47 protein-coding genes and 6 pseudogenes (1 of these 53 running past the window's edge) are annotated in these 57,671 nt (G+C 55.7%); 39 read left to right on the top strand and 14 right to left on the bottom strand.

Features of this window, described 5'->3' with window-relative positions; translation table 11 throughout:
• The 3 genes in view from C474_RS13590 to C474_RS13580 are tightly spaced (at most 25 nt apart) and all read left to right on the top strand, a layout consistent with a single transcriptional unit that may run on beyond the window.
• On the top strand, positions 1 to 246 hold the final stretch of the coding sequence (locus tag C474_RS13590) for a nucleotidyltransferase domain-containing protein (RefSeq protein WP_193363656.1). It extends 450 nt beyond the left edge of the window; the window shows 246 of its 696 coding nt (coding positions 451-696); the start codon falls outside the window, past its left edge; its stop codon occupies positions 244 to 246.
• Positions 239 to 748: a DNA-binding protein gene (locus tag C474_RS13585; protein WP_193363655.1), complete on the top strand. Its 510-nt coding sequence runs from the start codon at positions 239 to 241 to the stop codon at positions 746 to 748. The genes C474_RS13590 and C474_RS13585 overlap by 8 nt, the downstream gene beginning before the upstream one ends.
• A 25-nt stretch (positions 749 to 773) precedes the next feature.
• Positions 774 to 2,027 (top strand): phage integrase SAM-like domain-containing protein, encoded by a 1,254-nt coding sequence (locus C474_RS13580; RefSeq protein ID WP_049916994.1) that lies wholly within the window; start codon positions 774 to 776, stop codon positions 2,025 to 2,027.
• Between the two features lie 17 nt (positions 2,028 to 2,044).
• Here C474_RS13580 and C474_RS13575 read toward each other — a convergent pair whose 3' ends face one another.
• Entirely contained in the window at positions 2,045 to 2,677 is a 633-nt protein-coding gene (locus tag C474_RS13575; RefSeq protein WP_008387755.1) for a hypothetical protein, read from the bottom strand.
• Positions 2,678 to 2,700: 23 nt separating this feature from the next.
• Entirely contained in the window at positions 2,701 to 3,072 is a 372-nt protein-coding gene (locus C474_RS13570) for an SHOCT domain-containing protein (protein ID WP_008387753.1), read from the bottom strand.
• Between the two features lie 203 nt (positions 3,073 to 3,275).
• Between C474_RS13570 and C474_RS21565 the strand changes: the two are divergent.
• The 6 genes and pseudogenes from C474_RS21565 to C474_RS13550 all read left to right on the top strand — a co-directional run.
• Positions 3,276 to 3,434, top strand: a pseudogene (locus C474_RS21565) (YHS domain-containing protein); the annotation flags it as partial.
• Positions 3,435 to 3,565: 131 nt separating this feature from the next.
• On the top strand, positions 3,566 to 4,159 hold the full coding sequence (locus C474_RS13565) for a helix-turn-helix transcriptional regulator (protein ID WP_049917006.1): 594 nt from the start codon (positions 3,566 to 3,568) through the stop codon (positions 4,157 to 4,159).
• Between the two features lie 123 nt (positions 4,160 to 4,282).
• Positions 4,283 to 5,698: a multicopper oxidase family protein gene (locus tag C474_RS13560; protein WP_049916993.1), complete on the top strand. Its 1,416-nt coding sequence runs from the start codon at positions 4,283 to 4,285 to the stop codon at positions 5,696 to 5,698.
• Positions 5,699 to 5,927: 229 nt separating this feature from the next.
• On the top strand, positions 5,928 to 6,224 hold the full coding sequence (locus C474_RS13555) for a hypothetical protein (protein ID WP_008387748.1): 297 nt from the start codon (positions 5,928 to 5,930) through the stop codon (positions 6,222 to 6,224).
• Between the two features lie 59 nt (positions 6,225 to 6,283).
• Positions 6,284 to 6,478: pseudogene (locus tag C474_RS23435) on the top strand (SHOCT domain-containing protein); the annotation flags it as partial.
• A gap of 124 nt (positions 6,479 to 6,602) precedes the next feature.
• The gene (locus tag C474_RS13550; RefSeq protein WP_008387745.1) at positions 6,603 to 8,885 is read left to right on the top strand and encodes a heavy metal translocating P-type ATPase; all 2,283 of its coding nucleotides are present in this window, start codon (positions 6,603 to 6,605) and stop codon (positions 8,883 to 8,885) included.
• Positions 8,886 to 9,206: 321 nt separating this feature from the next.
• On the opposite strand, the gene C474_RS13545 is transcribed toward C474_RS13550, so the two are convergent.
• A complete protein-coding gene (locus C474_RS13545; protein WP_049916992.1) occupies positions 9,207 to 10,094 on the bottom strand; it encodes a hypothetical protein in 888 nt (295 codons plus the stop codon).
• A 564-nt stretch (positions 10,095 to 10,658) separates the two neighbouring features.
• Between C474_RS13545 and C474_RS13540 the strand changes: the two genes are divergently transcribed.
• Together C474_RS13540 and C474_RS13535 are read left to right on the top strand one after the other, a co-directional pair.
• On the top strand, positions 10,659 to 14,987 hold the full coding sequence (locus C474_RS13540; protein ID WP_008387738.1) for a primase-like DNA-binding domain-containing protein: 4,329 nt from the start codon (positions 10,659 to 10,661) through the stop codon (positions 14,985 to 14,987).
• A gap of 350 nt (positions 14,988 to 15,337) precedes the next feature.
• Positions 15,338 to 16,692: pseudogene (locus tag C474_RS13535) on the top strand (phage NrS-1 polymerase family protein).
• A 294-nt stretch (positions 16,693 to 16,986) separates the two neighbouring features.
• Here the strand turns inward: C474_RS13535 and C474_RS22125 are convergent.
• From C474_RS22125 to C474_RS13525, 3 genes are all read right to left on the bottom strand, one after another.
• The gene (locus C474_RS22125) at positions 16,987 to 17,175 is read right to left on the bottom strand and encodes a hypothetical protein (protein WP_152421668.1); all 189 of its coding nucleotides are present in this window, start codon (positions 17,173 to 17,175) and stop codon (positions 16,987 to 16,989) included.
• 235 nt (positions 17,176 to 17,410) lie between these two features.
• Positions 17,411 to 17,611, bottom strand: a complete 201-nt coding sequence (locus C474_RS21555) for a hypothetical protein (protein ID WP_083862030.1) — start codon at positions 17,609 to 17,611, stop codon at positions 17,411 to 17,413.
• 875 nt (positions 17,612 to 18,486) lie between these two features.
• Positions 18,487 to 18,720: a hypothetical protein gene (locus C474_RS13525; protein ID WP_049916990.1), complete on the bottom strand. Its 234-nt coding sequence runs from the start codon at positions 18,718 to 18,720 to the stop codon at positions 18,487 to 18,489.
• Between the two features lie 133 nt (positions 18,721 to 18,853).
• Here C474_RS13525 and C474_RS13520 point away from each other — a divergent pair, with 133 nt between their 5' ends.
• From C474_RS13520 to C474_RS23690, 3 genes and pseudogenes are all read left to right on the top strand, one after another.
• Positions 18,854 to 19,144, top strand: a complete 291-nt coding sequence (locus C474_RS13520) for a hypothetical protein (protein ID WP_008387732.1) — start codon at positions 18,854 to 18,856, stop codon at positions 19,142 to 19,144.
• Positions 19,145 to 19,152: 8 nt separating this feature from the next.
• Positions 19,153 to 19,251: pseudogene (locus C474_RS23695) on the top strand (DUF7558 family protein); the annotation flags it as partial.
• Positions 19,211 to 19,423, top strand: a complete 213-nt coding sequence (locus C474_RS23690) for a DUF7558 family protein (protein ID WP_449404853.1) — start codon at positions 19,211 to 19,213, stop codon at positions 19,421 to 19,423. The pseudogene C474_RS23695 and the gene C474_RS23690, both read left to right, overlap by 41 nt.
• Before the next feature lie 8 nt (positions 19,424 to 19,431).
• Here C474_RS23690 and C474_RS22120 read toward each other — a convergent pair whose 3' ends face one another.
• Positions 19,432 to 19,959 (bottom strand): hypothetical protein, encoded by a 528-nt coding sequence (locus tag C474_RS22120; RefSeq protein ID WP_152421667.1) that lies wholly within the window; start codon positions 19,957 to 19,959, stop codon positions 19,432 to 19,434.
• Positions 19,960 to 20,259: 300 nt separating this feature from the next.
• On the opposite strand from C474_RS22120, the gene C474_RS13515 reads away from it, so the two are divergent.
• From C474_RS13515 to C474_RS13500, 4 genes are all read left to right on the top strand, one after another.
• On the top strand, positions 20,260 to 20,862 hold the full coding sequence (locus C474_RS13515; RefSeq protein WP_008387731.1) for a DUF7437 domain-containing protein: 603 nt from the start codon (positions 20,260 to 20,262) through the stop codon (positions 20,860 to 20,862).
• Positions 20,859 to 21,359: a hypothetical protein gene (locus C474_RS13510; protein WP_008387729.1), complete on the top strand. Its 501-nt coding sequence runs from the start codon at positions 20,859 to 20,861 to the stop codon at positions 21,357 to 21,359. Before C474_RS13515 ends, C474_RS13510 begins: the two co-directional genes overlap by 4 nt.
• Before the next feature lie 167 nt (positions 21,360 to 21,526).
• Positions 21,527 to 22,411 (top strand): restriction endonuclease, encoded by an 885-nt coding sequence (locus C474_RS13505; protein ID WP_008387728.1) that lies wholly within the window; start codon positions 21,527 to 21,529, stop codon positions 22,409 to 22,411.
• A 745-nt stretch (positions 22,412 to 23,156) separates the two neighbouring features.
• Positions 23,157 to 24,053: a hypothetical protein gene (locus C474_RS13500; RefSeq protein WP_008387727.1), complete on the top strand. Its 897-nt coding sequence runs from the start codon at positions 23,157 to 23,159 to the stop codon at positions 24,051 to 24,053.
• Between the two features lie 331 nt (positions 24,054 to 24,384).
• Here C474_RS13500 and C474_RS22115 read toward each other — a convergent pair whose 3' ends face one another.
• Together C474_RS22115 and C474_RS22110 are read right to left on the bottom strand one after the other, a co-directional pair.
• Entirely contained in the window at positions 24,385 to 24,756 is a 372-nt protein-coding gene (locus tag C474_RS22115; RefSeq protein ID WP_152421666.1) for a hypothetical protein, read from the bottom strand.
• Positions 24,757 to 24,930: 174 nt separating this feature from the next.
• Positions 24,931 to 26,088, bottom strand: a complete 1,158-nt coding sequence (locus C474_RS22110; RefSeq protein WP_152421665.1) for a hypothetical protein — start codon at positions 26,086 to 26,088, stop codon at positions 24,931 to 24,933.
• Positions 26,089 to 26,465: 377 nt separating this feature from the next.
• Between C474_RS22110 and C474_RS13495 the strand changes: the two are divergent.
• From C474_RS13495 to C474_RS21540, 3 genes and pseudogenes are all read left to right on the top strand, one after another.
• Positions 26,466 to 26,993 (top strand): annotated as a pseudogene (locus C474_RS13495) (DUF7342 family protein).
• Positions 26,994 to 27,443, top strand: a pseudogene (locus tag C474_RS23590) (hypothetical protein).
• Between the two features lie 131 nt (positions 27,444 to 27,574).
• Positions 27,575 to 27,991 (top strand): SWIM zinc finger family protein, encoded by a 417-nt coding sequence (locus C474_RS21540; protein WP_008387724.1) that lies wholly within the window; start codon positions 27,575 to 27,577, stop codon positions 27,989 to 27,991.
• Between the two features lie 60 nt (positions 27,992 to 28,051).
• Here C474_RS21540 and C474_RS13485 read toward each other — a convergent pair whose 3' ends face one another.
• Entirely contained in the window at positions 28,052 to 28,627 is a 576-nt protein-coding gene (locus C474_RS13485; protein WP_008387723.1) for a hypothetical protein, read from the bottom strand.
• A gap of 119 nt (positions 28,628 to 28,746) precedes the next feature.
• Here C474_RS13485 and C474_RS13480 point away from each other — a divergent pair, with 119 nt between their 5' ends.
• The 6 genes from C474_RS13480 to C474_RS21530 all read left to right on the top strand — a co-directional run bounded on the left by C474_RS13480 (position 28,747) and on the right by C474_RS21530 (position 33,197).
• Positions 28,747 to 29,157, top strand: coding sequence for a winged helix-turn-helix domain-containing protein (locus C474_RS13480; RefSeq protein ID WP_049917005.1), 411 nt, complete (start codon positions 28,747 to 28,749; stop codon positions 29,155 to 29,157).
• 170 nt (positions 29,158 to 29,327) lie between these two features.
• Positions 29,328 to 30,272 carry a transcription initiation factor IIB gene (locus C474_RS21535; protein WP_008387721.1) on the top strand — a complete coding sequence of 315 codons (945 nt, stop codon included), beginning with the start codon at positions 29,328 to 29,330 and terminating at the stop codon, positions 30,270 to 30,272.
• 189 nt (positions 30,273 to 30,461) lie between these two features.
• Positions 30,462 to 30,902 carry a hypothetical protein gene (locus C474_RS13475; protein WP_008387720.1) on the top strand — a complete coding sequence of 147 codons (441 nt, stop codon included), beginning with the start codon at positions 30,462 to 30,464 and terminating at the stop codon, positions 30,900 to 30,902.
• A gap of 104 nt (positions 30,903 to 31,006) precedes the next feature.
• Complete coding sequence (locus C474_RS13470; protein WP_008387719.1) at positions 31,007 to 31,498, top strand: hypothetical protein; 492 nt, start codon at positions 31,007 to 31,009, stop codon at positions 31,496 to 31,498.
• Positions 31,499 to 31,663: 165 nt separating this feature from the next.
• Complete coding sequence (locus C474_RS13465; RefSeq protein ID WP_049916989.1) at positions 31,664 to 31,963, top strand: hypothetical protein; 300 nt, start codon at positions 31,664 to 31,666, stop codon at positions 31,961 to 31,963.
• 262 nt (positions 31,964 to 32,225) lie between these two features.
• On the top strand, positions 32,226 to 33,197 hold the full coding sequence (locus C474_RS21530) for a tyrosine-type recombinase/integrase (protein WP_083862027.1): 972 nt from the start codon (positions 32,226 to 32,228) through the stop codon (positions 33,195 to 33,197).
• A gap of 39 nt (positions 33,198 to 33,236) precedes the next feature.
• Here the strand turns inward: C474_RS21530 and C474_RS13460 are convergent, their stop codons facing one another.
• Positions 33,237 to 34,190 (bottom strand): HNH endonuclease, encoded by a 954-nt coding sequence (locus C474_RS13460; RefSeq protein WP_008387717.1) that lies wholly within the window; start codon positions 34,188 to 34,190, stop codon positions 33,237 to 33,239.
• Positions 34,191 to 34,448: 258 nt separating this feature from the next.
• On the opposite strand from C474_RS13460, the gene C474_RS13455 reads away from it, so the two are divergent.
• Together C474_RS13455 and C474_RS21875 are read left to right on the top strand one after the other, a co-directional pair.
• Complete coding sequence (locus C474_RS13455; protein WP_008387716.1) at positions 34,449 to 35,378, top strand: ImmA/IrrE family metallo-endopeptidase; 930 nt, start codon at positions 34,449 to 34,451, stop codon at positions 35,376 to 35,378.
• Positions 35,379 to 36,252: 874 nt separating this feature from the next.
• Positions 36,253 to 36,612 (top strand): hypothetical protein, encoded by a 360-nt coding sequence (locus C474_RS21875; protein WP_085944951.1) that lies wholly within the window; start codon positions 36,253 to 36,255, stop codon positions 36,610 to 36,612.
• Between the two features lie 434 nt (positions 36,613 to 37,046).
• Here the strand turns inward: C474_RS21875 and C474_RS13445 are convergent, their stop codons facing one another.
• Positions 37,047 to 37,460: an ArsR/SmtB family transcription factor gene (locus C474_RS13445; RefSeq protein ID WP_008387714.1), complete on the bottom strand. Its 414-nt coding sequence runs from the start codon at positions 37,458 to 37,460 to the stop codon at positions 37,047 to 37,049.
• Positions 37,461 to 38,054: 594 nt separating this feature from the next.
• Positions 38,055 to 38,459, bottom strand: coding sequence for a winged helix-turn-helix domain-containing protein (locus tag C474_RS13440; protein ID WP_008387713.1), 405 nt, complete (start codon positions 38,457 to 38,459; stop codon positions 38,055 to 38,057).
• A 314-nt stretch (positions 38,460 to 38,773) separates the two neighbouring features.
• Between C474_RS13440 and C474_RS22095 the strand changes: the two genes are divergently transcribed.
• From C474_RS22095 to C474_RS13430, 3 genes are all read left to right on the top strand, one after another.
• Positions 38,774 to 39,535, top strand: coding sequence for an HFX_2341 family transcriptional regulator domain-containing protein (locus C474_RS22095; protein ID WP_008387712.1), 762 nt, complete (start codon positions 38,774 to 38,776; stop codon positions 39,533 to 39,535).
• Between the two features lie 150 nt (positions 39,536 to 39,685).
• Complete coding sequence (locus C474_RS13435; RefSeq protein WP_008387710.1) at positions 39,686 to 40,222, top strand: DUF7342 family protein; 537 nt, start codon at positions 39,686 to 39,688, stop codon at positions 40,220 to 40,222.
• The gene (locus C474_RS13430) at positions 40,223 to 40,678 is read left to right on the top strand and encodes a hypothetical protein (RefSeq protein ID WP_008387708.1); all 456 of its coding nucleotides are present in this window, start codon (positions 40,223 to 40,225) and stop codon (positions 40,676 to 40,678) included.
• Here C474_RS13430 and C474_RS23685 read toward each other — a convergent pair.
• Entirely contained in the window at positions 40,672 to 41,304 is a 633-nt protein-coding gene (locus C474_RS23685; protein ID WP_449404852.1) for a tyrosine-type recombinase/integrase, read from the bottom strand. The two genes, C474_RS13430 and C474_RS23685, sit on opposite strands and share 7 nt — an antisense overlap.
• Positions 41,305 to 42,689: 1,385 nt before the next feature.
• Between C474_RS23685 and C474_RS13420 the strand changes: the two genes are divergently transcribed.
• The 7 genes from C474_RS13420 to pglX all read left to right on the top strand — a co-directional run bounded on the left by C474_RS13420 (position 42,690) and on the right by pglX (position 57,626).
• Positions 42,690 to 43,454, top strand: coding sequence for a BrxA family protein (locus tag C474_RS13420; protein ID WP_049916988.1), 765 nt, complete (start codon positions 42,690 to 42,692; stop codon positions 43,452 to 43,454).
• Positions 43,454 to 47,185, top strand: coding sequence for a hypothetical protein (locus C474_RS13415; RefSeq protein ID WP_008387702.1), 3,732 nt, complete (start codon positions 43,454 to 43,456; stop codon positions 47,183 to 47,185). The genes C474_RS13420 and C474_RS13415 overlap by 1 nt, the downstream gene beginning before the upstream one ends.
• Positions 47,182 to 47,769, top strand: coding sequence for a BREX protein BrxB domain-containing protein (locus C474_RS13410; RefSeq protein ID WP_008387701.1), 588 nt, complete (start codon positions 47,182 to 47,184; stop codon positions 47,767 to 47,769). The genes C474_RS13415 and C474_RS13410 overlap by 4 nt, the downstream gene beginning before the upstream one ends.
• Positions 47,766 to 51,578 (top strand): hypothetical protein, encoded by a 3,813-nt coding sequence (locus C474_RS13405; protein ID WP_008387699.1) that lies wholly within the window; start codon positions 47,766 to 47,768, stop codon positions 51,576 to 51,578. Before C474_RS13410 ends, C474_RS13405 begins: the two co-directional genes overlap by 4 nt.
• A 44-nt stretch (positions 51,579 to 51,622) precedes the next feature.
• Entirely contained in the window at positions 51,623 to 52,354 is a 732-nt protein-coding gene (locus C474_RS13400; RefSeq protein WP_008387697.1) for a hypothetical protein, read from the top strand.
• Positions 52,355 to 52,403: 49 nt separating this feature from the next.
• Positions 52,404 to 53,195: a hypothetical protein gene (locus C474_RS13395; protein WP_204366091.1), complete on the top strand. Its 792-nt coding sequence runs from the start codon at positions 52,404 to 52,406 to the stop codon at positions 53,193 to 53,195.
• Between the two features lie 1,404 nt (positions 53,196 to 54,599).
• Positions 54,600 to 57,626: a BREX-5 system adenine-specific DNA-methyltransferase PglX gene (pglX, locus tag C474_RS21525; RefSeq protein ID WP_083862025.1), complete on the top strand. Its 3,027-nt coding sequence runs from the start codon at positions 54,600 to 54,602 to the stop codon at positions 57,624 to 57,626.
• Positions 57,627 to 57,671 lie beyond the last annotated feature (45 nt).

Genomic DNA, 57,671 nt, shown 5'->3' with positions numbered 1-57,671 from the left:
GTGCTAACCCGGTCTGGGCGGGCGGAAAGCCAACGAGAAGCGAACGCCATTGCCCGTGACCTCGAAGACAAGGAGTTCGATGGTGACCGATATGCCTACGATATCGATGTCGAGGCCGTCCAGGCGATCCCGGCGTACACCGAAGACATCCGAGAGATCGTCGTTTCAGGGATTCCGGTCTACAAGACGAGTGACTTCGAAACCGTCGAGAACCTCCTCTTGGAGGAAGGGGTCACTGATGAGTAACGGCTCGGACCCGACTGCTGTGCTCACAGCAGTCGACCGCGCACAGGATGCCTTCGAGATGGTCGGACGCGGTCGGACAGCGTTCGAGGACGGAATTAGTGCCGACGAAGACTGGAAAACACAGCTGACGAAAGCGTGCCGCCTCCTCGAGGTTGTTGACACTCTCCAGTCACAGGATGGGTACTACACGGCTGTCATCGAGGTCTGTTTCGGCGCGATCGAACGGTCGATTGAGGCGTATGCGCTCGCGATGACGAACGATACGCTTCAGGACTTTCAGGACCACCAGTTCAGCTACGAACGTGCCCACCAGATAGGGCTGTTTGAGCGGGAGACTGCAGAGGCGATGAAGGACCTCTACAGCGAAAACCGGACAGAGAGTTATTACGGCGGCGGGCGTCCAACCCAAGAACAGGCGGAAGCAATGACTGACCTTGCCACCGCTGTTCATCAGTTCGCAGTGAGCCAGATCCGGGAAGGCGGCGTCTGTCTGTGTGACTGACTACATTTCAACATTTCAAGAGAGCATGGACCGGAATACACCGACGGAACGGGCCCCGGGGACCTCACTTTCCGAGTCGTTCGAGCGCTACCTCCAGGACAAGGGAAAAGGCCGCGGTGGCGACGGCGGGAACTATCGACGAAACGCAGCCCGCGAACTTGAGCGGTTCGCCGAGTGGGCCGCCGGTGACCGCGGTGACGGCGACTGGACCGGGATCGTCCCCGACGACGTCGACCGTGACCCCACCTTTGAGGACCTTGACGAACGTGTATTCCGGGAATACGCCCGTCATCTTGCCGGTGATCGAGGCCTCAAGCAGAATACCGTCCAAACCTATTATCGGTATATCTCTGCGTGGTGTGGCTGGTGCGTCAACGAGGGATATCTCAAGGTGCACTACGCTCAGCGGGCGAGCGCGATGGCGCCGCTACCCGAGGACGACGGCCGCAAGCCCGGTGACCAGCAGGCTTGGACGTCCGAGCAGCGACACGCGCTCACTCGACACGTCGATGAACGGGCCCGCGACGCCGTCGAGGCGTACACGACACTCCCGGAGGATGTTGACCTCCTCGACAAGCAGCGAGCTCGCTACGCGGCGCTGAAGGCGGCTCGTGACCGGGCGCTGGTGTTCATTCTCGCGTACACAGCTGTCCGCGTCGGGGAACTCCTCCGGGATCCGAACGACCCGCGCCGGCGCGGCGTCCGCTGGGAAGAACTCTCGCTCGACGACGGGAGTATGGACGTCTACCGGAAGAAACAGCAGTGGGACGCCGCGAGTCTCCCTGACCCGGTGATCTCGCCGCTGCGGAGCTACCGCCAGCTGATGGACCCACCGACGGAGCGATGGCCGGTGTTTCCGACGTTCGACCAACGGACGCTTGCGGAGCTCGTCCGGGAAGAGCTAGCCGAACGAGGAGAACGCCCGGAAGCGATTACTGAGTGGCGTGACGAATACGCTCGCGACCTGCTGCTGGGGCTCGATCAGGACATTAGGCCGCCGTCGATCACGACGGACGGCGCACGATCGATTCTCCAACGCCTCTCGGAGACCGCAGAGATCGACATCGACCACCCGAAACACGATTACCTTGCTCCGCACGGTGGTCGACGCGGGATGGGGGAGGTACTTGTCCGCGCGTTTGGGTACACGGTGGCTGCCCGGTATCTCGATAATTCGGAGGAGATGGTTCGGGAGCGATACTCGCATATCGAGGCCGGCGAGCTGGGAGACGTGGCGACAGAAGCACTCGACGAAATCGAACCACGATCCCAGGGCTGAACGACCGCAGTCAGCAATCAGTTCTTGCTCGTCGAGACCCCCTCGTAAAGGGCTGGGAGGCCGAGGGTGAGGGCCAGTATGCCGAACCCGATTAGTGCATACTTGGTTCCGCGTGTTCGCTGTAGTATCAGAATCGTGGCGACGGCGCCGAGAAGAGCAATTAGGAACGCTGCGTTACTCCAAATGGCGTCGTAGGTCGAACAGTACAGCCAGCAAACGAACGTGTAGGCCGGGGCGTTCCAGGTCGGAGGATGGAGTTTCGGCCAGAAGAACCGGCAGTACGTGGTCCAGCCCAGCATCGCCAGGGTCGGCAACCCGACGAGCCATACCGCTGCCCCACGGCTCCTGTCGCCGCATCGCCGGTATCCGGCGAGGAAGAGTGCGGGGAAGCAGAAAACCCACAGCCAGATGCCGATAGTGTAGGTCACCGGCCAGTGCTGGATCCGGGGCTGTGCAATCGGTAATCGTAGAGACTCAGGCAGCGTCGCCCACGGGAACGAGGGGTCGGGGACTGGATTCGTGAGGAACGCGACCAGACAGAGGACAGTCCCGACGAGTAGTCCGTACAGACCCAGCGTCGTGTATCGGTCAAACCACGCTGGAAGCTGCGGACGCGTCGACTGTTGACGGCGGTCGGAGAATCCGATCATCGTTCAAGTTTGCCGGACGGGAATCAGGTATCTCGTTCGAGTGCTTCGCGTCGCTGTTCGTATTCCTCGTCGGTCAGCTCACCGCGGGCGTAGGCGAGTCGGAGCTCCTCGAGGGCTTGGTCCGAGTTACTCTCCGTCCCCGTGATCGCACGGTAGATGAGGTAGCCACCGCCGACGAGGGCGGCGAGGAACAGTAACTGCATCACGATGCCGACGATGAACATCCAGCCAGGTATCGTCCCGTCGCCCCACATGTGACTGCCCCACGTACCACCCATCATCGGACTGAACCCCATCATTCCGAAGCCCATGAAGAACAACGGGACGATGACGAACGCACCGATGATAACGAGGAGGAGCGTAACAAGTCGCGTGTCGTCTGAATTTGTCGGCATATTGTGATCCCTCCGTGAGTTTGGGTCTCAAGTACTACTACGTCCTAACTATTCAATGCGGTTGTGCATTCGACCTGCGTGCTCTTCCCACTGCTATTCTTTTGAATTCATACCTACTGCGGCTCTAACCCGAACTATCTGAAGGAAAACTGCAAAAGATGATCCGCACGATGATACATCTATGCAGGTGACGATGGTCGAGGGGGATGCGGACTGACGACAGCGAGCCATCGGCGACGCACGACGGCGAGACGTACTACTTCTGCTCGCAAACCTGTAAGGAGACGTTCGAAGAGGACCCAGATGAATTCGCCCATCAACACCCGGAAGCGGGAGCGTCTCAGGATCATGACCACCATTGAACATCGATTGGAGATATCGAATTTGTGGGGCTGCCAGCCCCGTGATTGCGTTGGCCGATCAAAACTGGTACACCACTGTCTCACGAACTTTCACGTATGAGCAAGTGTCTCGGAGAATCGAGGTGGAGAAGATGAATCGACGGCGAGCCGATACCGTAGCCGGTGCCTTGGTCGCTGCCGTCCTCATAGTCGGTGGTGTGCTCACCTGGCAAGCGTACCAGCAACAGCAGGCCTTCGAGCAGATGGGCTCGATGATGGGTACGTCGATGGGCGCAGTTCACGGAACGAACCCACTCTTGTACGTTCTCGGAACGCTGCTTCTCTCGGCTGTCGTTGGTGGAGGCTATCTCGTGGTTCGGGACGAGTTCACTACCACAGAGGTAACCGATCGCTCACAGACTGAGATGGCGAATCCAACCGAGCCTGAGAGTATCGAATCGCAGGATGGGTCCGTTCAATCAGAGGGAAAGGCCAATCCGGAGTCCCAGCCACAGGCTCGCGTATTGGACCTCTTGCCGGATGATGAACGTCGAATTCTCGAACCGGTTCTCTCGTCGCCCGGTATCACACAGATCGAACTCCGGGATCGCTCGAACTTCTCGAAAAGCAAGGTCAGTCAGACGGTGAGTGCCCTCGAGAAGCGCGGCTTACTGTACCGCGAGCGACAAGGGCGAACGTATCGCATCTATCCGAGCGACGACTTACAACAGAAACAGGCGAACTAGCGGGGGGTTCTCGGGAATCCGTTATAGTTCACCGTATCGCCGGGACTAAACTCGGAACGAGGATGGCCGTATGAACTTCTCTCATCGCGAGGCCTTTACTCGCTGACCGCGAAAACGAATGCGATGACCTCCTGGGGACTCTCTCGCCGTAGGCTCCTCCAATTCTCGGGGATCTCGACTCTCGGAGCGCTTGCGGGGTGTGCCAGTCCGCTACCGGGCACCGACGATGGTGGCGGTCGTGCGGTGACCCCCCGTCCGACTGTCACGGCTGACCCAGATACATCTGTCAGCCTCACTGCGACGTCTGGGACCATTCGACCAGCTTCGGATACGTCGACGACTACGTGGCTATACGATGGACAGTATCCAGGCCCAGAGTTGCGCGTGCAGGAAGGTGATGTGGTCAGCGTAGAACTGGCTAATGACCTGCAGGAGGAGACGACGATTCACTGGCACGGGATTCCCGTTCCGAATCCGGTTGACGGCGTGCCGAACGTGACGCAAGAGCCGGTTACCTCCGGTGATACATTCACATACAAGTTCCGTGCCGAACCCGCTGGAACGTATTTTTACCACAGCCACGTCGGACTCCAACTCGATCGTGGATTACTCGGTCCCCTGATCATTGAAGAACGAGACCCACACGTTGAGTACGACCGCGAGTATGTCGTCGTGCTTGACGATTACCTCTCTAGAGAACCCCGTCTTCCGTCGGACGGTGGGATGGGTGGCGGTGGAATGGGTGGAATGATGGGAGACGTTCGACCGCCATACGAGGGGCTTTTGATCAACGGCCAACTGCCGGAGAATCCCCCGACGTTCGACGTAACGGAGGGCGATCGGGTTCGCTTTCGGTTCGTGAATGCCTCCAGCGCGACAGTCTTTGGTGTGCGAATCGCTGGACACGAGATGTCGGTGACCCACGCCGATGGGCAGCCCGTCGAACCGGTCGAGGCCGACTCGTTCGTCTTTGGTGCTGGTGAACGGTACGATGTCGTCGTGGAAGCGACGAACCCGGGGAGATGGTTCGTTCAGGCGAACGCGCTCGACGGGAACGAACCACCGGCCAGAGCTGTCGTTGAGTATGAATCCACGGACGGTTCGAGTACTCCACAGTCTCCATCATCTTCGAGTAACAGATTGCAATACGGTGACCTGCGAGCACTCTCTTCACTCGACGGTGTGAGTGGAGATCCCGACCGGACGTTCGATATGACGCTCTCACGCGGTAGAAACCAGTCCTACAAGTGGACGATAGACGGACAGGCCTTTCCGGATGCCGACCCGCTTCAGATTCGACCTGGGGAACACGTCCGAATTCGGATGACCAATCAGAGCCCGGTCGTCCATCCGATGCACCTTCACGGCCACTTCTTCCAGGTCGACAATGCGATCAAAGACACGGTTATCGTCCCGGGACATCGAGGACAGGTGACGCTAGACTTCCACGCGGATAACCCCGGTCGGTGGTTGTTCCACTGTCACAATCTATACCACCTCGATGCGGGGATGGCGCGTGTTGTGGAATACGTCGAATGAGTGGGTTGAGACTCGATTTCTGGTTGATCAATCTGTGGCTCGTGGGGTCTTAGTCCCGTTCCGAACGAGGCGTTGAGTGCCATCTCGGCGAATTCGAGCCGGATGAACGCTCTTGTTTCTCAAACACGATTAAAACGCTTTATACACGTTCTAGAATGCTCTCCTGCGTGAGTTCACGCCCATCGTCATAACCTCTGAGCGATCCTACGAGTAACCGAGGAGAAAGACAATGACCAACTTCAAACTCAGTCGGTGGCTGATCGTGGCGCTCGCGCTCGTCGGACTCGTGTTCACCGCCCCCGTGGTCAGCGCACACGGTACCGGCACGACAGCTGACGACGCGCCCACAGACAACGCTACCGCTGATGACTGGGCTGCTTGGATGGAGGCGCAGATGACCGAGCACATGGGCCCTGGTAGCGTCGAGTGGATGGAGACGCACATGGGTGTGACCGTCGACGAGATGGGCCAAGACATGGCTGACAACGACTACAACGGCGGGATGTACGGGCAGGGCCACTGTTGACGGCCTCTGACCGTTTTCGATCGCTTCAAACGACAACCACGGTTCACCAACTCAAGATAATGACGCAACTTACCACTCATCTCGGACGCACTGCTCGTCGCCTTGCGATCTTCGCCATCCCGCTGCTGGTCGCGGCGACTGGAACGGCTGCCGCCTACGGCGGCGGGAGCTATGGCGGGGGGATGATGGGCGGAAGCGGCTGGGGCCTCTTCGGCGGAGCGATGGGGCTCTGGGGACTCCTCTGGATGGGACTCGGACCGCTTCGAGACGACGGCCTACAGTTGTCTTTGGAGTTTGCCTACGATGGTCCTGCTGTACGGTTTCAGGGGGCGAAGATTCAGGAAGCCAGCGAATCCACCCCTAAAGAGCATATGAGCTATGGACGATCACAAAGATACAACTGAGAATTCCCCGGGAGGAGAGGACCAGCAGGATACCAGCAGTCACCAGCACGAACACGGCGAGCACGATGAAGCGGTCGCTGAGTCTGACGAGCAACGGGTAGAACAGGAGCTACTGGAGGACGAGGCTCACCCTGCTACGGCGGAGGGTGAGGCGCTCCACGAGCACCACGATCACGCCGGCCACGAGGGCGAAGGGGACGACCACGGCACTCACGAAGGGCACGGTGAGGGGCATGGCGGGATGCACGAAGGCCACGAGCAGATGTTCCGCCGGCGTTTCTTCGTTTCGACACTCCTGTCGATTCCCGTCCTCCTGTACAGCGAAATGCTCCAGGAGTGGCTCGGGTTCTCCGTCCCCACGTTCCCGGGGAGCGAGTGGATCAACCCCGTCTTCGCGGTCATTGTCTTCGCCTACGGTGGGATTCCGTTCCTCCAGATGGCGGTGCCTGAGCTGAAAGACCGGGCACCGGGGATGATGACGCTCATCTCGATGGCCATCTCGGTCGCGTTCGTCTACAGTCTCGCGAGCGTAGTCTTCCCCACGCAGTCGGCGTTTTTCTGGGAGCTCGTGACGCTCATCGACATCATGCTCTTGGGGCACTGGATCGAGATGCGGTCGGTGCGGCGGGCTTCGAGCGCCGTTGACGAGCTGGCGAAACTGATGCCCGACACGGCGGAACGACTCACCGACGATGGAGAGACCGAAGAGGTCCCTGTCAGTGAACTCTCCGAGGGGGACCTCGTGCTCGTCCGGCCGGGTGCGAGTGTGCCCGCCGACGGCGTCGTTGAGGAGGGAGATTCGGACGTCAACGAGTCGATGATCACGGGTGAGTCCAAGCCCGTTTCGAAGGAGCCTGGCGACGAGGTCATCGGCGGCACCATCAACGGCGACGGCAGTCTCCGTGTCCGTGTTGGCGCGACGGGCGAGGAGACGACGCTCGCGGGCATTATGCGGCTCGTCGAGGAAGCCCAGCAGAGCAAGTCGAAGACCCAGGTACTGGCCGACCGCGCGGCCGGCTGGCTGTTCTACGTCGCGCTCGGGGCGGCAGTCGTGACCGCAATCGCGTGGACGGTCGCGGTGTCGTTTGACGCGACCGTCATCGAACGCGTCGTCACGGTACTCGTCATCGCCTGCCCACACGCCCTTGGACTCGCTATCCCCCTCGTCGTCGCGATCAACACCTCCCTGGCGGCGCGGAACGGGATGCTCGTCCGCGACCGCATCGCGATGGAGGACGCACGGAAGTTGGACGCAATCATCTTCGACAAGACGGGGACGCTTACCGAGGGCGAGCACGGCGTCGTGGATATGGCGACCGTCGAGGGCGTTGACGAGGACGACGCGCTCGCACTGGCGGCTGCTGTCGAGAGCGACTCCGAACACATGATCGCGCGAGCCATCCGCGAGGCAGCTGATGAGCGTGATCTCAGTGCCCCTGATGCGTCCAGCTTCGAGGCAATCAAAGGGCGAGGGGTTCGGGCGAACGTCGATGGGAACGAGGTGTACGTCGGCGGTCCGAATCTGCTCTCACAGCTCGATAGCGAGGTTCCGGGCCACCTCCAGCGGTTCGCTGACGATGCGGGAGAGAACGCACAGACGGTGGTGTATCTCGTCCGTGATGGGGAGTTGATCGCTGCCTTCGCGATGGCCGATGTGATCCGCGAGGAGAGTTTCCGCGTCGTCGACGCCCTCCACGATCTGGGGATCGAAGTGGCGATGCTGACTGGGGACTCCCAGGACGTCGCCGACGCCGTCGCTGACGAACTCGGCATTGATACGGTGTTCGCAGAGGTTCTCCCCGAAGACAAAGACGAGAAAGTTCAGGAGCTCCAAGACCAGGGGAAGCTGGTGGGGATGGTCGGCGACGGCGTGAACGATGCGCCGGCGCTGACGCGGGCTGACGTCGGCATCGCGATCGGGAGCGGCACCGACGTCGCGGTCCAGTCGGCCGACGTCATCCTCGTCCAGAACAACCCAATGGACGTCGTTCGGCTGGTGAAGCTCAGTAAGGCGAGCTATCGGAAGATGCAGGAGAATATCGTCTGGGCCGCCGGCTACAACGTGTTCGCGATTCCGCTCGCAGCAGGCGTCTTGGCACCGATCGGGATTCTGCTCTCCCCCGCTGTGGGTGCGCTCCTGATGTCGCTGAGTACGGTGATTGTCGCGATCAACGCCCAGCTGCTCCGCCGCGTGGACCTGTCCATCCCCGAGCTTCCAAGCGGGACACCAGCGACTGACGCACAACCTGCAGACTGAAACGCTCCTGACCGCTTCGGAGCTTCTTTCAATTGAGTTCGGTTGATGGACAGCAAATGGCGACACAGCGTAACTTCGGTGGGTATCGGTATGCGGTCACCGATTCCACAGTTTTCCTGAGGGGTACGAAGTTCGGTATACACAGACGCTTCCCCTGATGGGCTACATAGCTACGCCAGCACTAGGTTTATACCGCTTGACGGACTTCTTTCCGATATGAGCCTCGAAGAGACGGTTGACTACCTCGCCGAGGAACTCGACCTCGAGCGAAGTGAACACGTTCGCGAGGTCGGTCAGTCGGTCGCCGAGCTTCGCGACTGATTAGAACATTTCTCTGAAGTCCCGTTCGACGAGCCCGTCCTCCAGATACGTGATGAACTCTTGTTTCGTGGGTCCTTGACGGTCGAGCAGATCGTCCCGTTCTGCTCGTTCGAGAACTGCCTGTCCGAAGTCCGTACAGTGGGATTCGTGCTGTCCAGCGTACTCCGAGAGAGCTTCTCGCCAGTGCATATCTAGCTCGTACTCGGCTAATCGGATTTGGATACCATCTTTTCGTTCGACGAGGTCAACATCCAACTCTTCGAGTTGCTTGAATCGGAGGTTGTTCCGACGGACAGTAATGAGCCGCTTGGAATCGACGATGTAGGGATCGACCCACTCTCGCCAGGTATCGTCGTCGACGTGTGTTCGTGGCATCTCAAAATCCGGGTCCACACTCTCAATACAGAATTGAAGCATCGCGATGCCAGTTCGATGATTCGCATTCGGGAGGGAATGTCGGAGAATCAAATTCGACATCACCTCTCCAGCGACGGTCGGAAGTGGGGCTCCCCAGGACACGTGATCGAGTGCCTGCTGGATTTTTTGCGGTTCGAACTCCTTGTAGAGCCGAAACTCATCCTCCTCTCGAACATCGACAGCTGCCTCGAGCAATTCCACTAATCGGAATGCGACAACTTGCCCAGCACGAGGAAGGTCACGAATATGATCGCTCAACCATTCCTGATCGAAGTCGATGTCATGGGCTGATTCGATCTCTGAATCGCCTTCGTAGAGCACATAGACTGGATTTTCGAAGGGATAACCGATCAGCTTGGTCGACTCGTCGGATCGATCCCGCTGAGAATGGACCTCCGCCAGCGACGCCGAGCTAAATGTGAGTGAGAAATTTTCAGCCTGTGGATGATGATAGAAGACGAGTCGAGCCATCTCACTCTGTATTTGTGGGGAGTAGGCACAGTAGTCTTACTCTCACTCGATCAGGTATTCTGTTCGAGGGTCTCTTTCCGCTGTTCGTATTCCTCGTCAGTGGGTCTCCTCTCTGTTGTTGCACCAGGTTAGGACTCGCACTCATCAATACCTCACTGGTACCCCACTCCGGGTCTGCATCCTAACCTGTACACTGTTCAGTAGCAGAAACATACGATGGTACGTAGAAACACCTATGCAGACCGTCATCTTATAACAATTTGCACCAACCCTCGTTGTTCAGAGGCACCCTACACATTGGAAGAACTGTCGAGGGTTGGTCACTCTACTGCGAAACTGTCGACTCTGTGCCCTTGAAAACAGAGTAACCAACCTCTCGTCATGTGGTTAACCAACACTCCGTGAGGGGTTCCTTAGACTGTTGGTTAACGGTACAATGTTGCTGTTTCTTCTAAAATGAGTCAACAAGACATTTATCTATACACTCTCTATATTCAGAAATTATTTATTGAGTGCTAGAATATTCTGTCGACATGTATCGCGATAGTGGATCGATGGAGGTGGATGAGGATGCGTGAGTATCTCCGAGTCACCCCCACATCCGAACCGCTTGCCCCCAACGGAATTCCTCGCGTCCTCGAGAGTCTGCACAAACTGACGACGGCAGAATCAACAGGTCTCGCCCAGAAGTTGAATCCCTTCCACAGTGAAACACCGCCTCGATTTGAGTTTCTCGCACTAAGCGAGGGAGCAGACGACCCTGTCGAGTTCTACTACGGTGCCGACGAGCATCTTGACACACTCGAAAAACGGCTCCGTTCGATATATCCCGAGACATTCGACATCGAACGGGTCGAAGTCGACGTCGCGTCACGGATCGTGCAGCCAGTTTCACTCACACGAGAGGAATTCATCGACCAGTATACCGCCGGGCAGCTCCAGTACGAGTTTGGGCCTGACGAGCGATACGAACTCACGACCGCTGATGACAATCAGACGCCGACGGTAGATACCGACTCACGCACGGATGATGGAGCAACGATCGATCTATCTGCCGACCACATTATCGAGGTCAAGGACACCGCCCTCAAGCTCGCGCCAGCAGAGACGCTTCCCGACGATGCTCCGCTCACGACGATTGCAAAACCGACGATAACACCGGAGGGAACGATACTCGCCCGCCCAACGCCTGAGACCGTCTCCCCACTCGGCGTACGATGGCAGGCGTCAGCGACCCGAAAACAGGATTGGATGACCTCGCTCTCGCCGTTCACTGCCGACGACGCAGAGGATACTCTCTCGCCTGTTGAGCAGCCTGGCAGTGCCCTCGCATCGCTCATCGATCACTTAACGGAGGCGACAGTCCCGATCGCGTTTCAGGTCGTCTTCCAGCGTCGAGCGAGTTGGCAGGCCGATGCCGAGCTGCGCAAAGACGACGTTATCGACGGACGGGATACTCTCGCCCAAGAGATTATTGGACCGCTCTTCGAGGATGACGAGCAGTCGGAATCCCGAGACAGAAGCCAGCTGAGTGACTCGGTTACAAAGCGCATCGAAGCGATCGAGGCAAAAGATCCCACGCGGTCATTCACTGCGAATATTCGAGCAATCGGGGTTCCATCCAGTGACGACGAGCACGACGCACTCGATGAGCGGATGCAGACGCTCGCTCCAATGTTCGATCCGCTCGACGGGCCGTACTACGAGATTGAAGCAGAACGGGTGCGCGATAGCGGTTTTCGGGCAGCCACCAAAGAACGGAACGCACAAGCGGCGCTTCAGCAGGTGCTGGACCGAGAGATTACGACCGGGCGTGGCAAGACCCGGCCGGAATTCGTTGTGAGTGGCCGAGAACTCGCGAACTTTGTCATCGTGCCCTCCTCGGAACAACTCACTGTCGAGGGTACACGGGGCACACGCGCCGAACAGCAGAGTCGGAATCCGTTACCACGCCCCCACCAAGATCTGATGAATGAGTTCCGTGATGGGATGGCCATCGGCTACGCCCTCAACGATAATGGTACGGCCGAAGATATCCCGACACACATTCCACCTCGACTGTTGCCGATGCACTACGGCCGGTTCGGATCGACCGGTTCGGGCAAGTCGAACGCGTTCCTCAACGACACGTTGTCGCTGTACGCCAACACCGAGGGGCCAGTCATAATCATCATCCCGAAGAACGACAACATGGCGCAGAACTATATGCGAGCCCACGCGCGGCGGTTCGGAATGACTGACCTCGAGGAGAACGTCGTTCACTTCCCAATCCCGGATGTCCTCCCGGGGTTCTCCTTTTTCGATCTCGAACCATCGCTACAGAGTGGCCGCCGCCGTGAAGATGCCGTCCGGCGGAAGGCCGACCACTACGAAGAAATCCTGAAGCTCGTCATGGATGCGGAGCGGTACAACAAGGCGACCGTCGCTCCCACGCTCATCAAGACGCTCATTACGGCGCTGTTCGACGAGGAATACGGCCGCGAGAACGGTCTGTATCGAGAATCAACGGACTATTTCGCGCACCGACAGCTGGAACACGCCATCGACCAACTCTGGGAGGCGGGACCGCCACAGCCGAATCTCGCGGACGCACCGCGGTCGAGCGACGAGGAAATCTCCCGCATGATTCGACGACAGTTCCAGCATAGTTCGACGACGTTCGATAACATGATGGGTGGGGTTACACATCGACTCAACTACATCTCGCAGAATCCGCACCTGCGGCGCATCTTCAACAATACTGACCGCCAGTTTGATTTCCGAGAGGTTCTCGACGGGAATCAGGTTATCCTGTTCGACCTCGGAGATCTCCGAGACGAGGCTGCCCGTATTATGACGGGCCTGATCCTGACCAACCTCGATGATGCGCTCAAAGACCGCAAACGCGACCTGACACAGTACCCGGACGATTACGTGGTAAACCTGCTCGTCGACGAAGCGGCATCGGTGGTCGTATCCGACATCATGAATGATCTCCTTGAGAAAGGGCGGGGCTTCCGTCTCTCGGTCGGTCTCTCGATGCAGTTCCCAGAGCAACTGGAAGCGGAAGGTGGCCGGAAAATCTACCTGAACGCGTTGAACAACATCGGGAGTTCACTCGTCAGCAAAATCAACGTCGACCGAGACCTGGCGCGAGCGATGGCCCACGAAGAGATGGACCCAACTGAGTTCGCCAATCGGATTCGGTCCTTGCCTCGTGGTGAGTGGATCGCCAGTGTGCCGAGCCCAATGTTCGGTGAAACCGGGCCATATCCGTTCAGCCTCAAACCGCTCCCGATTCCACCGGGCTCTCCCGAGAGTGAGCAGCCTCTCACAGACCGTGAAGAAGAGCGGTTCAGGGAGACGCTGTCGTCGATGTATAATCACATCAGCGACCACTACGGGGTTCCACAGACAACAAACACACCACAGACGAGAACGCCAACAGAGCTAGACGAAGTGCTCAGTGTCGCTGACGATGACCTAGACAGTGCGATTGCGAAAGTGGTTCGCAGTCTCCAGCTGCGGAACGGGTGCCGTGACGACAACGGTTGGGTCACCGTTGAGACAGTTGACGATGAACTCAGGCGGCTCTTCGAGGACGTCGACGCGGAGCCGCCCTCGTATGAGGAACTCGCAGACATCCGCGAGCGCTCACGCTACCTCGAGACGACCGTCGACATCGATGCCGACGAGATTGTTATCCGATTGACCGAGGCAGGCGAAGACGTTGCGACACCCGAGACAGGGGATGTCCAGGCCGCCGGTGGCAGTGACCACGACGAGGCACTACTGCGGATTGAGGAGGAACTCACAACGCTCGGCTTCACCGTCTCGATTCTTCCTCAGGATGGGAGCGAGAAACCAGACGCGAGGGCAACACATCCAGATCTCGACGAACGGTTCGCTATTGAGGTTGAGACGACGACGCCCGAGACCCCGGCGAAGATACTCACGAACCTCCGGAAAGCTCAGGAAGCAGGGTATATCCCGCTATTCGTCGTTCGTCCTGGAGACACAGAGACATACTGGGCCAAGCGTGTCGAGGGTATCCTCACACCACCGGTTCAGGAACTCCAGAGTGGCGAGACTCGGTTCTACACCACCGACTCGAACATCACGTTCAACGGTGGTGCGACGGAGGAAGGGGGTGTCACTGCTGTGCGACCGGCAAACGACGATGAGGACCGCTCGCAGACAATGTGGGAGCGCGATGGTAACGAGATCGTCCTCCGAGATGCCGAAGACGCAGAGTACATTCGGGTTCAATCGCTCGAAGACCTCTCGAAAGACCGCGTGCCTGCGGTCTACAGCTACAACCACGCTGCTGACGAATACGTTGTTCACGAGCACGGAGAACGCCACGTCTATGCATCACAAACAGCGTTCGACGCTGATTGGACCCAGATCAAGCGGCCATTCATCCCGAATGAGGATCTTCCAGTACCGGATTACAAACGATCGAGCTACGGTATCGTGATCCTCCCCGATGCGGCAGAGTCGGTCGTATATGAAGACGGAGAAGTGCAGTCACTCTCGGTACTCCGTACAGATACACCCCATGTGGCAGCATCCGAATCAGGAGATGGCACAGCAGTATCTGGACAAACGGACCAGGTAGATAGTACAGATGAGGGATCCCAGGAAGAAGCGTCTCCACCATCTCTCGAGTCGTTTGTCGAGGACTTTCTTGTCGAAGATGCAGAGGAAGCTGTGCCGAAGGATGACGTATTCGCCCTCTATCAGGACTGGGCCGAAGCACATGGCATTGACGACCCGCTGAATAAGAGTTGGTTCACGCGGAAGCTCAACACTCACATCGAAGTCGACTCCAAGAGAAAGAGGATCGAAGACGATCTCGTATGGCATTACACTGGTGTCCGCATCCGCTCTGAACGGGAGTTCCACCCATGATAGGGAAGCAGACAGGACACCAATCAGCACTCCTGAACACCATTCCTGTCTGTTCTACCCAAGCGAGATCATGAATGCATCCCAGCAGTCCGACCTGTCAGAAACCACCCGACGGCGGTATGTTCTACCCAAACTCTCGATGGGTGGAACATTAGCAATGAGCCCGAAATGGGTGGAACACGATTACGTCAGGCGATTTTCGGTCTTCCAGAGTGGGTGTTCCACCCAAAAACCAACTAGTATAGAACGGGGGGTCCCCGTTGGGACCAAAGAATTGGATCAAGCAGCGAAGCGGAGTGATGTCTATTCGGACTCGAAAGCGGTGCGAGTCATGCAAGGTGATGAAACCAATGAGTGATAGCTTGGTCGAGGACTACGATGTCATCCCGGAGGCGCTCCGTGAGCGCGAACAGTGGGTATGCTGGCGAGAAGAAGACCGGGACGGCAAGCCGACGAAGATTCCCGTGACACCCGGGACAGGGGAGTTCGCGTCGTCGACGGATCCGGAGACGTGGGGAAGCTTCGAGACCGCACTTGCGTATACCGACACAGCAAACGCCGACGGCGTCGGGTTCGTCTNGCGTCGTCGACGGATCCGGAGACGTGGGGAAGCTTCGAGACCGCACTTGCGTATACCGACACAGCAAACGCCGACGGCGTCGGGTTCGTCTTTACGGACGATGATCCCATCGTCGGGGTGGATCTGGACGACTGCCGAGATCCCGATAGCGAGGACGTCGCCGACGCGGCGTTAGACATCATCGAGCGACTGGACTCCTACACGGAAGTGTCGCCGTCCGGGACCGGCTACCACGTGCTCATCACGGGTGACCTACCGGACGGCCGAAATCGCCGTGGGAGCATCGAACTGTACGACACTGCTCGATTTTTCACTGTCACCGGCGATCATGTCGACGACACGCCCACTCGTGTGGCACGCCGACAGGACGCGCTCGTGGCGATCCACCGCGAGTACGTCCAGCAGACCGACGGCGATGAAACATCCAACACCGAACCACGTGACGCTGGTGGCGCCCAGTCAGAGACGACCAGTGTCGTCGACATCGATGTCGACCTCGACGATGGGGACCTGCTGAGGAAAGCTCGAAACGCGTCAAACGGTGAAAAGTTCGAGCGGCTGTGGAACGGGAACACGGGCGGCTACGACAGCCAGTCGGAAGCCGACATGGCACTCTGCTGTCTGCTGGCATTCTGGACCGGTGGCGACCGAACACGGATGGATCAGCTCTTCCGCCAATCGGGGCTACTCCGGGCGAAGTGGGACGAGGTCCATTACGCCGATGGGTCAACGTACGGTGAGAAGACGATCGAGCGAGCGATTGCGACCACCTCAGAGTTCTACGACCCAGATGCCGGCGACGACAGCACCCCATCGCACACCAACTCAGAGAACGTCACTTCCGATGCTGACGGCGACGACTCGGACCGTACCCACGCGTATCTGATCGAGAAAAACCGGCTGTTAACCGAGCGTGTCGACGAACTCGAGGCACGGCTCGAACAGAAAAACGAGCGAATCGACACTCTCGAAGCAGAGCTTGAGCAGCTCACAGAGGAACGGACCACCCATGATGGAACGACCGAACAGACCGAGGACGTGCATACTGGAGCTCCAAGTAAAAGCGATTCTGAGGCAGCGACACCATCGTTGTGGGACCGGTTAGTCGGCCGCCGTTCCGAGTGAAAGTGTGACGATACCGTGCGTCTGTTCTCCCTAGTGGATCTCAGACGCCCAACGCCCCACAACTAGCAACCGATGACCGAGATAGGTTCTGCGTCAAGCAGGCTGGCGAACTCCGAATTGACGGGGTGTATTAACCAACATCAAGGTCTGCTATCTCAGTCAGCGTTGGTTAACTCTCCTGTAGTCTGTGGATTGGGTGGCCCGTAGAAATTACTCTGTTGAAATCCCCAGTGGTTGACACGTCTTGCTCCGATTTTGGCCACTACAGAGAAAGTACGAACCGTTCAACACAGATTAGAAAGAGACAGCAACCCAAATACCGACCCCCATGCACAAGACTCCGATAACCCTGTAAAGTCTCAGTCCATTATCTGTTATTGAACCCTCTCTGAGAGTCCCGAGAAACCAGAAGCGAACTGTTTTTTCAGGTTTTAGAAAGCCAACAAGTCCGATGAGGAACAGCGCTACTCCACTGAGATTCATTGGAGAATGCTCTACCCGTAGACACATACCCCTTCTGTATATTCAGTTCTTCAATCACCTCTATCACGAGATTCTTTTCTCCCTGTAACGTTCGCTTCGTACGTTCTACTTCACACCACTCTGCGATGACTGACAACCAGTACAGCGTGCGTGATGATCGATGCCAGTTCAAAGAGATTTTTCAGAGGCGTTCAAGATGTAACTCAACAGAACAAGCGATCAACAGTGGATTAGTTCACACGTCGAATCCGTTCTGCCTGAGTGCCTCTGCCAGCTCACCGTCAGGGTCAGCCGCAAACTCAACCAACGATGACTCTGGTCTTGTTGTCGTATATAATTCAGAGTCAATATTGTCCGGGATTTCGTTCGCGTGTGTCTTATCGACAACTGCAACTGATATTTTTTGTCTCATATCCGTATTTTTTGACTCGCTCATTAACTAATGGTATGGGAGAGCGATGTTTGGCCTTTACTATTTGAGNGTATTTTTTGACTCGCTCATTAACTAATGGTATGGGAGAGCGATGTTTGGCCTTTACTATTTGAGTATAAAGCGTCCTTACGACAAGAGTGCCCAACGGGGTAAACTGTGACAACCGCACAATACATAGACCCACTGCCCGGCTGTTGCATGCTGTGTTTTGTCTGAAGAATAGGATTTCAATAGTGCTGTAGCGGTGTGTTTGCGCCGTCAACGGGTGACGGCGCTCAGCGCGGCAAGCTATCGAAACGAGATCCCAGGTGCTGTCCGTGCTGTCCCCGGCTGAGTGCAGTCACAGCCTTTGGTGAATCCGTGTCGACGTTCAATGACTCCGAGACAGCAGATGTATCGCCATCAGAGAATCACGCGAACCCATCGGCCGATACCGGGCATACTGAATCGCAGGCATCGTGGCCCGACGATGCGAACAGCAAGGGCGAAGCACCAACGCTCGATATGAATCGGTGTCCCGAGTGCGGGGCACGACGCTTCGTCTCGAAACTACTAGTGTACGAGGTGACGAGCTACGACGAAAGCGGTGAACGGGAGTTCCGCCGGCAACACGTCCGCGCCGAGTTCGAATTTACGTGTAGTGAGTGCCAGACGACGCTTCGGACGCTTCCCACGGACCGACACGACTACTATGACGAGGTTGATGTCTTGGAAGCGGAACGGCAGGCGGCCCTCCGGAATCAGTTCCGACGGCTGTGTGGGCGAGTTGGTCGGTGGCTCTGGGCCACGAAATCGTGGATTGTACTCCTCATCACTGCTTCTGTCATTGCATTGCTCTGGCTGTAGTCAGCGGCACCGAGAAATGGAGACACCCATCGTCAAGAGCGCGATGGAATCCGCATCTCGTCTTCGACTTCGTAGAGATAGCCTTTCAGCAGCAGTTGTTCGACGTGTGCTTGCGCGTCGGCACGTTCGACATCCTGAGCCACGAGATGAGCGACGGCGTCCGCTCGAGTAGGGCTCTCGTCATCCTCCGCTGCGTTGAGATACTGATTGAGGTGGTCAAGCGCGGCTTCCTCACTGGAGTTGATTGGTGTCCGCGAGTTCTCCATTAGGTGAAGCATGGACCTCCCCAGATTAGACAATTGGGGTGGATTCGCAGTGTCAGTGTATTCTCTCGATGGGAGTGTTTATCGGCGCCGGAACGTGCGAGGCGCGCCTGCGAGCGTGCCCACGCATGAATTCATGACTGGTCCAAGCATACTCGATGATACGGGAAACGATCACGAGCGATTCGAAACCGAACTCGTCGTACGGGATCGGGACGCCGCCCGGGTGTCAACGGCAGACATCGACGAAGCGACCGCTCGACAATTCGTTAATGAGCTCGTCGACGACGGTATCGTGACGCCGGTCGCCGAGCAGCGAATACTGGTTCACGAACCGAGTGACGAGGTGTTTGATTCAATTAGGCAGCTGGCCGTCTTCCATCGGGGGTGGACGGCGGCCTGCAACGCCGGCGAAGAGAGCGAATGATACAGTAGATGCTCGCTGGTTGTGCCTTCTGCGATGCTCCGTCCGGTACCGAGTCTAGCGAGATGCATACTTGGACAGGACGAGCGAGTCACGCATCCGATCTGCGTCGACTGTACAATCCAGACACGGCCAAATTCTCTGAACGCAGCCACCACGCTTGCGACGGCTATAGGACGCATTGTCGAAGGGCTCACGGTGCCGCTGGCATTTCACGCCTGCCTCTACGGGATTTTCAGCTCCACTCGACTCATGCAGTTCCGTGTCGAGTTCGACCGCTAGAAACTTCTTCAGTCCGTCTCTCCTTCCAGTTCTTCTAACATGTCTCTGTAGACTTGAAGTGGCCTAACATCTACTTCGGTAGTCTCGATGACGCTTTTGAGGAAACCCCACCGGGACATGGATACACCCTGTCGACTCAGGAAGGCTGCTTGTACCGGTGGTGGACACTCTCCCTCTTCGCCTGGGGAGTAGTCAACGACAGTGAGGCTGTGTGCGTCAACGCTGAGGACACCGTTTGACTCGTTGACCGAAAGTATGACCACTGCTTCCTCCCAGCCGTCGGTTTCAGGCGTAATACCTTCGACCTCGCAGTTCTGACACCGAGCGGCGTCAAGTGACCATCCATCTGGAAGGTCCACCAGTAATTCTAAGTGCGCCATATCGTGTATTCTGGCGATATCATACATGATTGGTTCCTCGATGGACATTTTAGTATTGCAGAAGTCACAGTAGAATGAACCACGCCGTCCCACCTCCTCGCCATGAAGGTCGTGCTTTACTCGCTGTTTGTTTAATTTGGAGGATACGCCAGACATATAACACAGATATATAATCTTAGTATAAATTTCTATTGGAGGTGTATGTTGGTGATCGGTGGAAGACGCCCTGACGAGGATGCTGATCGTCCTATGAGATGTTCGAGAACGCCTGCCGAGAGATAGGGAGGATGCCGCGACTGGAGGTGGACGCTTGCGGGGTTGGCAGACGTTCACGGCGCTTCGCGCGGTGAGCTCGGGAAACGGAGCCTCCCGATGATCGAGACGCTCTCACCCTTTGGTTGATTGACCGCAATACTCTTTACTAATTCGCTGTAAACTGTAAATATCTAGTTGCCCATGTCACGCACGTCAAACCGAACCAACGGCGACGTCATCCGAGACTTCCTTTCGGTCGCGGACTTGCTAGAGGAGCCACAGCTCGCTCAACTGTACGCGTATCTCGCCCGAGAGGAGGAAGCAACCGTTCAGGAACTCATGGACGCTCTCAACCTCGCACAGGGCACAGCCTACACCTATGTGAACCGGCTGGTCGACGCTGGTGTCATCGAAGCAACTACCGATACTCAACCCCGAATATACGTTGCTCGCAATATCGACCTGACTGTCACGGCCGCTGACGGCGCTCGCGAGTACACAATCACGCCCGTGCTCATCGACGCTGTCGGGCGACGCGCGACCAACGACGACATCGACACCTACATTGACCGGCACGGGATCGCCGGCCTCGCAACGGCCCTCACCTACGCTGTAGACCGCGAACGTGGCGAAGTGACCCACCGGCTGATGGCGGAGGATCTGGACATCTCGCCGCTAGCCGCGGAGATGATCTTGCAGGCACTCCGGCCCGTCGTCCACGAACACTTCGATATCGAGGTGTCGGGCGCATCGATCGCGGACATCGAGGGTGTTGACCGGGACGTTGTCGGCGACGACGCGTGAGCGCCATCCACATCGCGGATACCGGCCTATTCGTCTCGATGGGCCACCCATCGAACCGTCGATTTCAGGTCGTCCGAGCGTTTGTACGCCGGAACAACATGACGTTCGTTCTCCCGGAACGCGTCTACGACGAACTGACTGCCAATACGTCCGATGTTGAGACACCACCGATCGACACGGCGATTAGCGAAGGGTGGGCACGCGTCGCGGATCCATTGGAATACTCACATGGACTAGTCTCGAGGACGATGGACGGTGTGCAGCGGTACATCGCGAATACGGATGACCGCCCGGCCGACGAAATCGAACGTGCGGATCCAGCACTCGCTGGGGTGGCCGCCCAAGCGTTCGTCAAGGGGACCGCAGATCACGCCTACATCTACACGACGGATACACTCGCTGGAGAAGGGGCTGAGAATGTCTTCGCCAGTGAGGGCTATGGCGATTCAGTCACGTACGTGAACGGCTTCCGCTTCGTTGAAGATCTTCTCGAGTAGACCGCTCCTTGTCGGGTCCACACATCGGTTACTCTCACACTCTCACGCCGGAGATATCAGCGAAGGCACGCAAGAGTTTATTTGTCACCTGAACAGCGTGAAATACAAGAGGAAACCATCGAATGGCTGTACAAACAGAACCGGATCTCGTACGCGATCTTCGACACATGGACGACTACCGGTTCGAAGAGTTTGTCGCTGATGTGTGGGAAGCGATGGGCTATCGCGTTAATGTTCGAGATCAGTCGAACGACAAAGGTGTCGACGTAGAAGCGACGCATGCCGAGACCGGCGAGTACGTCGTTATCCAAGCGAAGTGTTACTCTGCGTCAAACAAGATCGGCCGGCCTGCCGTCCAGCAGTACAGTAGCCTCTATCGGCAAGAAGGCGCCGATAACGTGATTCTCGTCTCGACAGGGTACTATACCGACACGGCTTGGGAGTCCGCACAAGAACTGGGAGTGGACCTGATAAATGGTGCAGACCTGTGTGGGATTCTTTCTGATCTAGAGTTCGGCGACCAAATCACCCAGCACTATTTTGGACGGTCGACACCGAGCCAGCGTCGCTGGGGGAACAACTACTTCGGCAAGTCTACCCTGTTACAAACGGTCGTCGCACTCCTCGGTGGAGTCTATCTCCTCGGCGTCTACGGCGCCCTCACGACATCTCCATTGTCTCTGCCCATACCGGAGTTTCTGTTAGGAGTAATGGAGATGTCCGCTATCGAGGGGACACGTGGGTTGGGACTCACCCTATTCGCTCCACTCGCAATGGCGTTTGTACTCGCAAAGTGGGCCTATCTCTGGCGCTGGAAAGCAGCCGGCTTATTCATTCCTGTCGCCGGCTTTGCCGTCCTGTTGATTTCAACTTTGGATACCCCGAAACCGTGGATGCTATGGATAGCTGTGCCTGCCGCCGTTCTCTCGCCAATTGTCATCCCAGCAATGTTCTCATTCACGGCCCATTGGCGCCTCGTCAACGGAATCCGCCGAGGCTACAGTTGGGGACGCAAACGTCTGTCGACAGATCGCAAGCCAAACTCAAGGTAGTCCGACAGAATTCCTCGTGACTTTTGCTAGGTTCTAATCGCCGAGATAAACGTCTCTACTGCCATACGGAGATGGTCCCGCCCTTTCTGGTTCTGTCAAGATGTCGGCTGTATCAGTAAGCGTCGAACTCAGTTGAACGGGTGCTTCGCTACGGCACGCCCCGCGCGCCGCTGCCGCCTGCCGGTGAGTGAAGCTCACCGGCGTCCCACTCGCTGCGCTCGTGGGACCTTCGCGTCGCTCGCGACTGACCATTCCGGGCATGCGAGCGCTCTCCGCACCACCCGCGCTCGTTCCGGGCTAAAATGAATGTGCCCTCGACGCCAGCGGGTATCCCCGTCGGTTGCGCCCCTCGCGGGCTTTCGCGTTCCAGCGCTTCGTGCCGCCTGCGCTGTCGCGCGCCACACGGCGGCGCGCGTACTCGGCGACAGTCGCGCTGGACACGAGCCCGCAGATCGGGCCGGACACGAATGGGCATATCCCGCTGGACGCTCGCTCCGGGCGCGTCGCTGGAAGACTCACTCCGTTCGTCTTCCAAGCCTCACCTCGCTGCGCTCGGTGAGACGGCGCGCGGTGCTGGTTGGATGTCTTCCTTCTGAGCGCTCTCGCTCGCGCCCCAGGGGGCGCTCGCGAAGGCGCGAGCGAGAGCGCGTAGACGAGTCTGTCGGTCGTTGTGGTCCGAAGAACCGCGATGTTGTCGCATCGCGGTGTCGGGCGCGTGGGCGCCTTCAGGAACGTGTGAGTTCCAATGTCAAGTAAGAACATCATCAGTCAAGTAGTTTCGGTCGATGAACAGGCATTCGAGAACGCGGACGAAGCGGCGGTCGACGAAGACGGCTTCGAGATCGTCGATGAGACGCCGAAGTTCCAGGCGACGGTGCAGATGGAGACGCAGGCGAAGGTGGATGCGAACCACCCGGACGGGATGGTTGAGACCAGTGACGAGCGGATTTACGGTGCGACCCTCGAACAGGAGGAGCGCATTCGAGCGCGGGAGGCAGAGCTGGAGTGCATCAGTGCCAAAGCCGAACTGGGCACGCAAGAAGGTCGAGAGAAGCGGACGCGAGACATCGCGGCGAAGCGGAGTGCCGAGCGGCGTAGGGAGTTCCAGAAGCGGGCGGCGAGCGTGGATCCGGGGGCGGACCCGGAGCGAGACGATCCTCGTGCAGAACTCTCGCAGGAACAGTTGGCGGCGGTGAACACACAGTCGATGCGGCTGGCCGAGAAGCTGGATGGCTGGTCGCGAGCGGCGATTGGCCGGCGGTTGGGTGAAGCCGTCGTCGGTGGGAAAGGCCTGATGAGCGCGGTCGTCGGAGTGTTTGAGGAATTGGAGACGGCGCCGGGGCAGGTGGTTCCGATCGGGAAGCTCGAGGAGGTCAACCGCAAAGAGGTGAGTATCGAAGGTCGGATTGAGGTGCTCTGGGAGAGTGACTCACCAGCCATCGCTCAAGTTGGGTTGATCGCAGACGATAGTGGGAAAACGAAGGTAACGATCTGGGAGAAGTCGAGTGCTCCGTGGATTGAGGAAGGCGAACAGGTGCTCATTCACGGAGCGGCGCGGAACTGGTACGAGGGACGCGTCTCACTAGCCGTCACTGGGTGGTCAACCCTGCATTTCCCTGAGCGCGGTCGGTGGTGGGAGTAGCCGGTCGCCGCGGCTTTCTTTTTTGCTACGTGCCGGGCCGGCCCAGACCCCACCGCCCCCACCCTCCGCTCCGTGCTCGCATTCGCTGCGCGCGCAGCCACAACCTCAAGAACAACTGCAACTCACAACAAAATCTCACTAGTATCGCGTTCTCTGAGACTAGAAGTAGAATGTGTCCTTAGTAAAGACGAGAGGCTGGTTTCAAATCTTAGAGATGTACTTAGGGTCACTATTCGAATATATGAGTAGGAGCCAAAACCAACGGTACTAGTCTCCACAATTCTTAACAGAGTCAGAAATAGATATAATATATAAAAATAAAAATTATATATTAATTATTGATTCGGTCGAAAGACAGCTTCGCCTCCTCTCGCTGTTCTTCTTCCTCCTCAATGCTGGTTTGACTAACGTTCTCAACAATTGTATAGAGCCTAGCAGGAATCATCAAGGCAATTATCAGGAAATGGATCAACAATGCAAAGTACGCAGCACTCGGTCCAGGATAAATTGAAGCATCGGGAACAGAATTGTTAATAGACACAACTCCTCCAATAGCCAAGACTATAGCTAGTACACCAAGAATCACTAGATATACCGAAATATTTCTAAATCTAGTGACCAGGTCGTCATCAGCTCTTGAGTTCTTTGCATACCTCAACATTATCGCAACAGCATTCATAGAAAGGCCAATGAAAATAGCCATAGTCGGGACAATCAGTTGCAGGAGACTCTGATGAATTCGTGTGTTGGTTAGATAGCTGGTTGTGCCAGCTACTGCAGGTAGTAGAAAAAATACGAGCAACGTTCTGATCCATCCCCAATCGTCTCGAATTGAACAAAACAAGACGATTGGAATGCGATGCATCCTAAACATTACTTAGTCCTGTACTACTTCCTCGGCTGGCTCTTCATCTATACCCAGATGTTCTGGTTGCAACAGACTTTGGTTTTCATCCAGAAGCTCGTAGTTATATGCCTCAAGCTGCTCGTTTGCGAAATCACGAGCGAGAAATCCAATTGATGCAGGGATTGGTCGATTGGTCTCCTCATCGTAATTGATGTCTGTCGAAATATACATTTCAGAAGTTAACTTACTTCGAGTAAGCTTCCTTTTCCTCTTGTTGTCATTTGAATTATTCACAATTGCGCTGATGTCGTCAATGTGATAGTCGCCTTCATCAAACCGTTCGAATATTTCGGCATAAGGGTAGTCGTTGTTTCCGATTCGTGACAACAGATTCTCAATGCCTTCCCGGGAGATATCCAAGTTATCGGTTTCAGCAGTGAATGTAAATTTCGCGTCTCGTGTGCCACCTAAAGGATCGCTCTGATTGGCATAAGGATCAGAAGGAACTTTTCGCTGGACTAACTCAAATCCCATTATATCGTCCTCGAGCAATTGATCAGCAAGAGGCTTTGATGCGACGGTATTCATCTCGAATTTTATACCTTTTGTTTTTTCACCGGGTGTTTCCACATACAATTGAACTAGCTTTTCGTTTAAGAAAGAATATAGTGAAGACTTCACACTTACATTCCCGTACTTGTGGAATATAGCGATACCTCTATCAGTAGTAGGACCGGGAAAATGAAAGAGAGCATATAATCTATCCTCTGGCGAGGTAACGGAGTTCTGTGCATCCTCTTCTATAACTTCGTCAGGATCAGTGTCAGGTTTTTCCAGTTCTTCGGAGTCTACGTGGTCTCTTGGTCGGCCGTACTTACCGTATCCGAAGACGGCCTCTATAGTATAACCATGGGATGTGCTCAGGTCACTACCAGGTCCAGCGTCATTCAGGGCACGAACTGTTAGGGTCTTCTCCGTAGTACCACGAACTACGCCATTATCCTGGAGATGAACCAAGCGGGTGAGAAGAAAGTGAGCGAACGTTGGAAACCCATCGAATCCTTCGTTTTCTTTATCGAGACTCAACAAATCAAAATATTCGGCATTGGAATTCGATAAAGAATAACCTCTCTCTATTTTTGGCCGTAATCGAATCCAATACGGTGAGAGTTTGTCTTGCCGTGCCATACGTAAATGTGAGACACACAATAGCAAGGCATATGCCTTATGATATAAGATGATCTACGTTTGGCAGTCCTGGCTTGGGTCGGCTTCTCGGCCCGTCCTATTGTAAAGAATGAATATAATATATAAGAAGAATATCGGTTAGCCGTAGTTGGCAGGAAAGAGTGGTTTATCGATTCCTAGTGTCGACCTGCAGCTATCAACTTGTTCCTTTTCCGTACCGACGGAGTTACACCCAATAGACGCATATGGTTCCTGGAAAGCAGAACGCGAGTATCTACTGGCAGCTCTTTGGTTTGTTGAGTAGATTCGGTCGAATATCTCATCGCACGTTTCCATCGTATCAAAGATATATTGATGGATAGAGCGTACAGCAAACAATGACTGAGTTCGATCCAGCCCCTACATCCGACAACACCCAGCGTCGGTGGCAAAAGGGAACGGATACATTTGGCCGTGTCTACGATGTCGTCCTCGGGATTACGTCTTCGACCGCGTACACCGAGATCGCTGAGCTTGCGGACTGCTCCCCAAATTCGGCGAAAAAGCATCTCAACCGTTTGGCGGAGATGGGTATCGTTCGAGCCGAGGGAGACAGCCGCCCGGCGACGTACAAACGAAACGAGGGGTATCTCGAATGGCAGGACGCTAGTCGAATCGCAGCTGAGCTCTCCGTCGAAGAGATAATCGACCGAGTGGAGGCGCTTGAAGCACAGCGTGCGGAATACGAATCGCAGTTCGGGACAGCAGACCTAACAGCCGTCTCCGTGTTCGATCACGAGGACCACGAAACCATCCACGAGCGGATGACCGCAGTCAGCGAGTGACAGGGCGTGATTCGGGATATTCGACTCTATGAACTCGCTCGCCAGCTCTCCCAGAACGACGGACACCTGATTCCGGCGTAAATGAGTCCGCCACCGGAGGATTCGGCATCACGCTCGACAGGCCCACCGGAGCGACAAACGCTGCGTCTCTTGGAGCGGCATCTTTCGTCGGATTCGCTCGTCACCGAGACTACGTTTGACCCGGATTCATACGAACCTCGATTGCTTCATGGACTGCTCGACGCTGGACGATACCCGGATTAAGTAACAGTGGCTCGACTCGACATTCGGTGGTTCACGACTGGTGATTTCTCGGTCCACTACATCGAAGAACGAGAGGATGGAGAGCTCTGGGAGTGTCGCTGGGACCAGCACCCGAACACGCACAACACTCGGTTGCACTTCCACAAGCCACCGTCTGCCACCGAAATCACCGACCTCGAGCTCCTGTCGATCCATCCGCTCAAAGTGTACTCGACGGTTCTCACAGCAATTGAACAACGCATAGAGGCACTGTGGTCATCTGAGTGAGTTCGTGACAGCGCAGGCATGGGGTGAGATTTCGATATTGTAGTCGAAGTGCCCTACAGATCATCAGCATCGGTGAGAGTATATCGGCGCGGCGAGCCGTGCAGCGCTGCGTACAAGCGCTGGACCCACCGATGGATCAACTCCTACCCGAAGAGTTCGAGCCGACGAGTCGCGTACTCAGACGAGCACAGTACGAAGCCTTCGCGTTTTCAGTTCTCGATGGTGACATCCGAGTTCGCAACGAGAGCCACGAGAACCCAGCAAACCACGAGTACCTCGTTACCGTCGTCGACGGTATTCCGGCTACTTGTGAGTGCCCCGCCGACGCTGCGTATGAAGGCCCGTGCAAACACCGAGTCGCTATCGCGATTCGGCCCCGGATTCTCGACCTCGTAGCGAGAGTGCAGGTCATAGCAGACGGCGGAACCACAGCTAACGACCGATACGAACCTGCTGAGTCGGATCAGTGTGACTGCGAGGAACTCAACGAGGGATTTCCCTGCTGGGACTGCGTTCGGACTGGTCGGAAGACGTTTCCTGAGACGTAGCCGTCGTAGCTCTGTTTGAGGTTTGTCCCACTGAAAGCCGTACTTGACTCTTCAGACCCTCTACGGGAGGTCTTCAACACACTCGATTAGCTCTTCTTCGGTGTTCCACGTGTAGAGTCGTCCGGCATCAGCGAGCATCTCGAAGATCGCGGTCTGCATCCCACTGTACGGCTTTTCGAGATCGACACCGGTGTCGACGTTTGCGGAATCGACAGACTCGTACTCGCGCTTGAGAACGTGCGTCTTCGCAAAGTACTCTTCGAGTACCGTGAAGTAGCCCTGTTCAACAAGGAAGCCACCTTGGTCATGTTCAGTGACGCCGATGACGAAGTCCGTATAGTCCGCTAAGATCCGAAACTTGAGATATGTGTTCACCCACTCGCTGCGGATATCGACCATCAAGAAGGCGTACGTGTCCGCACGGCGGTTGAGGCGGTCTTTGACGAGTTGGAGCCGGTGTATTTCTGGCCGACCGTAGCTCCCGAGAACGAAATAGGCGCGGTCAGTCGTGAAAATCGGTGTGAGTTCTGCGATGCTCTGTTTGAGAGCCTCGTATTCGCTGGGTGTGAGGGACGTTTCGTGGAGGTAGTCCTCAGCCTTCTCAGCGAGTTCTTCAACGGACCCCTCACGGCTCATTACGAAAACGTCTTCCCGAGGAGCGCATTAATCCATCGACTTCATCACTTACCGATTCAGCCTATACCGATTCGCTTTTGAGCGAAATACTTATGCTGATTCTGGAAGAACCGATAGGTATGAGCACGTCAGGCCCGGCGCCAACCGATATCGACCGCGTCCGAGAACGGCTGAACGTCGTGACTCAGGAAACCCGGTTCTCGCTCTTGCAGGACATTCTCGGGCACCCCAGTCAGCTCCCGACGTTGAAGGAACTCGACTACGTGAACCCGAGCAAGAGCCAAACGACGATCCGCCAACATCTCCAACAACTGGTTGAGGCGGGTATCGTCGAGACACTCACCCTTCCGAAAGATCGGCGTCGAAACAACCTCCCCTACAAGTTCTACGGGATCAGTGACGACGGGCGAGCGTTCCTTGACGAACACGGGCTACTGCGAGCCGAAGAGACGCTTCAGTCGGTTTACGAGCGCGTTGAGAAGACCGACCAGATCAAGCGGTACGAAACCGCACCACGGCCGGCACAGTAGCTATCCAGAAGCGCCGAGACTATTCGCCGGGCTCATCGAACGTAAAGTCGACCTTTGGGAAGCCTTTTTTTCATAATCTCGGAGAAGAGGATCAACACCAACACGTCCGCGGTAGTTTTTCTGCCCCCTGAGGGGTGCGGGGTGCAGACAGCGTGCCTCGCTGATGATCGATGGCAACGAGAGACATCTACGAGCGCGGTTTCGACGAAGACGTATCGACTGACAACACGACGGCGTGCCCAGAATGCAATGGGCGAGTCAGAACGAATACAGTAGAGACAGCCTGTGAAGATTGCGGACTCGTTATCGATGAACAACAAATCGATCACAGACCAGAGTGGCGGACATTCGACGACGATGAGTCCTCCAGTAAACGAACGGGGGCACCGCTCACCGTTGCACGGCATGATCGCGGTCTCTCGACCGAAATTGGACGCTGGCGAGACGCGAGTGGAAACCAACTCTCAGCACGAAAACGCCGACAGCTCGGCCGGCTGCGCCGAGAACAGCGACGGGGGCGGTGGCGATCGAAAAGCGAGCGGAATCTCGCGCACGGCTTGGGCGAAGTTCGTCGGATCGCGAGTGCGTTGGGACTCTCGGAGACCGTTCGTGATCAGGCCTGCCAGCTCTTCAGAAGCGCCAAGCACGAAGACCTCCTCAGGGGTCGGTCGATCGAAGCAATCGCCGCAGCAAGCGTCTACGGCGCGTGTCGGTGCAACAACTCAAGAGTGACGCGAGGCGAAGTCGCTGAAAGAGCACAGGTCAAGCGAAGTAGAGTCGTGAACGCCTACAAGACGCTAAATACAGAGCTCGGGCTGCCAGTCACCCCGGTTACACCGCAGTCGCTCATCCCGCGGCTGTCTTCGGAGCTGGCGGTCAAGGATACTGTCCGGCGGCGAGCACTCGAACTCGCAGAGCTGGCGCACGGTTCGGCCATCGCGAACGGGCGTCAGCCAGCCGGGGTCGCTGGCGCTTGTCTCTACATCGCCTCCCGAGAGTACGGGCAGGGGCTCAGACAAACCGACATCGCGGAGGTAGCTGGAACAACTGCAGCGACGCTTCGCGCTCGACGCGACGAATTCTCGACGGCAATCGATTCAGAGGCCTCAGCGTAGAGGCTGATTCCACGATGGAGGTATTAACCAACAATAGAGGGAAGTACAGATGGCTGTTGGTTAAGTTCGAGCGTCTCGGTCAGGAAGGGATAACCAACCGAGAAGCAATTGAAATCAGCCTTCCACAGGATGTAGCGAGCCTGTTTTTCTGGGGCTGAATGACTGAGCCCCTCAGGGCTTTGTGATTCAATGACTGAGCAACCATCGAACGATCCGTTTGAGGAGTGTGAGCCGCGCCCCGATGCAATTCTTGGCACTCGTACCTTCGAGGATGTCCTGTTCACCGACGAGACAGAAACACCTGTGAATGTGCTCACTGGCGAGACACCTGAACATTCGCGAGCAAGCGTCGACGAAGCTCGAGCCTTCGCTGCGGGAATCAACAGTGACACCCCACACATTGCGCTCCCTGCATCAGTCGAAGCACAAGTCGAAACCAGAAGCAAGCCGTATACAGCGGCTGCTTTCTTCCACTTCAAGGTAACTGGGTCGCTCGAACGACATCGTGCCTACCACGCCGCCTACAGCTCGGATAGGTTCTCGGTTGAGTTCGAGGCCGATTACGAAGCTGGGGATCTGACGATTATCGTCGAGGAGAAGGACTGTCAGTCGGAGTTTGAGAACGCCTAGCCAGCGTCGTCGGTGCTATTTTTTTAGCGCCGGCGATGGGTGCCGGCGCACCACGTAATGACGCGGTGTGAGTCGTGTGCGTCGGTAGACGAAGGTGAAAACTGATGCACATGGTCATTTACACGCTGGTAGAGGCATCGACACGAGACGACGCAGTGGCCACCGGCAAAACAGTGTTCGATCGGCTGGTTGGATCTGACCCGCACGCTGAAGCGGTATTCGACTACTACGTTACGTTCGATCAAGAAGGCATGACAGTAGCAGGGAAAGCTCGCTGGGGTGACCTCCCGGTTGCGGCACGCGTTGGCTCTGAAGAGGGACAGGAGCTTTTAGAGCGCGGCTGGAACGCGACGAAGAACGAGTTCCAGCGAAATCTCAATCGAGTACGGGAGGCACTCAACGAGCTCTCCGACGAGGAGATCATGCGCGATGAGAATCTTGCTCGGCACGCATTCCATCAAGTCGGTGCCTACGACGGCCCCTCGATCTTTCTGTATGACGAACACGGGTGTGGAATTCGGCACCGAGAACAGCTGAATCGCATCGTTGACGAAAGCGATGGCCTTTGGATCGTTCCGGCGGACGTCCACTTCTGACGGAGCAACCGGCAACTCAGGAGTGTAGTACCGCCAGCGAGTTGTTCGCCCTCCTGGGGTGTAGGAGTACTCAAACGAGCATCCACGAACAAAATGAGAAGAGGGATTACCGGCGTACGTTCTGAGCTGTTTATCGGCCTCATCAGGGGTGGAGGCTCACAACAGATGAGCGACCGACCAGAGATCGAGATTCAACGACAGACCGTGTTCGGAGACGATGGCCAACTCGAAGTGACAGAGGGGAGTGTCGAAACCTCACTCGAAGACTTCGGTGCAGATGTCGATCATCGCGACCAGGACTCGCGGCTTGATCGACCCGAGGCGAGTCAGTTTGGCGTCGACGACCGGCCCAAAGTAGAGCAAGCATCCGAGGGTGACCAGTCGACACTCTTCGCCGATACGGATGAAGACCAACAGACGCTCACTGGAGAGGAAGCCGCGATGCAGTGCCTTTTCGGCGATTAACCAACAAGTAGCTCTGCTTCCCGCAACCGTTGGTTAAGGTCGGGGTCTGTCACTACAGGGCATCAAAGCTTCGCAGGAGACTCCTCATGCCTATTCACGACAGCACAGACACCAGTCTAGCCAGTTCTACTGAGGCACACACTACGCTCGTCAGACGGCTTTCATGGCGTTCCTTCTCGACAACTTCGACAACCCAGAGGGGATACTTCATTTGAAAGAATAGATGAATAGATACCCTTGTAACGCGTATGGAGACGGTCAGATGCCCACGATGGATTTCGATTTACAGGTGGCACGAATACTGAAAAACATAGATGAGTCATCTGAAATCCATCCAGCCAACAAGAGGCTCATTCGAGAGTTCCATCGTGACCTCTTGCTCGACGGGATTAACGCAGCACGACGTCAGAAGCTCACTTCACACCTGAAGATTATCGCCCAATACCTTGGTGAAAAGCGATTTGATGCACTAACTCGCGAAGATATCACAGAGCTGGTCGAGTGGATACATAGCCGTGGCTCTGCACCGTCGACAGTCTCTGATTACAAGCAAGTCGTGAAGCAGTTTTACAAATGGTACAACGGGGGTGAGGAGCCAGAAACAACGAAATGGATACGACGAGGACCACCCACGTTCCGTCAAATCCTTCCGCGAAATCTGCTCTCACCGGATGATGTCTCACGGCTTATTGACGCCTGTGTCAACGACCGAGATCGAGCGTTCATCGCGCTCCTTTGGGAGACTGGCGCACGAATTGGAGAGTTAATTGATCTATGTGTCGGTGATATCGAAGACGATGGGTCTGGGAAACACGTTATCGTGATAGGGAAGACTGGTGCTCGACGGCTACCACTCGTGGAATCACGCTTGTACCTCGAACAGTGGTTACAGACGCATCCTTCGCTAAGCGCACAGGCCCCACTCTGGTGTAAACTTGAGCAGGGCACCCCAGACGAACAGATCAGCTACAACTATATCCGATTACGACTCCTCGAACGGGCACGAAAGCGAGCAGGTATCGACAAGCCGGTGAATCCACATCATTTCAGGCATAGTCGAGCGACACACCTTGCGAACTGGCTGACTGAAGCTCAACTCTGTGAGTGGTTTGGATGGGTGCTAGGGTCAAAAGTTCCAGCTCGGTACGTACATCTCTCCGGCCGCGATATCGACAATGCGTATTTTGCGTTATTCGCGAATCGGCGATTCAATCATCTTCCCATCACGAACTAAGGGTAGTCTCAGATTAGCACTAAACTCCGTGTAGATATATCAGAGCCAGTCAAGCGCTGAGTTACGCTGTTCGAAGTAACTCGGGTCGACTCCCCCACTAGAGAGGGGAATTTGTTCACCAGCCTGATCGACAATCGTTTGTCTGAGTACGTCGCTCTGCGTCTCGAATGAGGGATTGATTCGAAGTCTGTAGTCACCATCGATAGTGAAGAGCTCCCCATCAAATGCTGCATGGTGGATTTTACTGAGTGGAAGGACGTTCGCGAGATCAGCTCGGTGGTCCGGATACTCACTCCATGGAAGGACGTGTGCCACGTCCAACAGCCCGGGATGATCGACGCCTGAGATCGGACAGGTCGCGCCGTATCGTGAAAGCACAGTCGCACGAAACTCTGGGTCAACGGCACGAGCATACGTTACAGTTTCGTACGTGCTTGCGGTGAGTTCGGTATCAGGGCTTACGGATGTCCAGTCGGTATCGGCCCATGCTTCGACCGCATTTTCGACGAACTGCTCGCCTGCAGTCGTCAGTTCGTACGCACCACTCTGTTTCTCAGCCAGGCCCATACTACGGAGCCAGTTCGCCCGTTGCTTGGCCATATCCGTCTGTCCACGGCTCCATCCCAGTTCTGGATGCGTATCCAGTTGCTGCTCACTGATCTCCTCGATAGTGAGCGCCCCAACTGATAGCTCATATAGCAGACTCCGAAGTCCCACGTTTCGATCACACATGATGCGAAACAGCGTTTCAGTCTCGTGATCTGAGGCGTATTCCTTACCAGCCGAGCCAAGCGTCCACTGATCATCAACTTGATTCAGAAATCCGACCTGTCTGAGGTAGCTGATCCGCCGCATGATCGAGTTACGGCTCGAGACATTGCTGAACGCTCCACGATGCCACCCAACAAATTCGTCCGTCGTCGGGTGGTGAGCGTCGACGAACGCGAGGATCTGGTTCAACGTCTCGACATAGCGGTCCCCACCACCAAACATTGGGACAATGCTTCGAAGTCGATTCGGTGGCATCTCTACTTTGTTGACTAATTGACGCCGTATGATCTTTTCTCTCAACGATCTCGAGACCGCAATTGACTACAAGATCAGAGAGGACCAAGGACCGAACAGAGCGGAGCTCTTCTCTGAAATTGAATCTCCAGTTTCGAGTCAACGGACAGGTTCGTGTGCGATAGATTTTATTTGCCCCTGGTAAGGGCGCGGGGCGTTCCGAATTAGGACGTCTCGGAGAAAATCATGGTGACGAGTGACTACTCAGCGGTGTCGTTCAGTGAGACCGACACCCGACACGAGGAGATGCACAGTACGATTGAACAGTGGGTTAAGGAGCTCGTTGACGATGTTGATGCGGCGCAGGCCAGCGATGAGTTCCAAGAGTGGCTCGACGTCCAGAGTCGCTTCCACGACTACTCGCATCGCAACACGCTGCTCATCAAACTCCAGTGTCCCGAGGCGACAAAGGTCGCGGGATTCAACACCTGGCGGAATGAGTTCGACCGGTACGTCCAGGAGGGCGAACAAGCAATCTGGATTTGGGCTCCGATCGTTACGAAGCGGTGTCCGGAGTGTGAGAACTCGCCGAGCTACCACGAGAACACTGACTGTGACTACGACGAGACGCCGTCAGAGGAGTGGTCGAAAGGCCTCGTGGGATTCAAACCGGCCGCTGTCTTCGATATCTCTCAAACTGAAGGAGAGCCACTTCCCGAGTTAGGGACAGCAGCAACCGGCAACGCTGATGACTTAGTACCGAGACTTACAGAGGTCGGCGAGGAGCTCGGGGTGACGGTACGCATTATCGACGCTGACGAGTGGAAGTACGGTGAGGCAAAAGGCGTCTGCAAGCAGCGAAGTCTCCACGATCTTACGCCGATCGTCGAGGTGAAAGACCGGACGAACCAAGCGGATCTCGCAGTCACCCTAATCCACGAGTACGCACACGCACTACTGCACTTCGACGTCAGTAACGAGAATGAACGGTCAAAGCGCGAGGTCGAAGCTGAGGCAGTCGCGTACATCGTCGGTCGATATTTCGGATTGGACACAAGCGGATCAGCGGTCTATCTCGCTGTGTGGCAAGGCGACGACTCCGAGGTGATTCAAGAACGCCTCGGTCGTATAAGTTCTACTGCTGGGGTGATTATTGGCATGATCGAAGAGGGCTGAAAACATGGGTACTAGTTAACCAACATCCAGAGAGGATCCGGTTCTTTGTTGGTTAAGGCGGTCGAGAAGAGGATTCTTCACATAGATTTTATCCTAAAACAGACCCTTAGTACAGCGCCTGTACCGTTCATACTACAGAAAGTTTACAATTCACTCGGTGAGACGTACCGTATGCGACTCCGCGTATGGTTCGCCAACCAGTCATCCGATCCTGATGACGTAGCGCTAGTGTTCGCTCTCGGAGCTACTATTCATTGGGGTCTCGTCACACTATTCTGGAGTGCCGTTACGAAGTTACACGGCTACACACCCCTAGATATACCTTCACCACTTCCGGGAGCAACTACCGCTTTCCAAGCGCTACTCGGAATTGTCGGATTCGGGTTAGCAGTGAGTGCTGTGGCTCGGGTACACTGGCGCGTTCGACTTGATAAACGCCCGAGCACTTCACGGGGACTGCTTGGCGGTGTCGCAATCTGGGCCACGGCAACCGGGTTGTGGACGGTATTGATCACCGGCATTCCGCGTTTTCTCGGTCGCGTCACCTCACCACCAGTGGACGTTTGGAACGCGGTGACGACCGCCGGTTCGTGGATGGGGTTAGTTCTCTTAGACCAGATCATCACACCGCTTGGGACAGGAGTAGTCGTTCTCGGACTGGTCGGTTATATCTTAGAACGAATGCGCCTTGTGAACACTACCTGACCCCTTCTCTGCAAGTCACAACCTGCGGATGCACTCTCTGACTGAGCGATTTGTAGCTCCCCTCTACTGAGCAATCTCCCGTTCTCGGAGGCCTCGTGTTCGCTGTCTTGATGAATGAACTGGCTTTACTCATAGAATACTTATCACACCAACAGTTGTTCACGAATACATGACTGGATCTGACTGGGCAGGTCGAATGGTAGGGAAGTTAGAACGCGAATTCGGTACATCTCACAGTCGAAACCTTCGAATTACAGACTTAGTCCGCTGGTTCGCGAGCGATCCGAGATACAAGCCACTCTCCGAGGACATTCCGCATGGAAGGCGACCTGAGGAGTGGAAATTGCTTCGTGACGATCTACCGCAGGTTCTCCGAGAACAGCCGGGAGACACGCTCGAGGAGCGATGGAATGATCTGATGGACGAATTAGGATATCAGAGGCTCGTTGACGAGGGGGTGTATCTCTTCCCGTGGGTGTATTTTGATTCTGAGATACACGAGGTAGGCGTGGTGAAAGAACGCCCCTAAAGGACTCTACCAGTCGATGTGGAGCTAGGTTTGCTGTCGGTATTGAGCGATCCAGTATTGGAGCTTCTTTCCTTCTCTGTAGATGGGATCGATATCCATGGCGATTTCCAGTTGAGTATCGATCGTACGAATCTCCGACTCGATGACGAGGTCATGGGGCCGTACAACTCGGTATTTTTAGAGAGTGCTGCGGAGCTTTATCTCCTTGAGGTACTCCGGAATGTTGAGTAGAACCCGAGAGAGTTGTAATCAGTTGGAAGTCCAGAGACCCGGAAGCGGTTGATCACACCCCAGAGACAAGTGCTGTGAGTGCACGTGAAGATTTCTTCGTCGATGAGCTCCTGACCGAGGCCTTCACACCCTATATTCAGCACATCTCGACAAACTATCCGCGGCAAGGAGTTTCATCAGAGCCGTTTTAGAAAACTCGGCGGTTACTCTCCGTTGGAACTGTCGTACATCGCCTCGAACTCCTGTTCGCCGCGGATCAACTCGTCGACACCCTCAGTGAGCGTCACCTCGCCGAAAACTGTCGCCCGGTAGTACGTGTACAGTCCGTCTTGCCCTCGTTCGGTCCGCTGGCGCTTCTCGACGAGACCGACGTCGACGAGCTTGTTGAGGTGGTAATGAAGGGTGCTGTCGTCGACGTCCATCGCTTCTTCCAGTTCTTTGGGACTCATGTCCCCACTGTGGACGAGGCGGTAGAGGATCTCGTACCGGGTTCGATGGCCCACCGCAGCGTGCATCGCGAGATACTCATCGAGACTGAGGACGCTCTCTTCCGGGAGCAGATCTTCCGGATCGTCCGGGATGCTACCACTGGACCTCCGAGCGTCGTTCGTCGCCATCTTATGCGACAGTACGGACGAGAGACTCTTAGGGTTTCTCAAGCCGAAGGTTCTCAAAAACACCTTCTTTTAAATATATCTGGTGAGCATGGCCACTCATGGCCGTGGAAATCATCTGCTTTGATTCGCTCGTCCCCAGATGACCCGAGTCATGGACTTACGATTGGTGACACCTACGATTAGCCTCTCGAAGGGTTTCTCCGATTATTTCAGCAGATAAACCCAGAACATTGTACCGGTACATCCAAGACATGTCTCTCCGATGCATGGTCTATGCCTTCGGCTCAGCCAACTTCTGAGAGTACCAAATCGCCAACGGTTCCTAATGTAGAAGATGTGTTGAATGAACTAGAGTCGAAGCCCGCGAATGTTTTCAAGATATTCTCTGGACCCGGAGCACATTATCTTCATCAATTTGATGGTATCTTGTTTGCCGTATACGCTGGACCTCATGGTCCGGAAAACAGACCGGCTCGAGTTGACGAAGAAACACTGAATCAGCTATTACAGGTCGCTGAAAGAGCTAAGTTTGTTGATCTCGACCAATCGCCATTCAGCGAGACGTGGCTATAAAAAACGAAGTCGGAACGTGGATTACCGCCAGAACTCCCACGGTCGGGGACCGCCGACGACACTGTCGGCGATCTCCTTAGTGAGAAGCTTCTGGAGTTCGGTAACGCTCATTCCTCTGGCTCGGCCCATCAGGTGGGGCGCGTGCCGCTTGACAATAGAGAGAAGGTAATCCTTGTCTCCCGTCAAGACATAGAAGTTCCCGCTAACGACGAGTGCGGGAATTTGCTTCGTCTTCTTGCCCTCAACCTCACCATCGGACTTCAGTTCCTTCAGGTTCTTCAGGGTATAGCCGTTGCTGTAGTCGATACCTTGCGCAACTTCCGCAACGGAAGAGCGCCCGTTCTTATCAAGGTAGTTCTTGATCTTGTCTTTTACTTTCGTCATCTGCGACTGGTTTTTCTCAGCCAGTCTGAGAGCCCCCTTCATGTCTCGCAGTGGAAGACAAGTTTCAATAGAACCCACCGTATACAGATATACAGAGATTCCTAGTTCCCTTATCCCACTGAGGGAGCTACGAGATCTTCGACCCACCCCTGGACTGCCATCCTGCGTGGGTCGGGCTTTCATTCTCCGACAGACTTCATTCTAGCTTTGGCTATCCTTCCCGGATAGCGGATAGTTACTGATTATGACTACACACACATAAGTATTACGCGTAGCGCAGTAGCGTTACATTTGATAGTAACACTACTTCCAAACTATTCGATTAAGTTTAGTATCCCTCGTACTATCTGACGAGTATGGGGCTCAAGGTACCGGATCGGATTCACATCGCACCCGTTGGGTATGAGCGCGATCGCGTTGTTGACGCTGCAGCTCAATTTAAAGCAGATTTTGTGGTGCTGATTAGTCATACTGATAACGACGACGATGGAGAAAAGTGGTTAAATCTCGTACAGGAAGGGTTAACAAACAAAAACATCGAATATACTACTAAGTACTGTGATATCTTCGATTTGTACGATTCACTAGGAAAAATCGCAGAAACAATTGATGATTACCGAGAGGAAGAAGTCTATGTGAATATATCCTCTGGGAGTAAGATCACTGCAGTTGCTGGTGCTATCGCGTCTATGGTTACTGAATGTACTGCTTACTATGCTGTTGCTGAAGAGTATAGCCCTGAAGCTCAAAAAATCAAGGAGGTGACTGAAATACCACACTATCCGATTGATGCACCTGATGAAAACCAAACTGCAGTCCTTGAGTTTGTGAATTTGAAAGAGAATCAAGATGCGTCACCAACGAAGGGGGAACTGATTCACTTCAGTGAGAGTAATGGATTAGGTTACATGGACCGAAATGTTGGTGGCAAGGGGAAATACCGACTTTTAGACACCCACATAATTGATCCACTCATTCAGAAGGGCTACATAGAAACTGTAAAAGAGGGAAGAACGATCCGAGTAAAGATAACTGAGGAAGGCCGTCGCGCAAATCAGGCATTTAGACATCTAATTGATAGGTCAAAGTATACTTGGAATTTGCAACCCGCTGAGTGAGTCGATCGTTGACTATGGATAACCCACGCTGTACAATTTCGTCGCTTGGCAGCAGAGGAACTAGGGCGACGGCGGGACCGCCATCGATCGAGTGATACAAATATCTGAAAGAGACAAAAATATACTGCGAATCGCCGCGTAGAGACAGATATGGCCGAGTTCAACCCGGTACCCAATTCAGAGGAGACGGACCCGAGACGGGGACACTGGCGGGAGACGACCGATACGTTCGGCAGGGTCTATGACACCGTGCTCGGCATCACCGAACTCACATCGTACACCGAAATTGCGAACGTCGCCGACTGCTCGCCGAACGCGGCGAAGAAACACCTCGATCGACTCGCGGAGATGGGGATCGCTCGCACCGACCGAGAGAGCCGACCTGCGCGATACGAACGGAACGACAGCTACCTCGAGTGGCAGGAAGCGAGCCGCATCGCGGACGAGCTCTCGATTGAAGAGATCATCGACCGGGTGCAGCGACTCGAGGCGCGGCGCGAGGAGTTCGAGGAACGCTTCGAGACGAGCGATCCGTCGTCTGTCTCGGTGTTCGACCAGGACGACCACGGCGCGATTCACGAGCGTATGACCGCCGTCAGCAAGTGGCAGACGATCGATCGAGACATCCGGCTCTACGAACTCGCGCGCCGGATGGCCGAAAACGGCGGTCACATCCTGCCCGCATAGATGACTCCGCCATCGGATGATTCATCGTCTACCGGCCCCCCGGATCGACAGACGCTTCGGCTCCTCGAACGGATCCTGTCCGACGATCCTCTCGTAGCCACGACGGAGTACGAGCCAGACAGTTACGAACCGCGACTGCTGCGAGTTCGGTTCGATCTCGATCAGTACCCGCCCGCGATTGAAAGCACGCGGTTAGACCTCCGCTGGTTCACGACGGGTGATTTCTCCCTCCACTACGTCGAAACCGTGAGCGACGGCGAACGCTGGGAGTGTCGATGGGACCGCCACCTGAATCCCCACAACGTACGAGTACACTTTCATCGACCACCGGCCGGCGAGAAGATCGAGGATCTCACGCTAGAATCGCATCATCCGATCGACGTCGGGTCGACGGTCCTGACCGCCATCGAACGGCGAATAACGGATCAGTGGTCCGCCGACGATCCGGGTCAGTAATCGACGTAGTACTTGTCGTGCTCTCGTCCTAACTCGTCGGGCTCCATCCGTAGGTAGATCATCGTCGAGCGGATGTTATCGTGCCCAAGGAGTTCCTTGATTCGATAGATGTCCGCTCCGTTCTCCTTGAGTCGCTGGGCGAACGTCGCGCGGAAGGTGTGCACCTTCACGTTGCGCTCAATGTCGGTTCTGGCGACCGTCCGTTTGACCAGTTGGTACACGCCGTTCGGCGTCAGTCGGTTCCCGTAACGCGACAGAAACAGAGCGTCGGTCTCGACGTCTTCGCGACGGAGGAGATACGCACTGATCGCGTCGGCGCACTCCGAGGAGATGATCGCTGTTCGGTCTTTGTTCCCTTTACCTTCGCGCACGGTCAGCCGTCGCTGTTCGAGATCCAGGTCCTCGATGTCGATGTTTGCGAGTTCCGACTTCCGGATCCCAGAGGAGACCAGTACCCGGAAGATGGCGGTATCCCGGTACGTTCTCGCAGCAGCGAGGATTTCGCGTACTTCGTCCGCAGCCAGCGGATCCGGTTCAGTGCGCTTACGAGGGAGATTTCGACGTTCGGACGTGGCGAGTTCGTCGCCTCGGCCCAAGTAGTCGAAGTAGTACTCAACCGCTTTCATCGTGTTATTGATGTGGCTATTTGAGTAGCCCTCGTCCATCATCTGTTCTTTGTGCGCCCATGCGTCGGAGGGCTCCGGGTCGAGCAACTGGACTTCTCTCAAGAAGGCTCGTGCCATGCATCGATGCTGGTCGACCGTCTTCTTCGAGAGGGACTGGCGGACTCGAAGGTAGCTGGAGAACTCGTTCAACCGCTCCGTGAGTTCGTACTCGTCGATCGAGTTCGAGTCNTTCTTCGAGAGGGACTGGCGGACTCGAAGGTAGCTGGAGAACTCGTTCAACCGCTCCGTGAGTTCGTACTCGTCGATCGAGTTCGAGTCCTCCACCGGAGAGGACGCGTCAATAGTGCTCATCAGAACAGTCCCATCTGAAGAGTCTGGGGATCGGAGCACTTTGAGATAATCCGGGTTTTGCCGGATGTAGAAGCACAGGGCGCGCCGTATGATCTCAGATTCTGTTTCATTCGATTCTTCGATTGCTGCTTCTAGGAGCGCTGCTTCATCTGCAGGAAGCCGACCTATGAACGCTCTTGACGTTCTTGACGTCATACTTCCGGAGATGCGTTGTTGAGTACATATACAAATCATTAGGATTGGTAATTGGTGAATTGTTGCTCCCAATTCGAGTCAGCGAGTAAACAGTAAATCAGCGCTCGCAGTAGCTACAGTAATATCTACACTCCTCTCCGGTCGCTGAGTGAACTCGGAGTACCGGCACCAATCATAAGTACCGATTCGAATACTCGTCTTCCAATTCTGGTTCCTGTTCAATAATTTCAGAATCCTACGGTCATTTAGACGAATAGCGACAGTAATCGGAACGGCAATAGTTCAGGAATGGGGGGAGGGATCAAAGAGGGCCAGATCAATAACGAATCCTCAACATACCGTCCGCCAGCAGGAGTAGGGTTAGGTCAAACCACATTCATGCCTGTTAGGCGGAGGTAACAGTGTGTAACAGCGTGATTTGTGTATCTACATTTTGAGGTCTACTAAATCACCATGCTGGTAGCAAGAACGTACGTTACGGTCTGTTACTCGTGAGTGCAAAGGTTCATATTCAGGGTATCTGATATACTACTAATGTATCGGTTTACCCCAAGCGAGATCGATCGTGAACGGGCCCAGCATCAGTCAGCCATCCAAGGTGCTGACGACTTAGACCGAAAGCGTATCGGTAACTTCGGAGAGCTCGCGTTCCACGAGTTCTGTTGTGAGGCTCTGATTGGGGAGCCAGTGGTAACGTAGACTTGACTACCATGGCCCTCCGCCGTAGACGAAATATAAAGTACATCGATTCAGTCTACCAACGTATGACTCCCGTATCTGATGGCGGCGGCTCTCCACTTCCGTCGCTGTCTCGCCAGCTCCCACCGGGAGACGTGAACATGGATCTAACTATGTGTGGTCTGCTTGTCGAGCGAGCCGAGGAACTCGCACGACTCTACGCTGAGCATGGAAACTGGAACGAGGTCAAAGAGATCTGGTTCGATGAGCGGCTATCGAACCGAAGCACACGGGGCAGCTCCCAGAAGATCTACCGTGTGCTGACGTCGCGGTTCAAGAACGCTCCCACGGCGCTCCCGAATCCAAGCATTCTGCCGACGATATTCGACGAGTGTCAGACGACTCGTGACAAAGCACAGATCCTCTATCTCTACCTTGTTTCGGACGATTCGCTTGTTCGGTACGTCGTTCACAAATACGTCGCCCGCCTCGCAGAAGGCAAACCGGATCCGCTCAACTTCTCAAACGAGACGCTTGTCAATATCCTCACTCAACTCAAATACTCCGACGGAGACTCCTTCGACTACGCGGAGTCGACGACCGAGCGGTGGTGCGAGGGCTTTCGATCAGTGATGCGTGAGATCGGGGTGCTCGACGGGCAGCAATCGGTCGTTGGTGCGTCTCCGTCGATAGGCGATATCTCGTTGCTCGTCGCGATGGACTACTCATACGAGAGCGACGGCGATGAGTGGCTCACTGCGCCGCGCGGGTTACTCTATCTCTTCCAGCCCGAGAACCGTTGGGGAGAGCTCTTTGACCGGGTTGCGAGCACTAACGCCTGGGAGTACGTTGAGCTGCAGGGCGCTCTCGACGTACGTCCTAGTGATCAGCCGTACTCGTGGGTACACGATAGAGGTGAGAACTAATGGTCAACGCGAACTGGTTCGAAGACCTCCCAGACGATTTCGAGGAGTCCGTCCGTATCGACCGGCACGAGCAAGGGGACGAGCAAGAGCACCGCCAGCAGGCGATCCGGTCGTACCATATGACTACCGACTCCCGCCGGTTTATCGAGGACTTTGTCGACCGAACGCTTGGCCAGGCAGACGATATGCGGACAGGATCGAACTACTGGCTCTATGGCTACTACGGAAGTGGGAAGAGCCACCTGCTGACCGTCCTCGATGGACTGCTGGACACCGATTGGCTCGATGGAAAACAGAATGCAGTCTGGTCAGACCTCGTTCAGGCTTCTGGTGACAGAGAATTTGAGGAACTCAGCGATCACTGGCAAGCGATCCACGATGAGTACTACGTCATTCCAATCTCGGTCAACCTGCTGAAGTATCAGGGGCAAAAACAGCGGAGCTTCAGCGAGATCGTTCTGAGACACGCCCACCAGGACGCAGATCTGACGGGCGTTGATGATGGTATCTCGGAAGGCCTGTCCTCGCAACTCGACGTCGCCTACTTCGAGAAGTGGTTCCGAACGACGGACGCGTGGTCCGATCGGCAGGCTCGCGCTGAAGCTGTGTTTGATGATGTGACAACTGCAGCCAGCGAGTACAACTGGCAATCGGACCGTCTCTGGAGGGACGTCCAGAGCTATGGTGTACTGGCAGACGTCGTGCTGCCCAAGCTCTTCGAGGAGGTCAACGAGACACGTGATGGGTATACAGACCTGCAACCGTCCGACATCGACCCAGAGGAAGTTGTGAGCAGGCTGGAAGAGCTACGGGCCGAGCGGCAGGCAGAGCTGGGGAAACCAGTGAAGCTCGTGTTGCTTCTCGACGAGGTCAGCCTCTTCATCGGGACCGACTTCGAGCGACTGACCGAGCTCCAGACACTCGCAGAGAACGTCGACGACATCGGCGACGGCAACATCCAGCTAGTCGCGACCGCACAGGCGAAGATCGAGGATGTCCAGCCGAAGTTCGCTGCACACGGTGCAGACTTCAGTATCGTCAAGGACCGATTCCCCCACCGCTATCAGCTCCCCAGCAAGCACGTCGGCGATATCGCGAAGCGCCGTCTGTTCGAGAAGTCCGATATTGGGGAGACGGCAGTTCGAGAGGTACTCGACGACGCGTCGGTGAAGCCCACCGAGTCGCTGGTCTACAACGAGATCAAGCAGAACACGAAACCCCCGCTTGACAGCATCGACAACGAGGAACTCGTCGAGTTCTATCCGTTCCTCCCGTACCATGCTCCACTCTTCCTCGAGATTCTATTCAACCTCCGCCAAGAGGCCAGCGATCCGGCGAAGTCGATTTTCTCGGGCACGGCACGAGCTATTCTTGCGCTCATGCACAACCTTCTACAGACATGGGTCGAAGAGGGGAAGGAAGACCAGGTTATCACGCTCGTGGATTTCTACGAGTTGGTGAAGCCGGAGCTCAGAGAGATACTCAAACAGGATATGCGCGTCATTGAGGGTTCCGACGCGAGCCAAGGAATCAAAGATGAGGTGGGTGATGGAAGTCTGGAGGAGTTCGACCTCGACGTGGCGAAAGCCGTTCTCCTACTCCAACACGTCCACGATATTGTCCCACTCAATGAGGGAAACATCGCGGTCTCCGTGATGTCGGACCTCAACGGTCGATCCTGGATCAGTACCCAGAACCGAGTTGAGGAGTCGCTCGGACGCCTCCAGAAATTCATTCGGCCGACAGAAGACGAAACGGGGGCTCGGTACCGCTTCGCGACCCAGGAAGAGCGGATTATCTACGACGACACGGAAGCCAACGAGGACGACCCCGACTGGGACGCTGTACTGCAAGCGCTCGACGAGCACCTCTGGCACCGGATTACACAGGACTTCTCACTGCCAGAATCGGTCCCGTACGGCGACTCCGGTGATGAGTATCCCGTGGCATATGGATTCCGTCTCGATGGGACCGACTTCGAGACCACTGTCGACGCTGATGGTGGATTGGACGTCTCTATCGAAGTCCAGGGCGTTCGCCCAGACCACACCGCCGAAAACAACGATAAGGAGACCCTCTACTGGACGATAGACACGGACGGTCTGACCGACCTCCGGAAGCACCTCGTTAAATGGTGGGCACTCCGTGACGCGATTTCGACACACAATGCACCACCAGCTGTGGAACGAGACCTCGAGCAGCGTGCCAATGCTGTTCGAAGTAAGCTCGTCAGTGCGATGCAGAGCGGTTCGTACACGGTGAAAGACCGAACGGATATCAGTAGTATCTCCAAGGCTGTTCAGACCGCCGTCGACGTCGGATATCCCGCCGACTTCCACCCGATGATGCTGCAGGTGACCGACGATCGCCTGCGGGAGTTGGCGGAGCTCTCGACAGGAGACCCCCTCCCTGCATGGGCGCACACGATTCAGGTACCCTCGTCTGATCCGTCTGCAAGCCAGGGAAAGACGTCGATTCAGAATAACGTGTTCTCCCTCACAGGTCAGCAGCTGACAGACTGCGACGACGGCCTCAATATGAACACAGTCCTCGACGGAATCACTGCGAAGAAGCCGTTCTACGATGACGCTCGCCCGGCACTCTGTGCGATCATCTGGGGATTCTGTCGGGAGGGCCGTTTGGTTCCCGTCGACGAAGACGGGAATACACTGGAAAACTCGGTTGTCCTCGATCAGGACCGCCTTTCGACGACGAGGCTGAAACTCCTATCCGTTCCGAATATCGGGAAGCTTCTTGAAGAGGGAGGCTTCAAGGAAACGACCGAGACCGTCGCAGAGGGACTCATCAATCTGCAGGAAGCGAACCAGCAGTTACGGTCGTCGCTCATTGGACTGCAGGAGGACATCCAGTTAGTCCTTGATACCGACGTTCACTCAGATGCTGTCACTGGACTTCTCGATGCGCTCATCAAGGAGCTGGTCGATCGTATCGACACCACTGCTGACCGGTTGTCTGTCGTGAGATCACAGGAGGACGGGCTCGGAGACGCGATCGAACAGACGAACGACGTCCAAGAGTGGTTCGACGAAGTGAAAGACGTCTGGAACCGCCGACTCGGGTCACTCTACCGATTCGACGCACAACTCACGGTGGGCGACGATCGATTCGAGTGGGTCGACGAGGAAGCGCTATCGGCAGTCACTGCACAACACGATGCACTCGAAAACTTCGATGGGGGCTGGTGGACGACAGACGGATGGAATACTCTCGTCGCAGAGACCATGACTGATCTTAGCAAAGAGTTCCAGCGCTCGTGGAACGCCTACATCGACCGGCAAGGACTCACTGACCTCGTCGAGCGTATCGATTGCCATCCGTGGGTCATCCCAGCAACGGAGCTTCCACCAGGCGTGCAGGTCGCGATAGAACGTGAGTACATCACCCCGCTGCGAGAAGTACAGCGATGGTACGAGACGATCGATCAGGTTGTCGCGTCGCTCGCTTCGGACGACGAGGACACGCTGGTCTCGGCTGCTGATGACATCTCTGACATAGATCCGCTAGCCATAGCTACTGAGTATGATCTGGACGAGTTAGCGTCTAGGCTCGACCGACTCTCTGCAATCGTTGGCGACCGAACGCCCGATGAAGTCGATCAGATCGGCATGCTTCCGGACGACCGTCAGAGCATCGACCGGCACCTCGAACGTCTCGTCGAGAGTCGAGAGTTGGATATCGATGTGACGGACTCGGGGGTGATCATCCGATGACCGACTCACCGTATCGCGCGTTCAAGAAGAAACTTTGTACGTTCGCTGACGGTCAGGCCGGCATCCGGAATCCGTTCGTCATCGCGGCCGTCGACCCAGCGGTCGAACACCGCACTGCAGAGCGGCTGAGTGAGTGGGCGAGTGGAACCAACGAAGCACCCGCAATCGACGGGGGCACTGTACAGCCGATCTGGCTCGACGAGCTCCTTCCCAAGACGAAAGTGTACAACCTCTCGGTTGCACTCGGCGGCGAAACGACTCCAGAACGTATCGAGGGGACGATGCAGGACCGGCTTGCCGAAGAGCTGGTCCAAGAGATGATCTCGAACGAGATCGACGATGACAAACTCGAAACCCAGAGTCACATCGTCCTGCTACTCAATCTCGGCAGCCTCTACCCATTTACGCGTGCATCCGAGCTTCTCGACGAACTCGACCGGCGAAACGTCCGCTCGACGATCGGGATTCCTTTCCCAGGCGATGTCGTCGGTGGGAAGCTGAGCTTCTTCGGCGGCGACTCGCGACACTACTACCCAGCGCATCAGATCGACGGCCAGATCCGGGAGGTACATCTCCAACAATGAGTATCAGCAATCTATTCCGCAGCGATCCGACCCGACAGCTCGAAGAAGTCCAGAAGGTCAACGCCCGTGAACGGGCTGAGACCGACGTCGTCGAGTTCCATGAGACGGAGAGTGCAAAGCGCGTCCTTACGGAACTCGGTGACGTCATCGAGACACATCCGGGAGAGGCCGCTCGCTTCCTCTATCTCCACGCGACGTTCGGGTCGGGGAAGACGCACCTGCTGAAGCTCATCGGTCTCGTCGCCGATACCGAGTCCGAGTTCGCCCATCTGGGAACGGAACTCGCCGAGCAGTGGCCTGGCTTCGACAACCTCGCTCAGTCGATCGACGACTCACACGTCGAGCGTCTCAAACCGGTGTTCCTGAATCTCCTTGATCGGGACGCCTCGAAGGAACCGCCGCTCCCGTTCCTCATTTTCGAGGCGATCGGACGTGAGCTTGGCTATCCGACCGATCCCAACTGGCTGCTCGAGTGGGCTTGGACCGTTGATATGGAGTACGACGGGGTCTGGAATGCGCTCCAGACTATCGAGCACGACGGGCAGACGTTCGAGGACGTGCTCGACGAGCGTGCCTCGCTGCGGCGCTGGCTCTATGAGGCACTCCCAGCACTGTCGGAGACGACAGGGACCGAGCTCGACAGTCGGGACGGCGTAAAAGCGTCCATCGAGCAGGCCGAAGCGGAGGTCGACCCCGAGTCGTTCGATCCTGATGAGTTGGTCGAACGCGTCGAGACCGTGACTGCAGCACTGAACAAAGAGGGACCGCACACCGAGCTCCTTCTTGGTCTCGACGAGGTCGCGCTGTTCGTCGGTGACAGTCGACACCGCTACCGCGAGTTCGAGGAGACGATGGAAGCGCTCCAACATGGGCCGAATCCGGTCGTCGTGACTACCGGTCAGTACTCACTTCCTGCGACACGTGAGAGCCTCGTCGGGAAACCCTCCGAGGACCACTGGACCCATCAGCAAGTACTGCTCGAAGGTGCCGACACAGAAATCATCGTCCGGAAACGCTGGCTACAGAAGGACAATACAGGAAGCTCTCGGGTCTCCTCGCTCATCTCGTCGATGCCGGACCTCTCACTGGAGGCGTATTCATCCGTCGGGAGTGCAGACCCTGACCCGGTCGAATCCTACCCGTTCCGCGAGTACGACTTGACTCTGCTGCGGAAGGTGATGCAGGAGCTGATCACGCAAGGTCGAGCGACCGAGCGCGACTACATCCAGGGTCGTGCGTTGCTCGTCCTAGTGCGGTCGCTGTTCACGAAGTTCGGCTGGGCCAATACGGAGGAGGGTACCCTCGTTACGTGGGACGAACTGTTCGACCTGCTCGTCGAGGAGACGACCTACGTGCCGCTGTGGGTCCAGGAGATGCTCGAGAACACGCTGATCCCGACCTTCGATGGGAACGACGACGCGTGGGAAGTCCGTGTCTCGAAGGCGCTGTACCTACTGAACCAGACGCCAGCAGTCCCGGCAACACCGGAGAACCTCGGACGGCTGATGCTCGACAATGTGAACGCCTCAGTGGACCAGCGCGTTGAGGAGACCCAGTCGGCACTCAACACGCTCGTCGATAAGCGGAAGGTGCTCACGGAGACCAATGACCAGGGCGACGAGGTGTACACGCTCGTCTCGGAGGAACAGGAGAGTATTCTCAGTCGGGCACAGACGAAAGCCGAGCAGATTTCGCCCCACCAGCTCTCTGCGTGGCTCGAGACGCGACTCCGGGAGAACGATGACTTCTTCCGGAGCGACAACAGCCTCCACGAAGCCGACGTCGGCGACGAGCGGCTCGTTCCTCTCCGTTACGAGTACTCTATCCTCGACCCAGTGGGTAGAGCGCCAACCACCGAGTACGACGCCGTCCGAATTCGCGTTCTCGCTGACGACCCGGATACGGTCGCTGACCAGGTGGAGACGTGGCAGGACGTGAACGACGGACGCGACGGCGGTGAACACATCCTCATCGCGATCGACGTTCCCGAGACGACACTCGACAGAACTCGCAACGTCATCGGGATGGGGCAGGTGCTGGAAGAAGAGACCGAGAGTCACGAGGAGCTCGAACGGGAACACCGTACGGATAAACGGCGGCTCGAGTCTTCCGTGAGCGACCTCCTCGAAAATGCGTCTGTTCATACAGTCCACGACTACCGGGGTGAGCAACCAAACGTCCTTGCGGACGTCGTCGAAGACCAGGTGCAGGCGGTGTTCGGTTCGACTCGGAGAGTCCTCTCGCGGCCGCTCGTCGAGGTGGATGACGCGAAGGAGCTGGCGAAATTTTTCCGTGGAAGTGGCGACTGGCCGCTCGCGGATAGCGACGCCGTGATGCTCGGCGTCGATACGTCAAGCACAGAGATCGCGGACACTGGCTGGTGTCGGGAGTTCATCCACGAGTACGAATCACAGACTGCAGTGGACGTCGAGACGCTGCTCCAGCAAACGCGGACCGCGAACGGTGACTACCGAGGGACGCCACAGGAATCGATTGCGGCGCTGCTCATCACGCTCACGATGTCGAACGAGAAGGTCGCACTCAAGCAGGATACGGACTACATGACCGATCCAACGGCGATTGGTCGACAGGTCCGGACGAAGAGGGGGCTCACGTCGTTGCAGGTGCGGTTCGGTGTCGACACGGTCAATCCCAAGGAGATTCGAAAGGTAGTATCGACGATCCTCGGCCACGACCCAGAAGGCAGCGACCCTGACGCGTGGGTTGCCGAGCTTGCCTCCTGGGTCGAAACCAACAGCGTCCTCGTCAAAAAGACGTTCAAGGGTGTCTCAAGAGAGTTCGATGTGGCCCTGGACGGACTGGAGGCTGTTCTAGAACCGGCCTACAGTGGCGGCGATATTACCACGTCCGAGTTGGTCGAAGATGGCATTCAGTCCGAGGCGGAAACTTTCGTGGATGCACGCGACCTCTTCGCTACAGCGGACGGGAAGAAAACGCTCTGGTCGCAGTTCACCGAGATGCTCGAACTGCTGGAGGATCTCTATCCCAGTGCGATGATTACTGGTCGGATGCAGACGACTGCCGAAAGCGGGTCCGTCCCGACGAAGCCGACCGTAACTTCACGACTCACAAATGCAACAGGCCACCGGGTCGACGAACTCTCGACGCAGTATCGTCGGGTGACGGGAGAGTCTTCCGACTCATCGGACCCAGACGAAATTTGCGCGGGTCTCACCAAGTGGCTTCGCGATAACGAGTCGGAAGTTGGGAGTCTCCTCGACGACGCTACAACGACGTTCGACGACGTGTCGTTTGATGAACTCGAGTCCATATTCGAGATCACGTGGAGCGGCGATCAGCTCACCGAAGGGGAACTGGTTGGCTCGTCCACGCGCCAGCAGGCCGAGGATTACGAGAAGGTTCGCGAGCTTCTCGAAGGTGAATCAAGCCCGTGGTCAGAATTGCAGTCTGCCCACGATGATCTCCGGACAGATCATCCGGACTCGCCAACCACTGAGTCAGTTGCGACCGTACTGAACGCGTCGCGGCCGCCATCGCTCCAGAGAGTTCGGCAACTCATCGAGGAAGCGAAGAACCCCAAGCCGCCGGGGGCTGACGATGACGCGTGGGCGGAGCTTCAGCGTGTTGCCGAAGAGCTGCGTCAGGAGCTCCCGAACGCTGACATCACTGACGACGTGACGGGGTTAGTCGACGCAGACGACCGACCTACCGACGAACGAGCAACAGAGCTCCTTGACGAAGCAGAAGAACTGTTGGCGCGAATTCGCGAGGTCAAAGAAACGCTGGACGACGTCGATGACGGCGGTATTGTATTGATCGACAAATAAAACTCAGATGTGACTACTCTCAATCTCCGCCAGAATAACTACCCATGGACACCGCACAAATATGCACGGCAATCAAATCCTTCTGCGACGAGTTAGCGGTGCGTGCTCCAGAGGAGATCGAACCGCTCTTGATCGGTCATAAAGATCGGATCAGGGGACGAGATCTTGACCAGTCTCCCGAGCGCTTCGTCTCAGAGAACCTAGTCTGGCCCGTACTTCGAGCAGTTGATGTTGATTTCATCACGGAGGCCATTCTGCATGGATGCAACGGACGAGCTGACTTCTTGATTCGGAATACCTCGGAACAGGTGCTTGGTGAGTGTAAACCGCTTAACCACTACGAGAAGGCTGTGAAAGATCTCCGAGAGTATCTCTCCCATCGAACGACGGAGGCAGAGTACGGAATCGCCACTGATGGAATCAATTGGGTCTTCTTTCGAGAGCCCGACGATCGGCGGAGAAGAGTCCAAATGCTGGAATACCATTCGTTCCGCCATGCAATGTTCAATTACTGGATGAACAAGGGTACGGTCTCTCCGAACTTGGAAGGACACTACATCCACTGGAAATCGTCAGTCTGCAGAAAGTATGGGGAGCCCAACAGCCTTCGATCTATTGAGGTCCAACAATCTGCTCAAATATTTGCTTCCAAGTTCCGGCCACAAAACCTCGACAAACAGCTTCAGCCTGGCAGTTTTGATCGCACCTTGGATGACTTCCAGGGAGAGCAAAGTAAGACCCAGCGAGAGAACTGGGGATTGTCTGATTTCTTCTGAACTGATTAGCTCAATTAATGTTATCTGTCGAGGCCAGCCACTGTCCCATATGCCAAACCCGCTCTTCTCGACGTATACTCAGGGAGAGAACCGAGTCACGTCGACACTCCTGGCAATGCTGGAGCACGTCAACAGCCGATTGGCCGAAGACATCCTCGAAGCACTCACTGACGAATCGGATCTCTCGCTGGCGACGTTCGATAACCAGGTCACTGGTGTCGACTCGGTACCGGATGCAACCATTCGTGCATCCACAGCGCTATGGTTCGAGACAAAGACAAATCGAGATGCCGTCCGTCGAGACCAACTGGAGAATCATCTCCAGGCCCTCGACCAAGATCCATCGGATCTCCAGCGGCTGATCGTACTCACTCCCGACGAGCGCGTACCCGATGAGATACGGGCGATTGACGACGAACGGATCGTGTGGGCGAACTTCGATACACTTGTTGGGAGCGTCGAGTCGCTCTTGAAGCGTGACGTCGGCAGCGCGGAAGCGAGTATGTCCGTCCCGACCGAGCGCGAGGCGTTCCTTCTTCGAGAGTTCGTACGCTTCATCTACGACGAGTCACTCGTGAGCGGGAAGGAGGACCGTGTGCTCGTCGTCGCCGCTCGAAAAGCGTGGCCCGAGTACCACAAGTACGGGCTGTACTTCTGCCAGCCAAACCGCTCGTTCAAGCCAGTTTCACACCTCGCGTTCTACAAGGATGCGAGATCAAGACCACGGTCCCGAAGATCACTGGCTCGGTCGAGAGTATTTCACTGGACGAGGAGACGATTCGTGGGCATCCGGAGCTGTCCCAGCATCAGGAGGAAGAGCTTCTGGAAGCCGTGGAATTGATTCGAGAGAACGGGTCGGACCGGTACAACGAGACAGAGAAAGTGCTGTTCCTCGAGCCTGATCTCGAACTGGATCGAGCCATCCGCAACGACAAGACTGCGAGCGACTCGAATCGTACTGTCGCATTCGTTCAGGGTCATCGGTACATCTCTCTATCCACGCTCAAACAGAATCCGGCCACCACGACAGAATTAGAGGTATAATATAGCAAGAATCACATTTAATATTCAGATGACAGCATTTACTTATCATAGCGAAATTGTTCAAATATGATAAACGAATCGGGAGAGACTGTCTACCGCCTCAAAATCCAACCAGGCGGGACGGACAAGTCGGCGACACCCTACGATTTTTGTAAGGAAGAGGGGATCATCGGAATTGGCTGGGGATACAATCACTCACGGTTTGAGGAGCAAGAAGAGGAGTTCCAACCAATCGACGAGATCTCCGACACGGAAGCAGCGGTCGCTCGACATCGAGAAATCGAGGACATATACGTACGACGGAAAGACGACGATTACACGCCCTCACGAACGAAAAACAGCGGCGAGCTTCGAGCCTCGCTCAGATATATGATAAAAGAGGCCCAGAAAGGGGATCTCGTCTGGGTCAACGAGGGAAGCGAATTCGCGGTGTGTCGAATAGTTGGAGACTGGGAGACAGACCTGGATCAGAGCCCTCAGAAACAGAACAAGTACGCGCGAAACGACATCCGGAATTTCCGTAATGCAGAGTGGAAAGTCGTTCCGTACACGATGGTTCCCGGCTTCGTAAAACGACGGTTTGCCGGCCAGGGGTCGACTCTGAGCAAGATGCGAATCAGTGGTGAACGGAAGTCGATCACGCGATATATCTTCGCGATTGATGAGTTCGACGAAACTACGGATGGACTGGCTGCCTCTGTCGCATCGAAACTGCAATCTGAGGTGACTCAGGCGGATTTCTTTGGGATTCTGGGTCCGGACGAGGTCGAGGATGTTGTCCTCATGAAACTGCAGTCAAACGAGGAGGGATGGTCGATAATCAAGTCAACGACGAACAGTTCGGAAGCAGACATCGAATGCGAAGTCCGACGGGTTAGGGGTGGCGAGATCGAGCGTGCTTTCCTACAGGTGAAGAGTGGAAAGGCGAGCGTCTCGCCCACAGACTACGAGGAGAAGGCCCAATTTNAATTTGGGCATGTCTTTCTGTTTGCCGAGACTCCGCTCAACGTTTCTGACCAGGAGAACATGAGCGAGATAACACCCGAAGAGGTGTTCTCCTTCGCTCAGAACCATACTGGTCTCCTTCCCGATCCCGTGCTACTGAAACTGGAGGCATATCTCTAGTGTCATCTGAGAAGACCCACACGAGCGACAAGAACATTGAAGTCCTCACTGCGGATGGCATACACCAATACGATCGATGACAGGCGATTCTCTCTCTCAACGGAAGGCGCAACTGGACAAGGCTGAACGTGAACATCTCGAAGATGTCGTCGAAGATCTCCGCGAGCGCGTCGAGGACAACGTCCGGTTCCAACTAACACAGAAGGATCTCGATGACGAGCCAGAGGATTCTGAATCGCTGGACGAGGATATGGAGCAGCTCGTCGAAGCGATCGAACTCGAAGGCGTCGAGGGGCACAGCTGGGACGAGGCGTTCGAGAAGTACGTCACTGGGGTCGGGTACACGATAGTCAATCGTCTCGCCGCACTGCGTTGTATGGAGGTACGTGACTTCATCAACGAAGAGGTCACAGTCTTCAAAGAAAACGGCCTGACGCCAGCCGCAGAGACGCTCGTTCACGAGGAGTTCCTGCTGGAGGACGAGGCCATTCTCGAAGCGTACCACAACACGTGCGACGAATTAGCCGAGGAGATCGAGATCCTATTCGACCGCTCATCTGCCTACAGTCTGATTGACCCGGATGACGACACCTTCGAGGAATTATGTAGGATGCTCAACGACGTTCCCGACGAGGTCTGGCGAGCAGACGACGTGCTCGGGTGGGTCTACGAGTACTACAACACGAAACTGCTCGACGATCTCCGCCAGAAGGGTGACCGCATTGGTCTAGATCCTGAAGACGTTCCACCAGCGAATCAGTTCTATACGCCCCACTGGGTTGTCCGAATGCTCACCGATAACTCGCTCGGGAAGCTCTACCTTGAACACACTGGCGAGTTGCAGGACGTGGTCGAAGCCCAGGAGGAATTCAGTCCCGACGAGCGAAAGAACCGACCACTCTCGCCCAATGAATCGCCCGACATAGCTGACTTCTGCACCTATCTCGTCCCATCTGAGGAGGAAGGCAACCCGACTGACTTTGAGCACCCGAGAGAGCTTCGCATCATAGACCCCGCCTGTGGGAGTGGGCATTTCTTACTGTACGCCTTTGACGTGCTGGAGCGAATCTGGCGCGCCGAAACAGACCTTCCCCACGAGGAAATTCCGCGCCGAATTCTGAAACACAATCTCTACGGCGTCGACCTCGACATGCGTGCCTGTCAACTGGCAGCTTTCAATCTGTATCTGAAGGGACGAACTCGCACAGAGGTCGAAGAGGCGGACAGTTTCGACATGCCAGAGGTGGGTATCGTCTGTGCGGACTCATCGGTCGCCGATATCGATGGCGTCGAAGCAGTGTTCGATGAAGTGGCCGGCGACGACCAGAAGGTTGAGGACGCGCTTCGACGCATCCTTGACGCATTCGAGGAAGTCCACGGACTTGGAAGCCTGCTTGACGTTCGTGGTACGCTTGGCGACCTGTTTGAGGACGACAGCGATGTAGGTGGCGTGCAGATTACCCTCGACGATGATCCACGGCAGAGCCACACGCTCGGGCAGGTACTGCATAGCCTACGGGAGGCCGTCGACGAACACCGAGACTCGGACTCGTTCCTCGCACAGGACTTGAGAAGTTTTGTTCGGCTACTGGATATTCTGGCGCAGGATTACGACGTTGCGCTAATGAATCCTCCATATGGGTCTCGAAATCGGATGCCACGGAATGTTCGGAGGTATGTGAACGAACATTACAAATATACTTCGGAATTTTATATTAACTTCTTCGAGGTATGTGATAATTTGGTCCCAGATGATGGGAGAATTGGAATGTTAGTGCCCCGAACATTCCTGTTCAAATCCCGATTTCAGGATTTCAGAGAGGATTTCGTTGGAGATGAGGGGAGCTTCGACTTCCTTTCTGAATATGGCTTGGGTGTTCTTGACAATGCTACCGTAAGAACCGTGGGAACAGTAGTCCGAACAGGACGGAGACAACAATCTAAAGGGACGTTCATTCGTCTCCATGATGTGGACTCAGAAAACAAAGAAAATGTATTTTTGAACACAATAAAGGAACAATCATCCGATAATATCGATAGGTTTTTTGAGATCTCGCTCAACGATTTTAAGCGAGTCCCTCGAAATCCGATTTGCTACTCTACCCCACCAAGTGTCCGCTCCCTCCACGAGAACAATACTAAAATTGATGCCAAACCTGCCGAGATCGATGCGGATTCTGTTAGTGATGCTCTCGCGGGTCTTCAGACATCAGACGATGATCGATTTGCGAGATATTTCTGGGAGACGAGGGACTTCAAAAAGCATCGACCAATTGCTAAAGGAGGTGCCGCCGCATGGATCCTACCCAAAATTACAGAAACAGTTGAATGGGATGACGATGGAAGGCTGTTAAAACGGTCCAGTAAGTCCATTCGAACACGGAATGAGGAGCGGTACGGTGAGGAGGGACTGACTTGGACACGGGTAAAAGAAACGGGACGTCGGTTCGGTTACTTCCCCTCCAGTGGCCTGTTCAGTCACACTGGCTTTTTACTCATCCCTGAGGACCCAGATTTAATATGGAAAATGATGGCTGTCCTAAACAGTGACTTGTATCATTGCCTTTTCCTTTCGCTAACTGTTGAACGAGATTGGTTAGCAGGCGAAGTGGGTAGCGTACCCTGGCTGGAGGAATTGAGCGGTATCAAAGAACTTGATAAATTGGCAAAAAGGCAATACGAGCTGTCGATTCAGCAGAATACAACCGACCCTACAAGTCCATACTATATTGGACCGGGACTGCTTCCAGGAGACCGAGCTGGGTTTTTCTACGACCATCCGCATAACAAGAAATCAAAAGAGGTCCAGAAAGAAGGACCTGATTCAGCAGAAACTTCAGTCCTTGATGCGGGGATAGAGAACAGAAAGGACTCCCTCCGATTACAGATGGAACTAGAATCAATACAAAACGAAATCAATAATAAGATATACGACTCTGTCGGAATTGATAATGAAGTAGTCGAAGATATTGAGCAAGAGATTCACCTGAGAACTTCAAAAACCCCTAACGATCGGCAAATTCCTGACCCTGAAGCCGTTTCCCATTCTCAAGAAAACATCAGTACTTCACAAAGCCGCTTAGTCAGAACGTCTGCTTGCTGAGGATGTGCACTCCAACAAGCAAGCAGACACTGTGATTCACGAGGA

It is taken from the genome of Halogeometricum pallidum JCM 14848 (genome assembly GCF_000337095.1).
GTDB lineage: Archaea > Halobacteriota > Halobacteria > Halobacteriales > Haloferacaceae > Halogeometricum > Halogeometricum pallidum.
The sequence above is the reverse complement of the archived record's forward strand: the minus strand, read 5'-3'. Positions and strand labels throughout refer to the sequence as shown.

Excerpts from the sequence above, each read along its gene's own strand:
- C474_RS13585 (WP_193363655.1), top strand. The coding sequence starts at position 239 with ATGAGTAACGGCTCGGACCCGACTGCTGTGCTCACAGCAGTCGACCGC.
- C474_RS13580 (WP_049916994.1), top strand. The coding sequence starts at position 774 with ATGGACCGGAATACACCGACGGAACGGGCCCCGGGGACCTCACTTTCC.
- C474_RS13575 (WP_008387755.1), bottom strand. The coding sequence starts at position 2,677 with ATGATCGGATTCTCCGACCGCCGTCAACAGTCGACGCGTCCGCAGCTT.
- C474_RS13570 (WP_008387753.1), bottom strand. The coding sequence starts at position 3,072 with ATGCCGACAAATTCAGACGACACGCGACTTGTTACGCTCCTCCTCGTT.
- C474_RS13565 (WP_049917006.1), top strand. The coding sequence starts at position 3,566 with ATGAATCGACGGCGAGCCGATACCGTAGCCGGTGCCTTGGTCGCTGCC.
- C474_RS13560 (WP_049916993.1), top strand. The coding sequence starts at position 4,283 with ATGACCTCCTGGGGACTCTCTCGCCGTAGGCTCCTCCAATTCTCGGGG.
- C474_RS13555 (WP_008387748.1), top strand. The coding sequence starts at position 5,928 with ATGACCAACTTCAAACTCAGTCGGTGGCTGATCGTGGCGCTCGCGCTC.
- C474_RS13550 (WP_008387745.1), top strand. The coding sequence starts at position 6,603 with ATGGACGATCACAAAGATACAACTGAGAATTCCCCGGGAGGAGAGGAC.
- C474_RS13545 (WP_049916992.1), bottom strand. The coding sequence starts at position 10,094 with ATGGCTCGACTCGTCTTCTATCATCATCCACAGGCTGAAAATTTCTCA.
- C474_RS13540 (WP_008387738.1), top strand. The coding sequence starts at position 10,659 with ATGAGGATGCGTGAGTATCTCCGAGTCACCCCCACATCCGAACCGCTT.
- C474_RS22125 (WP_152421668.1), bottom strand. The coding sequence starts at position 17,175 with ATGAATCTCAGTGGAGTAGCGCTGTTCCTCATCGGACTTGTTGGCTTT.
- C474_RS21555 (WP_083862030.1), bottom strand. The coding sequence starts at position 17,611 with ATGAGCGAGTCAAAAAATACGGATATGAGACAAAAAATATCAGTTGCA.
- C474_RS13525 (WP_049916990.1), bottom strand. The coding sequence starts at position 18,720 with ATGGAGAACTCGCGGACACCAATCAACTCCAGTGAGGAAGCCGCGCTT.
- C474_RS13520 (WP_008387732.1), top strand. The coding sequence starts at position 18,854 with ATGACTGGTCCAAGCATACTCGATGATACGGGAAACGATCACGAGCGA.
- C474_RS22120 (WP_152421667.1), bottom strand. The coding sequence starts at position 19,959 with ATGTCTGGCGTATCCTCCAAATTAAACAAACAGCGAGTAAAGCACGAC.
- C474_RS13515 (WP_008387731.1), top strand. The coding sequence starts at position 20,260 with ATGTCACGCACGTCAAACCGAACCAACGGCGACGTCATCCGAGACTTC.
- C474_RS13505 (WP_008387728.1), top strand. The coding sequence starts at position 21,527 with ATGGACGACTACCGGTTCGAAGAGTTTGTCGCTGATGTGTGGGAAGCG.
- C474_RS13500 (WP_008387727.1), top strand. The coding sequence starts at position 23,157 with ATGTCAAGTAAGAACATCATCAGTCAAGTAGTTTCGGTCGATGAACAG.
- C474_RS22115 (WP_152421666.1), bottom strand. The coding sequence starts at position 24,756 with ATGGCTATTTTCATTGGCCTTTCTATGAATGCTGTTGCGATAATGTTG.
- C474_RS22110 (WP_152421665.1), bottom strand. The coding sequence starts at position 26,088 with ATGGCACGGCAAGACAAACTCTCACCGTATTGGATTCGATTACGGCCA.
- C474_RS21540 (WP_008387724.1), top strand. The coding sequence starts at position 27,575 with ATGGATCAACTCCTACCCGAAGAGTTCGAGCCGACGAGTCGCGTACTC.
- C474_RS13485 (WP_008387723.1), bottom strand. The coding sequence starts at position 28,627 with ATGAGCCGTGAGGGGTCCGTTGAAGAACTCGCTGAGAAGGCTGAGGAC.
- C474_RS13480 (WP_049917005.1), top strand. The coding sequence starts at position 28,747 with ATGAGCACGTCAGGCCCGGCGCCAACCGATATCGACCGCGTCCGAGAA.
- C474_RS21535 (WP_008387721.1), top strand. The coding sequence starts at position 29,328 with ATGGCAACGAGAGACATCTACGAGCGCGGTTTCGACGAAGACGTATCG.
- C474_RS13475 (WP_008387720.1), top strand. The coding sequence starts at position 30,462 with ATGACTGAGCAACCATCGAACGATCCGTTTGAGGAGTGTGAGCCGCGC.
- C474_RS13470 (WP_008387719.1), top strand. The coding sequence starts at position 31,007 with ATGCACATGGTCATTTACACGCTGGTAGAGGCATCGACACGAGACGAC.
- C474_RS13465 (WP_049916989.1), top strand. The coding sequence starts at position 31,664 with ATGAGCGACCGACCAGAGATCGAGATTCAACGACAGACCGTGTTCGGA.
- C474_RS21530 (WP_083862027.1), top strand. The coding sequence starts at position 32,226 with ATGCCCACGATGGATTTCGATTTACAGGTGGCACGAATACTGAAAAAC.
- C474_RS13460 (WP_008387717.1), bottom strand. The coding sequence starts at position 34,190 with ATGTTTGGTGGTGGGGACCGCTATGTCGAGACGTTGAACCAGATCCTC.
- C474_RS13455 (WP_008387716.1), top strand. The coding sequence starts at position 34,449 with ATGGTGACGAGTGACTACTCAGCGGTGTCGTTCAGTGAGACCGACACC.
- C474_RS21875 (WP_085944951.1), top strand. The coding sequence starts at position 36,253 with ATGACTGGATCTGACTGGGCAGGTCGAATGGTAGGGAAGTTAGAACGC.
- C474_RS13445 (WP_008387714.1), bottom strand. The coding sequence starts at position 37,460 with ATGGCGACGAACGACGCTCGGAGGTCCAGTGGTAGCATCCCGGACGAT.
- C474_RS13440 (WP_008387713.1), bottom strand. The coding sequence starts at position 38,459 with ATGAAGGGGGCTCTCAGACTGGCTGAGAAAAACCAGTCGCAGATGACG.
- C474_RS22095 (WP_008387712.1), top strand. The coding sequence starts at position 38,774 with ATGGGGCTCAAGGTACCGGATCGGATTCACATCGCACCCGTTGGGTAT.
- C474_RS13435 (WP_008387710.1), top strand. The coding sequence starts at position 39,686 with ATGGCCGAGTTCAACCCGGTACCCAATTCAGAGGAGACGGACCCGAGA.
- C474_RS13430 (WP_008387708.1), top strand. The coding sequence starts at position 40,223 with ATGACTCCGCCATCGGATGATTCATCGTCTACCGGCCCCCCGGATCGA.
- C474_RS23685 (WP_449404852.1), bottom strand. The coding sequence starts at position 41,304 with ATGAAAGCGGTTGAGTACTACTTCGACTACTTGGGCCGAGGCGACGAA.
- C474_RS13420 (WP_049916988.1), top strand. The coding sequence starts at position 42,690 with ATGGATCTAACTATGTGTGGTCTGCTTGTCGAGCGAGCCGAGGAACTC.
- C474_RS13415 (WP_008387702.1), top strand. The coding sequence starts at position 43,454 with ATGGTCAACGCGAACTGGTTCGAAGACCTCCCAGACGATTTCGAGGAG.
- C474_RS13410 (WP_008387701.1), top strand. The coding sequence starts at position 47,182 with ATGACCGACTCACCGTATCGCGCGTTCAAGAAGAAACTTTGTACGTTC.
- C474_RS13405 (WP_008387699.1), top strand. The coding sequence starts at position 47,766 with ATGAGTATCAGCAATCTATTCCGCAGCGATCCGACCCGACAGCTCGAA.
- C474_RS13400 (WP_008387697.1), top strand. The coding sequence starts at position 51,623 with ATGGACACCGCACAAATATGCACGGCAATCAAATCCTTCTGCGACGAG.
- C474_RS13395 (WP_204366091.1), top strand. The coding sequence starts at position 52,404 with ATGCCAAACCCGCTCTTCTCGACGTATACTCAGGGAGAGAACCGAGTC.
- pglX (WP_083862025.1), top strand. The coding sequence starts at position 54,600 with ATGACAGGCGATTCTCTCTCTCAACGGAAGGCGCAACTGGACAAGGCT.